The 56910-nt window shown below is 68.7% G+C and carries 56 protein-coding genes and 1 tRNA gene (2 of these 57 running past the window's edge); 39 read left to right on the forward strand and 18 right to left on the reverse strand.

The window, feature by feature from the left end:
* The 3 genes from IE278_RS22860 to IE278_RS22870 form a co-directional block, all read left to right on the forward strand.
* Window positions 1–997 carry the 3' end of a xanthine dehydrogenase family protein molybdopterin-binding subunit gene (locus IE278_RS22860; protein ID WP_189775105.1) on the forward strand. The gene continues 1313 nt to the left of window position 1, outside the view, so only the last 997 of its 2310 coding nucleotides appear in the window; the start codon falls outside the window, past its left edge; it ends in the stop codon at window positions 995–997.
* 70 nt (window positions 998–1067) lie between these two features.
* Window positions 1068–1604 (forward strand): AAA family ATPase, encoded by a 537-nt coding sequence (locus IE278_RS22865; RefSeq protein WP_189775106.1) that lies wholly within the window; start codon window positions 1068–1070, stop codon window positions 1602–1604.
* Window positions 1605–1874: 270 nt separating this feature from the next.
* Window positions 1875–3053, forward strand: coding sequence for an SUKH-4 family immunity protein (locus tag IE278_RS22870; RefSeq protein WP_189775205.1), 1179 nt, complete (start codon window positions 1875–1877; stop codon window positions 3051–3053).
* A gap of 311 nt (window positions 3054–3364) precedes the next feature.
* On the opposite strand, the gene IE278_RS22875 is transcribed toward IE278_RS22870, so the two are convergent.
* Entirely contained in the window at window positions 3365–5470 is a 2106-nt protein-coding gene (locus IE278_RS22875) for an ATP-binding protein (RefSeq protein ID WP_189775107.1), read from the reverse strand.
* 169 nt (window positions 5471–5639) lie between these two features.
* On the opposite strand from IE278_RS22875, the gene IE278_RS22880 reads away from it, so the two are divergent.
* The 3 genes from IE278_RS22880 (at window position 5640) to IE278_RS22890 (ending at window position 7863) form a co-directional block, all read left to right on the forward strand.
* Window positions 5640–6668: a DNA cytosine methyltransferase gene (locus IE278_RS22880; protein ID WP_189775108.1), complete on the forward strand. Its 1029-nt coding sequence runs from the start codon at window positions 5640–5642 to the stop codon at window positions 6666–6668.
* A gap of 167 nt (window positions 6669–6835) precedes the next feature.
* On the forward strand, window positions 6836–7282 hold the full coding sequence (locus IE278_RS22885) for a GntR family transcriptional regulator (protein ID WP_189775109.1): 447 nt from the start codon (window positions 6836–6838) through the stop codon (window positions 7280–7282).
* An 11-nt stretch (window positions 7283–7293) separates the two neighbouring features.
* Entirely contained in the window at window positions 7294–7863 is a 570-nt protein-coding gene (locus IE278_RS22890) for an HD domain-containing protein (RefSeq protein WP_189775110.1), read from the forward strand.
* Here the strand turns inward: IE278_RS22890 and IE278_RS22895 are convergent.
* Window positions 7851–8324 carry an NUDIX domain-containing protein gene (locus IE278_RS22895; protein WP_189775111.1) on the reverse strand — a complete coding sequence of 158 codons (474 nt, stop codon included), beginning with the start codon at window positions 8322–8324 and terminating at the stop codon, window positions 7851–7853. The genes IE278_RS22890 and IE278_RS22895 overlap by 13 nt on opposite strands.
* Entirely contained in the window at window positions 8324–9091 is a 768-nt protein-coding gene (locus tag IE278_RS22900) for a helix-turn-helix domain-containing protein (RefSeq protein ID WP_189775112.1), read from the reverse strand. Before IE278_RS22900 ends, IE278_RS22895 begins: the two co-directional genes overlap by 1 nt.
* A 677-nt stretch (window positions 9092–9768) precedes the next feature.
* On the opposite strand from IE278_RS22900, the gene IE278_RS22905 reads away from it, so the two are divergent.
* From IE278_RS22905 to IE278_RS22975, 15 genes are all read left to right on the forward strand, one after another.
* Window positions 9769–10542, forward strand: a complete 774-nt coding sequence (locus IE278_RS22905) for a DUF4097 family beta strand repeat-containing protein (protein WP_189775113.1) — start codon at window positions 9769–9771, stop codon at window positions 10540–10542.
* A 119-nt stretch (window positions 10543–10661) separates the two neighbouring features.
* Entirely contained in the window at window positions 10662–10952 is a 291-nt protein-coding gene (locus IE278_RS22910) for a hypothetical protein (protein WP_189775114.1), read from the forward strand.
* Window positions 10949–11398: a Pycsar system effector family protein gene (locus IE278_RS22915; protein WP_189775115.1), complete on the forward strand. Its 450-nt coding sequence runs from the start codon at window positions 10949–10951 to the stop codon at window positions 11396–11398. The genes IE278_RS22910 and IE278_RS22915 overlap by 4 nt, the downstream gene beginning before the upstream one ends.
* Window positions 11395–11724, forward strand: coding sequence for a hypothetical protein (locus tag IE278_RS22920; RefSeq protein WP_189775116.1), 330 nt, complete (start codon window positions 11395–11397; stop codon window positions 11722–11724). The genes IE278_RS22915 and IE278_RS22920 overlap by 4 nt, the downstream gene beginning before the upstream one ends.
* The gene (locus tag IE278_RS22925) at window positions 11721–12704 is read left to right on the forward strand and encodes a DUF2637 domain-containing protein (protein WP_189775117.1); all 984 of its coding nucleotides are present in this window, start codon (window positions 11721–11723) and stop codon (window positions 12702–12704) included. Before IE278_RS22920 ends, IE278_RS22925 begins: the two co-directional genes overlap by 4 nt.
* Entirely contained in the window at window positions 12704–13084 is a 381-nt protein-coding gene (locus IE278_RS22930) for an RRQRL motif-containing zinc-binding protein (protein WP_189775118.1), read from the forward strand. Before IE278_RS22925 ends, IE278_RS22930 begins: the two co-directional genes overlap by 1 nt.
* A gap of 150 nt (window positions 13085–13234) precedes the next feature.
* Window positions 13235–15472, forward strand: a complete 2238-nt coding sequence (locus IE278_RS22935; RefSeq protein ID WP_189775119.1) for a cell division protein FtsK — start codon at window positions 13235–13237, stop codon at window positions 15470–15472.
* 141 nt (window positions 15473–15613) lie between these two features.
* Window positions 15614–15889 (forward strand): hypothetical protein, encoded by a 276-nt coding sequence (locus IE278_RS22940; RefSeq protein WP_189775120.1) that lies wholly within the window; start codon window positions 15614–15616, stop codon window positions 15887–15889.
* The gene (locus tag IE278_RS22945; protein WP_189775121.1) at window positions 15886–16077 is read left to right on the forward strand and encodes a hypothetical protein; all 192 of its coding nucleotides are present in this window, start codon (window positions 15886–15888) and stop codon (window positions 16075–16077) included. Before IE278_RS22940 ends, IE278_RS22945 begins: the two co-directional genes overlap by 4 nt.
* Window positions 16078–16169: 92 nt before the next feature.
* Window positions 16170–16571, forward strand: a complete 402-nt coding sequence (locus IE278_RS22950) for a hypothetical protein (protein ID WP_189775206.1) — start codon at window positions 16170–16172, stop codon at window positions 16569–16571.
* Between the two features lie 85 nt (window positions 16572–16656).
* Entirely contained in the window at window positions 16657–17937 is a 1281-nt protein-coding gene (locus tag IE278_RS22955) for a DNA cytosine methyltransferase (protein WP_189775122.1), read from the forward strand.
* A gap of 108 nt (window positions 17938–18045) precedes the next feature.
* Entirely contained in the window at window positions 18046–18912 is an 867-nt protein-coding gene (locus IE278_RS22960) for a bifunctional DNA primase/polymerase (protein WP_373312062.1), read from the forward strand.
* A 2-nt stretch (window positions 18913–18914) separates the two neighbouring features.
* Window positions 18915–20387 (forward strand): AICE element replication initiation protein, encoded by a 1473-nt coding sequence (locus IE278_RS22965; protein WP_189775123.1) that lies wholly within the window; start codon window positions 18915–18917, stop codon window positions 20385–20387.
* 446 nt (window positions 20388–20833) lie between these two features.
* Window positions 20834–21067, forward strand: coding sequence for a helix-turn-helix domain-containing protein (locus tag IE278_RS22970; protein ID WP_189775124.1), 234 nt, complete (start codon window positions 20834–20836; stop codon window positions 21065–21067).
* Window positions 21068–21144: 77 nt separating this feature from the next.
* On the forward strand, window positions 21145–22419 hold the full coding sequence (locus tag IE278_RS22975; RefSeq protein ID WP_189775125.1) for a tyrosine-type recombinase/integrase: 1275 nt from the start codon (window positions 21145–21147) through the stop codon (window positions 22417–22419).
* A 77-nt stretch (window positions 22420–22496) separates the two neighbouring features.
* Here IE278_RS22975 and IE278_RS22980 read toward each other — a convergent pair whose 3' ends face one another.
* Together IE278_RS22980 and IE278_RS22985 are read right to left on the reverse strand one after the other, a co-directional pair.
* Window positions 22497–23669, reverse strand: coding sequence for a pentapeptide repeat-containing protein (locus IE278_RS22980; RefSeq protein WP_189775126.1), 1173 nt, complete (start codon window positions 23667–23669; stop codon window positions 22497–22499).
* A gap of 246 nt (window positions 23670–23915) precedes the next feature.
* Window positions 23916–23987 (reverse strand) — tRNA-Cys (locus tag IE278_RS22985).
* 200 nt (window positions 23988–24187) lie between these two features.
* Between IE278_RS22985 and IE278_RS22990 the strand changes: the two genes are divergently transcribed.
* The 4 genes from IE278_RS22990 to IE278_RS23005 all read left to right on the forward strand — a co-directional run bounded on the left by IE278_RS22990 (window position 24188) and on the right by IE278_RS23005 (window position 29836).
* Window positions 24188–25633 (forward strand): MFS transporter, encoded by a 1446-nt coding sequence (locus IE278_RS22990; RefSeq protein ID WP_189775127.1) that lies wholly within the window; start codon window positions 24188–24190, stop codon window positions 25631–25633.
* 330 nt (window positions 25634–25963) lie between these two features.
* Window positions 25964–27775: a DEAD/DEAH box helicase gene (locus IE278_RS22995; protein WP_189775128.1), complete on the forward strand. Its 1812-nt coding sequence runs from the start codon at window positions 25964–25966 to the stop codon at window positions 27773–27775.
* Between the two features lie 422 nt (window positions 27776–28197).
* Window positions 28198–28842, forward strand: a complete 645-nt coding sequence (locus IE278_RS23000) for an IclR family transcriptional regulator (RefSeq protein ID WP_189775129.1) — start codon at window positions 28198–28200, stop codon at window positions 28840–28842.
* Window positions 28843–29098: 256 nt separating this feature from the next.
* Window positions 29099–29836: a S16 family serine protease gene (locus IE278_RS23005; protein WP_373312056.1), complete on the forward strand. Its 738-nt coding sequence runs from the start codon at window positions 29099–29101 to the stop codon at window positions 29834–29836.
* A 21-nt stretch (window positions 29837–29857) separates the two neighbouring features.
* Here the strand turns inward: IE278_RS23005 and IE278_RS23010 are convergent, their stop codons facing one another.
* Genes IE278_RS23010 through IE278_RS23030 form a run of 5 tightly spaced genes read right to left on the reverse strand, consistent with a single transcriptional unit; the run spans window position 29858 to window position 34301 of the window.
* Window positions 29858–30826 (reverse strand): glycine betaine ABC transporter substrate-binding protein, encoded by a 969-nt coding sequence (locus IE278_RS23010; RefSeq protein ID WP_189775131.1) that lies wholly within the window; start codon window positions 30824–30826, stop codon window positions 29858–29860.
* On the reverse strand, window positions 30823–31854 hold the full coding sequence (locus IE278_RS23015) for an ABC transporter permease (protein ID WP_308434931.1): 1032 nt from the start codon (window positions 31852–31854) through the stop codon (window positions 30823–30825). Before IE278_RS23015 ends, IE278_RS23010 begins: the two co-directional genes overlap by 4 nt.
* Window positions 31851–33161 carry a betaine/proline/choline family ABC transporter ATP-binding protein gene (locus tag IE278_RS23020; RefSeq protein WP_373312057.1) on the reverse strand — a complete coding sequence of 437 codons (1311 nt, stop codon included), beginning with the start codon at window positions 33159–33161 and terminating at the stop codon, window positions 31851–31853. The genes IE278_RS23015 and IE278_RS23020 overlap by 4 nt, the downstream gene beginning before the upstream one ends.
* Window positions 33154–33801, reverse strand: a complete 648-nt coding sequence (locus tag IE278_RS23025) for an ABC transporter permease (protein ID WP_189775132.1) — start codon at window positions 33799–33801, stop codon at window positions 33154–33156. The genes IE278_RS23020 and IE278_RS23025 overlap by 8 nt, the downstream gene beginning before the upstream one ends.
* Before the next feature lie 23 nt (window positions 33802–33824).
* Window positions 33825–34301 (reverse strand): Lrp/AsnC family transcriptional regulator, encoded by a 477-nt coding sequence (locus IE278_RS23030; protein ID WP_107016413.1) that lies wholly within the window; start codon window positions 34299–34301, stop codon window positions 33825–33827.
* Between the two features lie 122 nt (window positions 34302–34423).
* Here IE278_RS23030 and hppD point away from each other — a divergent pair, with 122 nt between their 5' ends.
* Window positions 34424–35569: a 4-hydroxyphenylpyruvate dioxygenase gene (hppD, locus tag IE278_RS23035; protein ID WP_189775133.1), complete on the forward strand. Its 1146-nt coding sequence runs from the start codon at window positions 34424–34426 to the stop codon at window positions 35567–35569.
* A gap of 37 nt (window positions 35570–35606) precedes the next feature.
* Here hppD and IE278_RS23040 read toward each other — a convergent pair whose 3' ends face one another.
* Window positions 35607–37010: a tetratricopeptide repeat protein gene (locus tag IE278_RS23040; RefSeq protein WP_189775134.1), complete on the reverse strand. Its 1404-nt coding sequence runs from the start codon at window positions 37008–37010 to the stop codon at window positions 35607–35609.
* Window positions 37011–37113: 103 nt separating this feature from the next.
* Here IE278_RS23040 and IE278_RS23045 point away from each other — a divergent pair, with 103 nt between their 5' ends.
* Window positions 37114–38541, forward strand: coding sequence for an FAD-binding oxidoreductase (locus tag IE278_RS23045; protein ID WP_189775135.1), 1428 nt, complete (start codon window positions 37114–37116; stop codon window positions 38539–38541).
* A 40-nt stretch (window positions 38542–38581) separates the two neighbouring features.
* Here IE278_RS23045 and IE278_RS23050 read toward each other — a convergent pair whose 3' ends face one another.
* Entirely contained in the window at window positions 38582–39136 is a 555-nt protein-coding gene (locus IE278_RS23050; protein ID WP_246570538.1) for an SsgA family sporulation/cell division regulator, read from the reverse strand.
* Between the two features lie 263 nt (window positions 39137–39399).
* Between IE278_RS23050 and IE278_RS23055 the strand changes: the two genes are divergently transcribed.
* On the forward strand, window positions 39400–41109 hold the full coding sequence (locus tag IE278_RS23055; RefSeq protein WP_189775136.1) for an RDD family protein: 1710 nt from the start codon (window positions 39400–39402) through the stop codon (window positions 41107–41109).
* Window positions 41110–41181: 72 nt separating this feature from the next.
* On the forward strand, window positions 41182–41910 hold the full coding sequence (locus tag IE278_RS23060; RefSeq protein ID WP_189775137.1) for an RDD family protein: 729 nt from the start codon (window positions 41182–41184) through the stop codon (window positions 41908–41910).
* A 133-nt stretch (window positions 41911–42043) separates the two neighbouring features.
* Here the strand turns inward: IE278_RS23060 and IE278_RS23065 are convergent, their stop codons facing one another.
* The gene (locus IE278_RS23065) at window positions 42044–42367 is read right to left on the reverse strand and encodes a hypothetical protein (RefSeq protein ID WP_189775138.1); all 324 of its coding nucleotides are present in this window, start codon (window positions 42365–42367) and stop codon (window positions 42044–42046) included.
* A gap of 466 nt (window positions 42368–42833) precedes the next feature.
* Here IE278_RS23065 and IE278_RS23070 point away from each other — a divergent pair, with 466 nt between their 5' ends.
* Both IE278_RS23070 and IE278_RS23075 read left to right on the forward strand, forming a co-directional pair.
* Window positions 42834–45182 carry an immune inhibitor A domain-containing protein gene (locus IE278_RS23070; RefSeq protein ID WP_189775139.1) on the forward strand — a complete coding sequence of 783 codons (2349 nt, stop codon included), beginning with the start codon at window positions 42834–42836 and terminating at the stop codon, window positions 45180–45182.
* Between the two features lie 124 nt (window positions 45183–45306).
* On the forward strand, window positions 45307–45636 hold the full coding sequence (locus tag IE278_RS23075) for a hypothetical protein (protein WP_189775140.1): 330 nt from the start codon (window positions 45307–45309) through the stop codon (window positions 45634–45636).
* A gap of 191 nt (window positions 45637–45827) precedes the next feature.
* Here IE278_RS23075 and IE278_RS23080 read toward each other — a convergent pair whose 3' ends face one another.
* Together IE278_RS23080 and IE278_RS23085 are read right to left on the reverse strand one after the other, a co-directional pair.
* Entirely contained in the window at window positions 45828–46412 is a 585-nt protein-coding gene (locus IE278_RS23080) for a nicotinamidase (RefSeq protein WP_189775141.1), read from the reverse strand.
* A 211-nt stretch (window positions 46413–46623) separates the two neighbouring features.
* Complete coding sequence (locus IE278_RS23085; protein WP_189775142.1) at window positions 46624–47952, reverse strand: nicotinate phosphoribosyltransferase; 1329 nt, start codon at window positions 47950–47952, stop codon at window positions 46624–46626.
* Window positions 47953–48075: 123 nt separating this feature from the next.
* On the opposite strand from IE278_RS23085, the gene clpS reads away from it, so the two are divergent.
* From clpS to IE278_RS23115, 7 genes are all read left to right on the forward strand, one after another.
* On the forward strand, window positions 48076–48393 hold the full coding sequence (clpS, locus tag IE278_RS23090; RefSeq protein WP_107015978.1) for an ATP-dependent Clp protease adapter ClpS: 318 nt from the start codon (window positions 48076–48078) through the stop codon (window positions 48391–48393).
* Between the two features lie 253 nt (window positions 48394–48646).
* Complete coding sequence (locus IE278_RS23095; protein ID WP_189775143.1) at window positions 48647–49252, forward strand: DUF2017 domain-containing protein; 606 nt, start codon at window positions 48647–48649, stop codon at window positions 49250–49252.
* 376 nt (window positions 49253–49628) lie between these two features.
* The gene (locus IE278_RS23100; protein WP_189775144.1) at window positions 49629–51089 is read left to right on the forward strand and encodes an amino acid permease; all 1461 of its coding nucleotides are present in this window, start codon (window positions 49629–49631) and stop codon (window positions 51087–51089) included.
* Between the two features lie 141 nt (window positions 51090–51230).
* Window positions 51231–51653: a M67 family metallopeptidase gene (locus tag IE278_RS23105; RefSeq protein WP_189775145.1), complete on the forward strand. Its 423-nt coding sequence runs from the start codon at window positions 51231–51233 to the stop codon at window positions 51651–51653.
* 132 nt (window positions 51654–51785) lie between these two features.
* Window positions 51786–51887, forward strand: coding sequence for a putative leader peptide (locus tag IE278_RS43215; RefSeq protein WP_313904860.1), 102 nt, complete (start codon window positions 51786–51788; stop codon window positions 51885–51887).
* A 224-nt stretch (window positions 51888–52111) separates the two neighbouring features.
* On the forward strand, window positions 52112–52390 hold the full coding sequence (locus IE278_RS23110; RefSeq protein ID WP_189775146.1) for a MoaD/ThiS family protein: 279 nt from the start codon (window positions 52112–52114) through the stop codon (window positions 52388–52390).
* Between the two features lie 25 nt (window positions 52391–52415).
* Window positions 52416–53366, forward strand: a complete 951-nt coding sequence (locus IE278_RS23115; protein ID WP_189775147.1) for a PLP-dependent cysteine synthase family protein — start codon at window positions 52416–52418, stop codon at window positions 53364–53366.
* Between the two features lie 214 nt (window positions 53367–53580).
* On the opposite strand, the gene IE278_RS23120 is transcribed toward IE278_RS23115, so the two are convergent.
* A complete protein-coding gene (locus IE278_RS23120; protein WP_189775148.1) occupies window positions 53581–54072 on the reverse strand; it encodes a type II toxin-antitoxin system PemK/MazF family toxin in 492 nt (163 codons plus the stop codon).
* 213 nt (window positions 54073–54285) lie between these two features.
* Between IE278_RS23120 and IE278_RS23125 the strand changes: the two genes are divergently transcribed.
* Window positions 54286–55038: an MBL fold metallo-hydrolase gene (locus IE278_RS23125; protein WP_189775149.1), complete on the forward strand. Its 753-nt coding sequence runs from the start codon at window positions 54286–54288 to the stop codon at window positions 55036–55038.
* A 77-nt stretch (window positions 55039–55115) separates the two neighbouring features.
* On the opposite strand, the gene IE278_RS23130 is transcribed toward IE278_RS23125, so the two are convergent.
* Window positions 55116–56366, reverse strand: coding sequence for a PTS transporter subunit EIIC (locus tag IE278_RS23130; protein ID WP_189775150.1), 1251 nt, complete (start codon window positions 56364–56366; stop codon window positions 55116–55118).
* A gap of 399 nt (window positions 56367–56765) precedes the next feature.
* On the reverse strand, window positions 56766–56910 hold the 3' portion of the coding sequence (locus IE278_RS23135; RefSeq protein WP_189775151.1) for a PTS transporter subunit EIIC. It continues 1142 nt past the right edge of the window; only the last 145 of its 1287 coding nucleotides appear in the window; the start codon falls outside the window, past its right edge; it ends in the stop codon at window positions 56766–56768.

Raw genomic sequence — 56910 nt, forward strand, 5'->3', positions numbered from 1 at the left:
GTGGCTGCTCCCCGGCGGACCCGAGGGCGCCGGCGAACCCGGCGCCGTACGACGCGGCGTGGGCTACGCCCTGGGCATGGTCCACATGCTCGGCGCCGAGGGCACCGACGAGGTCTCGACGGCCACCGTGAAGGTCCACGACGGCATCGCGACCGTGCTCTGCGCGGCCGTGGAGACCGGCCAGGGCTTCACCACGCTGGCCCGGCAGATCGTCCAGGAGACGCTCGGCATCGAAGAGGTCCACGTGGCCTCCGTGGACACCGACCAGCCTCCGGCCGGACCCAGCTGCCGAGGCCGCCACACCTGGGTGTCCGGCGGCGCCGTCGAACGGGCCGCCAAGATGGTCCGTACGCAACTCCTGCAGCCCCTGGCCCACAAGTTCGGCATGTCCACCGAGCTGCTCCAGATCACCGACGGCAAGATCACCTCGTACGACGGCGTGCTGTCGACGACCGTCAGCGAGGCGATGGACGGCAAGGAGCTGTGGGCGACCGCGCAGTGCCGCCCGCACCCCACCGAGCCGCTGGACGGCGCGGGCCAGGGCGACGCCTTCGTGGGCCTCGCCTTCTGCGCGATCCGCGCGGTGGTGGACGTCGACATCGAACTGGGTTCGGTGCGGGTGGTCGAACTGGCGCTCGCCCAGGACGTGGGCCGCATCCTGAACCCCGCGCAGCTCACCGCCCGGATCGAGGCCGGTGTCACGCAGGGCATCGGCGCCGCCCTCACGGAGAACCTGCGCACCGCGCGCGGGCTCGTCCGCCACCCCGACCTCACCGGGTACTCGCTGCCGACCGCCCTCGACGCCCCCGACATCCGCATCGTCAAGCTCGTCGAGGAGCGCGACGTGGTCGCGCCCTTCGGAGCGAAGGCGGTCAGCGCGGTACCGGTCGTCACGTCCCCCGCGGCTGTCGCGTCCGCGGTGCGGGCGGCCACGGGACGCCCGGTGAACCGGCTGCCGATAAGGCCGCAGGCGGCCGTGGTGACGGCGACGCAGTGACGCGGCGCGCGTCCTTCCGGGCATAGGGCACAGGGCACAGGGCTAGGACACAGGGCGGGGGCCGGGGGCGATGCTGGAGGGCGTGGTCCTGATCACCGGCATCATGGCCGCCGGGAAGTCCACGGTCGCGCAGGCGCTGGCCGAGCGACTGCCACGGGCCGCCCACGTACGGGGTGACGTCTTCCGGCGGATGCTCGTCACCGGCCGCGCGGAGTACGAGCCCGGAGCGGGGCCGCAGAGCGAGGCGGAGGCCCAGCTGCGACTGCGGTACCGGCTGTCGGCGGCCACGGCGGACACGTACGCGCGGGCGGGCTTCACCGCGGTCGTCCAGGACGTGGTCCTGGGCGCGCACCTGACGGCGTACACCGAACTCGTGCGCACCCGGCCCCTGTACGTCGTCGTGCTGGCGCCGAATCCCGAGGCCGTGGCGGAGCGGGAGGCCGGGCGGGCCAAGACCGGATACGGCGCGTGGACGGTCGCCGACCTCGACCGCGGACTGCGTGCGGACACCCCGCGCGTCGGGCTGTGGCTGGACACCTCCGAGCAGACCGCGGGGCAGACGGTGGACGCGATCCTGGCAGGCCGGGAAAAGGCCAGGATCCGCTGAGAAGCTGCTGGTCAGGGCGTTCTCGGGGTGTTGTCAGTGGTGCCCGGTAGTGTTCTGGTCAGTGGGGGAGGACCGCTGGGCGGCGGGCCTATTTCCGGGTGCTTCGAGGCGTGCCCGGATGCCTGGGTGTGCGTGGCGGTATGCCCGCGCGCAGGGCCGCGAGCCGCCCGGCCCGGTCCTGCCGGGGGACTGTGAACAACGATCCGCGGGGGAACGATGAGCACGACGGACACCGGCATCGGCAACGACATCAGCAACGGCACCGGCGGTATGGCCGGCACAGGCACAGGCGCCGGCACCGGGACGATCACTCTGCACGAGGACGCGCTGGACCCGTACGTCACGCACACACCGACGCGGCGCTGGCTGACGGGGCCCGGACTGCCGGGCGACAACGGCCTGTTGACCTTCGATGCCCTGCGCGAGGACGGACTGCGGTCGGTCGCGGACTCGACGGGGGACCCGGCAGCCCTTCCGTCGGACCTGCGCGACCAGTTGGTGATCGGCGCGCTGCGCGACCCCGCCGGCCTGGAGACGGAGTCGGTCCTGCTCGACGGAGCGACGGGCGAGGTGTCCACCACGTTCCTCCTCCACGACCGCCCCGACCTGATGGACCGCGTCCCGCTCGCGCCGTCGCTCCGGACGCTCACGGACTTCGTGACGGCGACGGACGAGATGTCCGCGAGGAGCGGCCAGTTCGCGTCCTACGAGGGCCGGTTCGGCCCGAAGGCCGTCAACGCGATGTCGCGGCAGTTGCTGGCGCTGTTCGAGGAGGGCGTCGACGGCGAGGTCCCGCCGTTCTGGAAGATGGCCGCGCTGATCCGCCCGTTGGCCCTCGTCGCGGGCCCGCCGGCCGACACGGCGCTCACCCTGGACCTCCCCGCCCGCCTGCTGGACCAGGCGTTCGGGCACGGCCGTGTGGTGCGCTTCGAGGACGTCGACTTCCCCGCGGCGCTGGCGCACGAGCCGACGCGGCACTTCCTGCGCGAGACGGGCCTGCCCGAGGACGGCTTCCTGTTCCAGCTGGACACGGACGTGCCGCTGCCGACGCTCGCCGAGTACTACGAGGACGAGCGTCCGCACGTGTTCACGCCCGACCGACTCCCGCGGGACGCCGACCACCTGATACGCCTGGGCCACCTGATCGAGGACAACAGCCTGGTCGTCGACGGCGAGACGGGCGCGATCCTCGACTGGAACGAGCCCGAGGCCACGCTGCACGCCCTGAACACGGACGTCTCGACCCTCGCCTTCACCCTGTGGCTGCTCCACCGCGAGCGAACGATCGACGAGTCCCTGTCCCACGAACTGACGGAGGAGGCCTACGACCAGCTCGCCACGACGATGACCCAGACCCTCGCGACGGTCGACCCGACGGGCGCCTCTGCGGAGGCCGGCCGCCACTACTGGACGGAGATGTTCCAGGACGAGGCGGGAGGGGTGCTCTGACGGCCCCCGGGACGCCCTGAACGGCGCTCTCACGCGTCAGGGCCGACCACCCGAAGGCAGCCGACCCCGACACCGAACCAGAGGCCGTGGCGGGAATTGAACCCACGTGCCTCGCTTTGCAGGTTTGTCCCAGCCGATCAGGGGTTGATCCGGGGGAGTTCAAGGGCGTTCAATCTCGTACGTGTGCAGCAATCGGCAAGGCTCTGTGAACGGCTCTGGACGGTCGCGTACGTCGATGAACGAGACGGAAACTGAGACGGGTCCGGCCTGCGTATGAGGCCGTACACGGCCTCATATGAGGTGCGGAGTTGTCATGCCTCAAGCTCTGGTTGAGCTGGGTCGTCGCTCGGGCGCCGCGGTGCAACGACCTGTGGGGCCGTCTGAGGTGTGACGGGAGTCCACCCACCTGCGGTTGACTCGACCAGTTCCAGGAAATCTTTGTGGGCACGTTTGGTGGAATCTAGTACCTCGTGCCAAGTCTTTCGGGAGACGTTCGGATCGCTCTCAAGCGAAGAGGCCGATACTGAGTTGAGTCTGTCGATATGATCGACCACAAATGTCAGCTTGCGGTACGGGAACTGACGACCGAGTTCAGGATTTTCGTCAAGGAAGTTACGCAATGAATCTAGGTAGTTCATTGCGTTTAGGAATTCCGCGTCGGTGAGCTTATAGCCGAGCCTCTTGATTTCTACAATCCAGAGGATCCCTGAGTCGTGAAGCAGGACAAAATCAGGCTCCTTCGCCCTGCGCTCAATCGCCGTAGTGCTGATCGTGGTGCCGAACGCCTTGGCGTACCAAGCCTCGAAACTTGCCCTGACTCGTTTGAGGGATTCGTTCATGCCCAATGGAGTCCACTCGGGAGCGAGGAGCCACGGTGCCCGTTCGATGAGTTCTTGAAGTGGCCTCTCCAGTGTTCTGTTGTCTGCAATCAGTGCTTCCAGCTTGGCCACAACTTCTAGCCGTTCCGCCGCTACCTGCCCGAGGGAGTACATTTCCGCGATGTGAGCTTTCTGGAAAAGATCCATAACGGCATCCACCGTGGTTTCGGTTGTATCGGCGACTTCCCTTAGTGCCTGGAGCAGGCTACGGTGAGGCCCGAGGGAAATGGCAAGATTGCTAAGGCGTTCTACGTGCTCAGGATCCTTCAGTGAATCTCTGTCGGCGTCCCGAACCAGAAGAGCCGCAGCTTCCTTCACGGAGTCGCGATACACTGGATCGGATGGCGCAGTCTCGATCAGCCGCTTTTCTAGTTGCGACTTCTCCATGAAAAAACGCTGCTTTTCGCGCCTGGCATGTTCCTCGCTGCGTTTCGCAAGCTCACGCATCAATGCCTGACCCCACGTGCTCAGCGCTTCTCCCAGATCTGATGACCAAATGATGTCCTGACGGTCAGATCGGATAAGATCTTCGTCTTCGTCCAGCCACTCGGCGTGAAGTTCACCGACGATGTAACTGCGCAGCTTGAACTCTCCATGAAAGCCCGTGGCAATTCCGAAATCCATTGTCTGAGCCACGAACTTGCCGCGGGCGTAAATGCGGACGCCGGCCATGTTGGTGTCTTTGTAGGCCTTTTCGCTATAGGCGACATAGCCGGTTACCGGGAGGAATGAAGATTCGAAAGGAACCGGCCTATCGGCGAGATCGATTCGAGTGCCCTCCATGAGGTCGATCTTGAGTTGTCCGAGTGTGAACTGATCGGTCATAGAGGAGGCATTCTTGACGCAGACCCGCCAGTCGCTGCGTTCAAGGCCGAATCGTCCGGCAAGCTGCCTGTTCAGCTCATCCCTGCTGGGAACGCGCTTCCGTGAGAAGTCCCTCAACTTGATAGTGGTTCCATGGTTCTTCGACCAGGTTCCGTCCGACTCGCCAATCTCGGGGTGATAGTCCTTTTCCGTATCCGCGAGCATGTCAGGGAGGTGAAGGATTAGGTGAGAGGTGAGGTATCCATTGTCGGTTTTATCGCCGCCAGCAGAGATTACTTCCACGGTCTTGCAGATACCGAATGGGGCAAGTTTGCCAATGCCCTTTCTGCCCATTACTGGACGATTCTTTTCACGGGATTTGTCGCTACCCGTGCGAGTGCGCCTGTCTGCGCCCACGGTCAAGTAGTGATGATTTATCTCGGCAGGGGTCATGCCGTGACCGTCATCGGCAATTGTGATTTCATATTGTGCAGAAAGATGAGGAGCCTTGGGGTCGAATAGAAAAGCCCCCCAGGGTAAGGTGACCGTAACGTCCTCTGCGTCCGCGTCGTAGGAGTTGGCAATGAGTTCAGCCAAGACAGCTGAAACTCGGTCGTAGAGCTTGATGCCGAGCTTGTCAATCGTTAGCCGGCTGATGCGCATCGTGTAGACCGGTGCAGGTTCACTGCTCGGCGAGGCTGCGGCTGACTGCTCAGGCTCAGCCGGGGCAGTCATGGGAAGCTGCTCATGGCCGTTCGACGAGTCCGACATCATGTCCCCCTAGCGGTTGCGGCGGTGGGCACGACATCTTGCATGACGCTTCGTCACCTTGCCTAGGGCGCACGCGGGTTGCGGGGAGCGCACACCATGGTCACGAGGCACTACGTTGAGCTAACATCCAGCCGTGACAAAGCCAACTGCCATTGACCTCTTCGCAGGAGCCGGCGGAGCCACCCAGGGGCTCGTGGGAGCTGGCTTCTCTGTCCTGGGCGCGGTCGAGATCGACTCCGATGCGGCTGCTACACATGCCAAGAACCATCCTGGTTCGCACCTGTGGGAGACGGATATCCGCTCGCTACAGGCTTCCAAGATGCGCAGGCAGTTGGGGTTAGCTTCCGGTGAATTAACACTGCTTAAGACCTGCCCGCCCTGTCAGGGGTTTTCGTCGCTTGCATCTGGCAAGGGGCTGATGGACCATGAGCGTAACGATCTCGTTTTGCATACTGTCAGATTCGTGCGTGCACTGATGCCGCAGGCCGTTCTATTGGAAAATGTACTTGGGCTGGGAAAAGACGCACGCCTCCAATATGTGCGGGACTCGCTTCATTCTCTAGGTTACGTGTCAATGGTTTATCGGTTCGTAGCTTCCGATTTTGCTGTGCCGCAACGCAGGCGTCGTCTAATTATGCTCGCTCTCAGAGGGAAGCGGCGGAACCTCCCCCAGGATATTGCCGATCTCATTCCTGACCTGCGCGGTTCTGTGTCGGTCAGGACTGCATTCTCCGAATTGGAAGCGGCCAATAGGGCAGACGACCCGCTAGACCGCTATCGGAAAAGCTCTGACAAGGTTCAGCGTCGAATTGAGGCCATCCCTGTTGGTGGAGGGCGCCTAGACCTCCCAGAGGAACACCAGCTCGATTGCCACAAGAAGGTTGGTACAAAACATGCCCTTGCTTCGTATGGTCGCATCAAGTGGGATTCTCCTGCGCCAACGATGACCACCCGCTGTACTACTCCTGCTTGTGGAACGTTCGTCCACCCTGAGAAGCATCGCGGAATCACCTTGCGGGAAGCCGCCACATTGCAGACGTTCCCGTCGGACTATGACTTTCAGGGGGACTACGGTTCCATTGAGCGGCAGATCGGAAATGCCGTCCCCGTGCGCATGGCGTCTGTTCTTGGAGAGACCGTACTGCGGACGCTGAATTCCTAATGGCCTGAGTGTGTGCTCTGCTCGGACTCGCCGCCTTTTTTCGACCCTATAGGAAGTGAGCGATGGGGAAGGGTGGGGCCCGGCCGTCGCCGCGACTACGTCGCCGTCCCTAGGCGTGATCGTGGGACCCTGGCATCGGGTGATGTCGTGAATCAAGAGGAGTTGAAGTGTCGGAGGCCAGTCCGCGCGGAACTTACCTGATCATTGCGGAGACGCTGCGAAACGAGATTCAGGCGGACCAGGGTGGCGACACCTTGCCGTCAGAGGCCGACCTGATGAACTCGCACGACGTCTCCCGGAACACGATCCGGCGCGCGCTCAAGGTGCTCGAAGCTGACGGGGTTGTCGAGTCTGCCCCCGGGATCGGGTGGCGCGTGGTCAGGGGAGGCGACCGCCGGTCGCTCGCGGAGCGCATGACGGACGTGATCAAAGAGGACTCCCTCTCGGTGGGGGACACGTACCCGTCCGAAGCGAAACTGTGTGAGCGGTTCGGTGCGTCTCGGACCGCAGTGCGCCGTGTTCTCGCCCAGATGGAGGGAAACGGCCTGCTTGCCACCGTGCATGGCAAGGGGCGAACCGTGCGTGCCCTCCCGACTCGCACCGCGCGGTCGTAGTCTTGACCGCCATGGGACTGACTGAGTGGGCGTACACGCTCTCTGAATCGTTGCTTTCCGATCCGCTCCCGCGCCGGTGGGAGCACTCGCTAGGGGTCGCCAAGCGTGCTCGCTCCCTGAGCCCGATCCTGCGAGACGATGCGGAGCTGCTGGAAGCCGCCGCCGTGCTCCATGACATCGGCTATTCGCCGGCCATCGCCACCACGGGCTTCCATCCCTTGGACGGTGCGCGGTTCCTCAGGGATCAGGAAGGCGCGGACGAACGGGTTGTTCGCCTTGTGGCCCATCACTCCTGCGCCTTGCTGGAAGCGGAGGAACGCGGACTTCGCGAGGAACTTGAGAGTGAGTTCGAGCTAGAGCGCCCCGACCTGGTCGACGCCTTGCTCTACTGCGACATGACGACGACGCCGGACGGGACGCAGACGACACCGTCTGAGCGGCTGGACGAGATCGTCAAGCGATACGGCCCCGACACGATCGTCGGTCGATTCATCCAACGAGCGGCCCCCGAGATCCACGCAGCGTCGAAGCGCGTGGGAGACCGGATGGCGGAAGTCCCTGCGGGTGGTCAGCCGAGGTAAGGCTCACGCCGCGCGTCATCAAGACCATGCCGGATGCGCAGCATCATCGAAGGATGGATGTCCAGCTCGTCAAGGTCCGCCGGATCAATCCAGCGGACCTCTTTCGACTCGCTACTCGTGCGCAGGGACCCGCCGACCTGGTGAGCACGGAAGCAGATGGAGAACTGTTGCCGTACCTCGCCGTCGTCGTACGCCAACACGTGCTCAGGGTCGGTGTATAGCCCGACGATGTTGTCTACCTCAACGTTGATACCGGTCTCTTCCAGCACCTCACGAACGACGGTGTCCGCGATGCGCTCGCCGATGTCGTGGCCGCCACCGGGCAGGGCCCAAAGGTCGTTGTCGGTCTTGTGGATGAGCAACAGCCGCCCCGTGTCGTCTCGGACCACCGCCGTCACGGAGGGGACCACAGAGTTGGCCGTAGGGGCATTCGGGTCACGGAAGTAGTCAATTCGGCTCATCAGTTCGTGCCTTCCCAGTCGGCCGGTGACGAGATCGGACGGGCCGACTGCCACACCTTCTCAACGCTCTCAGCGTAGGCGTCGAAGAGTTCACCGCCCGGGACACGTCGCAGGTGCAGCACCGGGGCCATGTAGGCGCCAACCCCGTAGAGGTGGCCGTTCGCCAACATTTCGTCATCGGCACGGTAGATCGAGTTGTAGAGCGTGGTGCAGTGCAAGCGGAACTCGACACCGGGGAGACCGAAGAGTGGGCTGTAGTTGACCAGGGCGTTTCGAACCTTGCCCGCCATCGCCTCCCCAATCCCTTCGTCCTCGCCGCGCACGGCCACGGCGGGTGAGGTGGGCTCTCCCAGCATGAGGCGGACGGGTACCCCGTCGGCCGCCTTCTCCTTCACGATGCGATGAAACGTCGCGTCCTCGGTGAGCCAGAACCCGGAGTACACCAGTAGGTCAAACTGTCGGGTTGCCTTGGCGTACAGGTTCGTCCAAAGGGTCGGCGTGACGACGGACCGGTGCGGATACAGCCTGACCAACTCTGCGTTGCCGGTAGCTGTCACTTCGGCCGATGTCCGTTCGTCCGGCCAGAGGTACGACACTTCGCACTGCAAGAGTGAGGCCGTCGCGTACTGGAAGCGGCGATATGGCTTGCGCTCCGGGTCGTTGATCCAGCGTTCGACTGTCTTGGCCGAGACCCCCAGCCGTTCTGCGACTTCATCAAGGGTTAGGCCCAAGTCGACTATCGCGCCACGCAGTCGCTCGTTCGCCACGTCCAACCTCCGCTTGCTTGGGACGACTTGGTACGACTTCACGCTAACCAAGAACGACCCAGGTCGTACAGGTGCGAAGTCGAACGTCGGCGCTGTCGGCGCCACGCTGTAGGTACATCGAGCGCGAGGGGTGCGCGAACTCCAACCAGCCGAAGGGCTTGACGGGGCGAACTTCCCTCTGCAAGATGAGGAACACGTAATACATGTTCCTCTCGTTCAGGTCGCTCCGGCGACCGAGCGAGCACAACAACTCCACAGCGTGATCCACCACAGATACGACGGCCGTGACGACTCCGGCTGAGGTGAGCGGAGACCAGTCGGTCACCTCCCGTCAGGGACACGCACCGACTCAAAAGAACGGATCTGCCCAAGGGCAACCACGCCGCGCGAAGAGACCGAGATGCGATTCCTCGGAAGAGCGGGACTGAGGCACAGATCCATATCGCGTACGACGGGCCGTCACCTCCCGCAAAAGGTGGCCGGCGCGGGGCAAGGCCCGCGCACTGACTACCGCCCCGATGGTCGCAGACCAGGTTCGACTCCTGGTCGGGGCGCCGCTCCCGCCGCGCTTGCGGCGCGGGAGCTTCGGGACGGCCGTCTCTCACCACCTGCACGACCGCGGCCGTCCCGCTCGCACGTTCCGGTCCCACTCCAACGGCTCTTTGAGGAGCTTGACCATGACCGAGCGCACCTTTGACTCGCAGTCCTCCGGCCCGATCGTGCTGGGGCTGTCGCTGCCGGTCGGCAACGTCCACGTGCAGGTACTCAGCAGCGTCACGACCGCCCGCATCACGCTGCACACCGACGACAGCACGGGGCCCGCGGCCGACGCGGTCAACCGGGCCCGTACCCGCCAGGACGGGCAGGCGCTGGCCATCGAGGTGCCGGAGATGCCGGGCAACGTGATGGTGCAGAGCGTGCGCGGCAACCGCGTCACGCAGAGCGTCGGCACGGTCTACGGATCGGTGACCGGCGTGACCATCATCAACGGCCGCGTCGTCTCCGGTGACGGCAGCAACATGCAGACCGTCAGTCCCGTCACGGCCACGGTGACGCTGCCCGCCGGATCGTCGCTCGCGGTGGTCTCCACTTCCGCGGACGCGTTCGTGTCCGGCTACGTCGACCGGATGGAGTTCCGCTCCGTCTCCGGCGACCTGGACGCCGATGGGGTCCGGACGCTCACCGCGAACACCACCTCCGGCGACATCAGCATCGGCCGTGTGACCGAGCAGGTCACCGCCCGCTCCGTATCCGGTGACATCACGGTGGATCTGTACGACGGCCGCACGGCCGCCCTGAACGCCACCTCCGGTGACATCACCGTGCAGGCCACGGGCGCCGCTTCCGGCGCGGTGAGCGCGCACAGCGTCTCCGGTGACGTCCGGATCTCCGGCGCCCGGCACCTGAGCGTGTCCGCGAACAGCGTCTCCGGGTGCGTCCGCAACCGCTGACCTCCCCGCTGCCGCCCCGCGCGGCCCGCGGTCGCTCACCTTCCCGGGCCGGTCGCCTCTCACCAAATCACCGCGACCGGCCCGGTTCTCCCTGTCCCTCCATCCTCCGGAGATCTTTCATGCGTACCTACATCGGCCGCCAACAGGCCGTTTCCGCCGATGACTTCGCGGAACTCGCGCTCGGCACCCCGGTTGAGCTGTGGCTCGGGGTCGAGGGCGAGAGCGACGAAGAGCGCGCGGCCCGCGAGGACGCGGCGCGCGACATCCTCGCCGACACCCCGAACCTGCCCGACGACCTGATCCGCATGGCCGCGCAGGTCATCGAGGACAACCCGGACCTGTTCGACGTCACCCCGCCGACCCGCCCCGCCCGGCGCCGCCGCGCGGCACGCAAGGTGGTGGCCGCATGAGCGCCCCGGACACCCTGCTCGCCGCCGCTCACGCGGAGGTGAAAGCGGAGATCGCGCGGACCGACACCAAGACCGGTCTCCTGCTCGCGTTCGTCGGTGCGGTCCTCGCCGGATCGTGGGCGGTCGCCAAGGACATGCCGATGAACCTCCCCGCCTGCATCGCGGGCGGTCTCGGCATGGCGCTGCTGATCGCGGCGGCCGGTCTGCTGTTGCGGTCGGTGCGCCCGAACCTGGGCGGTGGCCGGCACGGCTTCCCGCTGTGGGCCACGCTCACCACGGACGAGATCACCGCGTCCCTGTCCAACGACGGTGCTGCGCACATCGCGGGCCTGTCCCGTATCGCGGTGGCCAAGTTCACCGGCCTGAAGCGCTCGGTCGACCTGACCTGTGCGGGCGGCGCGCTGCTCATCCTCGCCGCCCTGATCACGGCCGGAGGTGCCGCATGAGCGGGAACCTGACGCTGGACGACGTGGCCGTGCCTCTGCGGGCGCTGCGTCTGCTGTCCGTGGACTTCGGGCACCTGTCGGGTCCGAGCGTGCACGTGTCGACCATCTACCCGGAGCGGCTGGAGCTGACGTTCTACGACGACCCGGCCGGCTTCGAGGCGTGGCGGGAGGCCCTGAGGATCGCCCCGGACGCGGTGACCTACCGCGTACAGAACGACGGGCAGACGGGAGTCCTGAGCGCGAGCGTCGACCACGCGGGCGCCACGGTGCGCCTGACGGGTTACGCGGACATCGTGGCTCCGGTTCTGGTCGGGGGTGCGGCATGACGACGCAACCCATCGAGTCTTCGGGCGTGCCGCCGCTGACCCGCCCTGAGTTGGGGCTCGCCGGTATCGGCGCGCTCGCCGCGGCCGGTGTCGGCGCGCTCGGTCTGATCTCCTCCTTCGCCGCGGTCTCTGAGGCGGCGGCGCGGTGGGGTTTCACCTCGCCGTGGATGCTGCCAGTCGGTATCGACGTGGCCATCCCCGTGTTCACCGTGGCCAACCTGCTGTTGATCCGGATGGACATGGCGCTCGCGTGGGTGCGGTTCGTGCCCTGGGTCCTGACCCTGATCACCTGCGGGTTGAACGTCGCTGCCGGGCACGAGGTGTGGGCGAAGGTCGCGCACGGGACGATGCCGTTGCTGTGGGTGGTGTTCTCCGAGATCGGCGCGCACATCTACGCCGTGCGGATCGGCGCCGCCACCGGCCGCCGTATGGAGAAGATCCGGTTCTCCCGGTGGCTGCTCGCCTTCCCGTCCACGTTCGCGCTGTGGCGCCGGATGACGTTGTGGGAGATCACCTCGTACAGCGAGGCTCTGGCGCGGGAGCGGGAGCGGCAGTTGGCTCGCGCGGACCTGCGCGAGACCTACGGCCGCGCGTGGCGGACCAAGACCCCGCGGCGCGAGCGCGTGCTGCTCCGCATGGGCGCACTGACGCCCGGCATCGAGCAGGACACCCCCGCCCCGCCCCCGGCGGGGAAGCAGCCGGTACCACCGACCGCGCCCAAGCAGCGCCCGCCCCGACAGCCCAAGGCGAAGGGCACCTCTCAGCGCACCTTTGAGGAGCTGCTGAGCGAGGCTCGCACGCTCACCGCGTCGTGGACGGATGCGGAGCTGAACGGCGAAGCCGTCCGGACCGCGCTGCACTGCTCGGCTTCCAACGCCCGCAAGCTGCGGGACGCGCTGAAGACCGAGCGTGTCGACGGCCGCCCACTGCACGCCGTGGGCGACCCGGAGGGCGAGACGTCGACGGCTGAGGCCGCCTGATGTCTGCGGTCTGGGGGAAGTGCTACGACCCGACCGGCGCGCTTCACGGGGTGCCTACCTACCCGTGGCGTCTGGCGCCGGATGGTCTGGCGACCCGTCGCCAACTCCGGGCGAAGGGCTTACGGCCCGGTGGACAGCCGATCGCGGCGCAGGTGATGCGAGGAAACCGGCGGGCCGGCGGGGTGCGGGTCGCGTACCTCTACCACGTTGACCGGGCGAAGTCGGTCCGTCCGATGACCTCCCGGAAGTGGGGGGCGCTCGCGCTGGCGATGCTCGCCCGGCGCACCTGCCCCCGCTGCCGGATCGATGTCGGCTACTGCATCCCCACCTCGTACGGCATCTGCGGACTGTGCATCGCCCTCGAAGAACAGCGCACCTGACGACGAAGTGACCACCCATAAAAGGGCTACAGGTTGTAGCCCTTACCGCTCAGCGCAGCGCTCAGCATCAGTTCACGGGCCTGGCCGCCCACCTCCTACAGCGACGGCCAGGCCCACTCTCCCTCACACCCGAAAGTGGAAGGACTCTCAGTGAAGCACCCCGACGACGACAACGAACTGTTCAACCGGTTGGAAGCCGAGATGGCCGACCCGACCGCCCCGACCGGGGGCGAGGTGGTCGACCTCGACAAGGCCCGATCCGCCCGCAGCGAGTCGGCCGACTCGACTGCCCGACCCGACGCCGACCCGTCGGCCGACTCCGTGCCCGACCCGTCGGGTGCCGAGTCGGCCGACCCGACCGCACCCGTGATGGTTGACCAGTCGTCTGTGAAGGCGGCCGGTCCGGGCTACCTCGGTCGGCTGCTCGCCGCACGGCGCCGTCCGGTCGTCCCGGTCTGGCTCAAGTCGCTCGCGGAGCTGAAGACCGCTTCGGCGTGGGTGGCCCGGCACTACGCCCACTCGGTCGGCTACCACGCGCTTCGCTCGCCGGTGTATGCCGCCCGTCTCGCCTTCCAGGCGCCGACCGGCGCCGCGCGGTTCATCGGCGGCACGGTGCGGTGGGTGGCCGACCGCGAGGGCGAGCCGGTACGCCTGGCCGCGGTGCGGCGCGAGGACGCGGCCGAGTACCTGAAGCTCTCCCGGCAGCGCGACGGACGGGTCCGGATGCGGTCCCTGGTGACCGTGCTGGCGATGTTCATCGGGCTCGGCTCCGCACTCGCCCTCTACGTCCTCGCCCCCGACTGGCTTCAGGCCGTGTCGGTCGGCGCGGTCACGATGGCGCTCGGAGCGGCGGGGCGCAAGGCGGATGCCCCGGTCATCCACAAGGCGGTGGAACTGCCCAAGGCGGTGAAGCTCACCAGTGACATCGTGCTGCGCGCGCTGGGTGCGCTCGGCATTCCCGCGATCAACCAGGCGCAGGGCAAGGGGCGGGACGGGTTCGAGTTCACCGCCCCGATCACCCGCGACGGCCCCGGATGGCGTGCGGAGGGGAACCTCCCCTACGGCGTGACGGTCACCGACGTCATCGAGCGCCGCGACCGGCTCGCGTCCGGTCTGCGCCGCCCGCTCGGGTGCGTGTGGCCTGAGGCGGTCCCGGATGAGCACACCGGGCACCTCGTGCTGTGGGTGGGGGATCAGGACCTGAACAAGTCGAAGAAGCCTGCCTGGCCGCTGGCCAAGGCGGGCACGGTCGACCTGTTCAAGCCGGTCGCCTACGGCACCGACCAGCGCGGACGCTGGGTCGAGATCACCCTCATGTACATCGCGGGCGTGATCGGCGCCATCCCGCGCATGGGCAAAACCTTCCTGCTCAGGCTGCTGTTGCTCATCGCCGCGTTGGACCCGCGCGCTGAGCTGCACACCTACGACATGAAGGGCACCGGCGACCTTGACCCGGTCGGCAACGCCGTGTCCCACCGGCACGCGGCCGGTGACGACGACGAAGCCATCGCCTACGCGCTCGCCGACTGGCGGGCCCTGCGCGAGGAGCTGCGCCGGCGCACGAAGGTGATCCGGTCGCTGCCGCGGGACATCTGCCCCGAGAACAAGGTGACCAGCACGCTTGCGGACAAGCGGTCGTTGGGGCTGCACCCGATCGTGATCGCGGTGGACGAATGCCAGGTCCTGTTCGAGCACGGGGAGCACGGCAAGGAGTTCGAGGAGATCGCAACCGACCTGGTCAAGCGCGGTCCCGCGACCGGCATCGTGTTCCTGGCTGCCACGCAGCGCCCGGATGCGAAGTCGCTGCCGACCGGTATCAGCGCGAACGCGTCGGCGCGGTGGTGCCTGAAGGTCATGGGCCAGACCGAGAACGACATGGTGCTCGGCACCTCCGCGTACAAGCGCGGCGTGCGGGCGACGATGTTCGCGTGGGGTGACAAGGGCATTCACTACTTCATCGGTGAAGGCTCGGACGCGAGGATCGTTGGCTCCGTCTACGTGGACGGACCCGGCGCCGACGTCATCGCGGCCCGCGCCCGCAAGGTGCGCGAGAAGGCCGGACTGCTGTCTGGCCACGCGCTCGGGGAAGCCCCCGAGACGGTCACCGGCCCTGCCTACGACCTGCTCGCCGACATCCTCGCCGTGGTCCCCGCCAAGGAGCCCAAGGCGTGGTCCGAGACGGTCACCTCCCGGCTCGCCGACCTGCGCCCCGAGGTCTACGACGGATGGGACCCCGACGCGCTGAACGCGGCCCTGAAGCCGCACGGCGTCGCCACCATCCAGGTGGGCCGCCGCGTGGACGGCAAGGTAGTCAACCGGCGCGGCATCGAGCGTGCCCACATCCTCACCGCGATTGCGGAGCGTGACGGAAAGCGGGACGCGGGCTGATCCTCCGGGGTCGCTAACGCTAGCGGCACACCCCGCTAACGTTAGCGACCCCGCTAGCGCCCCAAACCTGCTCTGATCAGGCCGCTAGCGGATAGCGGCCCATCTGCGGAAACCCTGGAAACCCGCCTGGAAGGGCCCGTGATGACCCCTGCCCTGCTCGCTATCACCTTCATTCTCGGCGTGACACTGTGTTACGTCGCGGTGTGTGCGTCCTCGCCGTTCGGCAACTGCCGCAAGTGCCGCGGCATGGGCCACGCGCTGAAGACCGACCGCAAGGGACGGCCCAAGCGCGGCAAGGACTGCCGCCGCTGCAAGGCCACCGGCAAGCGCATACGCGTCGGCCGCTGGCTCTACAACCGGTGGGCCCGCATCTACCGCGCCGGCACCGACACCCCGCGCCCGGAAGGCTTCCGATGATCCTCAGCATTTCCGCCGTGCTGCTGTTCGGCGCCGCGTCCGCCCTCGCCGTCAGGACCAAGTCCGCCGGAGGGGGCGCGGCCGTCGTGCTGTTCCTCTTCGGGTTCTTCGCCGCCGGAACCGGCGCGTACGAGCCCATCCACCACCTCGTGCAGGCGTGCGCCGACACCCTCAACGACCTCGACTGACAGGAGGCTCCATCGTGAACGACCCCACCACGCCCTACGACTGGCACCGTCCGGCCGTCCGTGACGCGGCGGCCGTGGAAGTCCACCACCCGATGCCCCTCGCCCCGGTGCAGCACGCGGCTCCGCTCGTACCGGTGCAGCCGGGCATCCCGGCGGTGGCGAGCGTCGTCCTGCCGGACGGCCGCGTCGTCACCGGCTACGCGATCAGCCCCGTGCAGCCCGAACCCCTCGCGGCCAAACCGGCGGCCGTCTCGCGTACGGCGGTCAACGTCGCGTTGGGCGGGGTCGGGTTCCTCGCCGTGTGCGGCGGACTGCTGCTGCTCACGTCGTTCATCGCCGCGTTGACCGCGTTCATCACCCAACTGATCACCCTCGCCGCCGTCGTCTTCGGCGGCTGGATCGCCGTACAGATCTTCAGCGCCGGCGGTCACCGCGGCGGGACCACGGTCAACATCCGTAAGGCCGTGATCAAGCGCAACCACTTCCACAGCTAGACGTGCCCGGGCGGGCGCCTCTCACCACAAGACCGCGCCCGCCCGGTTCTCCCTGTCCCTCCAACAGAACACAGGAGACCCCCGCATGGCCCATGACCCCCTCGCGTCGCCGGAGGGCGGCAACATCAGTTTCTGCACCGGCTCCGCCGCGCTGGATCAGGCCGTGGAAGCCGTCACCGGCCTGCCCACCGTCCTGGTCGGCGAGAAGGACCCCGCCGCGTCCCGACTGCTCGCCGCACGCCTGCCCCACGCGCGCAACCTCGGGGACATCACCGCGGTCGACTTCGCTGCGCTGGCTGCCACGATGCCGCGCCCGGCGGCGCTGACCGCCGGTTTCCCCTGCCAGGACATTTCCAATGCCGGACCTCGGGGAGGGATCGCCGGTGACCGCTCAGGACTCTGGAAAACCATCGTCCGCGCCATTCGCCATCTTCGACCCCGGCTCGTCTTCCTGGAAAACGTCGCAGCCCTCCGAAGCCGGGGACTCGATGTCGTCGCGGCCGACCTGGCCGCGATCGGGTACGACGCGCGCTGGATGTGCCTACGCGCTGGAGATCCCGAAGTCGGAGCCTGCCACCGGCGCGACCGCTGGTTCGCCGTCGCCTATCCCGCTGCTGAAAACCCCCACCTCACAGTTGGGACGCAACGGCGGACCCCAGCACCCGGACAAGCGCAAAGCCGGCGTGCACGGGCCCACGCTGGAGGACGAAGTGGTGTTCTTGCTTCCCCCGACCGGGGCCTGAGGCTGCTGCCCACCCCCGCCGCAGCCGACGGCACCGGCGGCCCCGGCATCTCCCCCAAGCGGCTGGGCGGGATGAACCTGCGCACCGCCGTCACCCTGCTGCCCACCCCCGCGGCACGCGACTGGAAGTCCGGCGCCTCCAACCTGCTGGAGACCAACTCCCGACCGCTGAACGAGGTGGTCGTGAATCTGCTGCCCACCCCGACCGCCCGGCGCTACGGCCGCAACCGGTCCGGCTCACAAGGTGCGAGCTCGCGCCCCTCCATCGAATACCTCGCCCGCGACCTGGCCGACGAGCAACAGTGGGTGGCCACCAACGGCACCGACTACGGACCCGCCATCCACCGCTGGGAGCAGGTTCTGGGACGCCTCGCGCCGGAGCCGACCGAGCCCGGTACCAAGGGCAACCGCCGCCTGTCCCCGGCATTCGTGGAGTGGATGATGGGCGCCGCTCCCGGCTGGGTCACGGATGCGGACCTGGGCCTGTCCCGCTCCGACCAGCTCAAAATCCTCGGCAACGGCGTCGTCATCCACCAGGCCGAACTGGCTTACCGCATCCTGCTGGCCGCCGAATCCGCACCCGAAGCGGCGGCCCCGGCCCAACTCGCCCTGGATATCGCCTAGACGTGCCCGGGCGGGCGCCTCTCACCACAAGACCGCGCCCGCCCGGTTCTCCCTGTCCCTCCAACAGAACACAGGAGAACCCCCAGCATGACACCTGAACGCACCACCATGCCGCCCTCCGGCATGCATCCGTCCGGGAACCCCCACCTCGGCACGGCCCTGAACCTCGCCGCGGCCGGTGTGCCAGCACTTCCACTACGGCACGGGAAACTGCCGTTCGGCAACTGCCGCGCGTGCGCCAAGAACGCTTGCGGCGGGCGCCCGAACATGAAAAGCGCGGGCACCTGCCGCTGCCCGGCGGTGTGCCACGCGTGGGCCGCCGCGACCACCGACCCGAGCGTCATCACCTCGCCCGAATGGGCGACGGCATGGCGACAGGCCACAGCCGTCGCCTACCACCCGGGCGGCGCCGGCCTGACGGTCGTGGACCTCGACAACCCGGACGCGATCACATGGGCCCGATCAGCGCTGCCCGCGACACGGACCGTGCCGACCACCCGCGGGGAACACTGGATCTACCGCGGCACCATGCAGTCCGCCAACGCAGTCCGGCCGAACGTGGACATCAAGTCGTCCATGTCGTACGCCCGTTGGCTCGGACCCGGCACGGGCACCACAGCCGCTCTCCCCGCCGTTGTCCGCGCACTGGCAGTAAAGCAGCCGTCGACCGCCCGCAGGGCGCCACAAGCCCTCACGGTGACGATAAGGGGGCAAAGCGGGGCATGCCCTCACCGCACGCCCACCTACCTGGATCGTGGCATCGCCATGGCGGTGCAGCGCATCACGGAGGCGTCCAGTGCGGTGCACGCGACCGTCTACCGGACGTTCCTCGCCGTGCTGTCCACACACGGCCGGTGCGACTGCCTCACCGACACGCACGTCACCCGGCTGTTCACCGCCGCGCAGACCAAGGGCGAAACCGTCCGGCACTGCACCGACGCGTGGACCAACGCCCGCACCGCATTGGGGCTGTAGCCATGGCTGAGGACGAAAAGAACCCGGCTCGCAAGGTCATCACCGACTACGCGCAAGCGCACTTCCGGTACTTCCGCACCGGCGACGGAACCGTCTACGCGCAGAAGAACGCCCACCCCGTGGCCCGTCCGATCCGCTCCCAGGGCACCACGGGAAGCCACCGGCAGGAACTCATGGTCGGCCTCTTCCGCGACGGAGCCGGCGTGTTCAACGGGACCGCCCTCAAAGAGGCGTTGGACTTGATCGAAGCACTCGCACTGACCGAGCACGTACAGCCCGTCCATATCCGGGTTGCCCCCGGGTTCGACGGTGCGACGTGGCTGGACCTGGGCCGCGATGACGGGCAGTCCGTCCGCATCCACCCCACCGGATGGGACATCATCGTCCCCGACCCGCGTGAGGTGTGCTGGCGACGTACCCAGCTCACCGGCGAACTCCCCCTGCCCGTCAAAGACACCGACGGCAAGGGCATCGACCTCCTGATGAGGCTCTGCAACTTCGCCACCGCGGAAACCGAATGCCTCGCCATCGCGTGGCTCATCGGCTGTCTCGGACCGTCCGTGCCCGTCCCCGCCCCGTTCCTCACCGGCCCGCAGGGCGCCGGCAAGTCCACGGGCGGACGCATGCTCGTGCGGATCATCGAGGGCATGACCGGCGACCTGCGCCGCGCGCCGAAGGATGAGGAGAACCTGATCGCGGCCGTGGCCGCGGGATGGGTCACCGCGCTGGACAACCTGTCCCACATGACCCCCGACCTGTCGGATGCGATGTGCTGCATCGTCACCGGCGCCGAAAGCGTCAAGCGCGCCCTGTTCACCGACGGGGACGTCTTCCGCGTCGGCTACCGCCGCCCCCTGCTCCTGACCGGTATCGACGTGGGAGTCATCCGCCCCGACCTCGCCGAACGGCTGCTTCCCCTGCGTCTCGAACGGCCCCGGGTACGGCGTACCGAGGATGAGCTGTGGACGGAGTACGCGCAGGTGCTGCCCGTCGTTCTCGGCTCGCTGCTCGACCTGACGGTCAAGGTCCGCGCCGTGGAAGCGGAGACCCCCACGGATCTGCGCATGGCGGACTTCGCGCACCTGTGCGCGCAACTCGACGCGGCCACCGGTCTGGGAGCGCTCGCCGCTTACCGGGCGAGTCTCGATGACCTGAATGACGACGTGATCGAGGGCGACCTGTTGGCGCAGACGGTCATCGAGCACGCGGCCAGCATGCAGGCGGGCGCGGAAGAACGGATGACGTCCACACAGTGGCTGCACTGCCTCAGCCGCCTCTACGCCGGCGAGGACATGCGCGCCCTGCCCAAGGGGTGGCCGACCACGGGCAAAGTCCTGTCCGACCGGCTGAAGCGTCTTCAGCCCACCCTCGCCGCCCGGGGCGTGATCATCGACTCCGGCCGCACCAAAGAGGGCCGCTACATCGAGATCACCCGGCTCGCCCCGCCCTCGCACGAGCAGGAACGGGCGTTCTGACCGGCGTCACCGCGAACAAGCAAGAGAAGCACCCCCGGCGAGGCGTGCTCCTCTTGCTGTTCGCCGCCGCCGCGGCGCCCCAAGGACGTGCCGCGCAGCGGCTCCTTCTTCACTCTCTGAGCGGCACCGCACGACCACAGACAGCCCCTCTTTTTTCCTAAGTAGGGGAGTGCTGCGTCACCTGCGTCACCCGGCCCCACAAAACGGTGGGTGACCTGCGCAGACACGGGTGACGCAGACGGCATATCTCTGCGTCATCGTGCGTCACCTGCGTCATCGGTGACGGACGTCTGCGTCACCGATGACGCAGGCCCAATCCTCTGCGTCACCCCAGACCCTCAGGTCAGACGCGTGCGTGACGCAGATGACGCGGGTGACGCAGAAATTCCCACCTCGGACACACACGACGTCCCCCAGCACGCTCGGTCTCGCACGGAGGACCCGCCATGAGCACCGTCACTGTGGACATCGCACCGCTCGCTGAGGCCAGCGACCCGGCCCCGGTTTTCCTGACCGTCGAAGAGGCCGCCCGATGCCTCCGCGTCGGCCGCACTACCTGCTTCGCCCTCATCCGCACCGGAGAGCTGGAGTCCCTGACCATCGGTGGACTCCGGCGCGTCCCCGCCGACGCTCCGGCCGCCTACCTCGCACGCCGACGCGCGGAGAAGCGCGCTGCCTGACCCATCCCTCACCGGAGCACCACCCCGCAACGGGGTGGTGCTCCGGCTGCTTTCACGCCCACTTGAAGGAGTCCGCTGTGGCGGAAGAGAAGAAGCGAACCCGACAGCCCAACGGCCGATCGTCCATCTACCAGGCAAAAGACGGGAAATGGCACGGTCGCGTCACTGTCGGCATCCGTGACGACGGCAAGCCCGACCGCCGCCATGTCGAACGCAAGACCCGCGCTGAAGTGACTCTCGCCGTACGCGAGTTGGAGAAGCAGCGCGACGCCAAGACCATGAAGAAGCCCGGCAAGGCATGGACGGTCAAGGCGTGGCTGACGCACTGGATCGAGAACGTTGCGTCCCTCGCAGTGAACGACAACACGATGGTCGGGTATGGCGTTGCTGTGCGGAAGCACCTGATTCCCGGCTTGGGGGCTCACCGACTCGACAGGCTCAAGCCCGAGCACATCGAGACTTTCTACGCCAAGATGCAGGCCAATGGCAGTAAGCCCGCGACCGCTCACCAGGTGCACCGAACTCTCCGCACTGCCCTCAATGAGGCCGTGCGGCGCGGGCACCTCGGCAAGAACCCCGTCCAGTTGGCCAAGGCACCGAAAACGGGGGAGTACGAGGTAGAGCCCTACAGCGTCCAAGAGGTACAGCGGTTGCTCAAGGCCGCTGGACAGAACCGTAACTCCGCTCGATGGGCCGTCGCTCTCGCGCTCGGACTGAGGCAAGGGGAAGTGCTCGGTCTGCGGTGGGAGGACGTGGACCTTGACGGCGGGTTCCTCGTAGTCCGCCGTAGTCGTCACCGCCCGCAGTACGCCCACGGGTGCGTGGATCCCTGCGGGCGTAAGGCCGCCGGGTACTGCCCTCAAAAGCGACGCACGAACCCGGAACTGTCCACCACCAAATCGCGCGCCGGCCGCCGTGCCGTCGGTCTCCCAGAACAACTCGTTGACCTACTCCGTGCCCATCTCAGGGCACAGGAAGGGGAGCGGGCGGCGGCCAGCAAGCGCTGGGAGGAGAACAGGTTGGTCTTCCCGGACGAACACGGCCGTAGCCCGTCCCACCGCCGGGACTGGGCCGAGTGGAAGGCTCTCTTGGCAGAGGCGAAGGTCCGTGACGGGCGTCTGCACGACGCGCGCCACACAGCCGCCACCGTACTGCTCATCCTCGGGGTACCCGAGCGTGCCGTCATGAGCCTTATGGGATGGTCGACAACCGCCATGGCCGCGCGCTATCAGCACATGGTCGACGCTGTACGGTCTGACGTCGCGCGACAGGTCGATGGTCTTATCTGGAAGCCCGAGACCGCCCACCCGGACGATAACGGCGCGGGTGGCACGCCTGTATCAGCTAACTGAAAGGAAACACGGTAGAGCGGGTCCCGCAGAAGGTGCGGGACCCGCTTCGGCGGGTCCCGCAGCGCTTTCCTAGGCCCTTAGGAGTGCTCGGAGTGACTGTGTCGCGCATCGTCCCACCCTTCTTCTACTTTGAGGATCCTGGCCTCGATTTCACGATTCCCATGGAACACTCTAGGTAGGACTGTAGATCTGAAAATGTGTGCCCCAAGTAGCGAATTTAGTGGTGGATTTGATTGCGGAGAGAAATTGGTCCTGTGTAGGCATGCGTCGCCAAAATCCGCTGACTCTAGATTGGATCTCTTGAAGGTCGACTGATGGAAACTTGTACTTTCGAAATAGGCGTGATCCAGATCGATGGTGGCAAAGCGGCATCTCGTGAAATTGGTGTTCACGGCAGATAGTTCATGGGCTTTGCCTGCCAGGAAGGATGATTCCGTTACTGTTGCGTAATCTATCTCAGCTCTTTTCAGGGTGCATCTGCTGAACCGGCATCTCAGTAGCGTTGCATGGCTTATGTCGGAGAATGAAAGGTCGCACTCTTGAAATACGACATCGGTCAGGATTGCCTTATAGAGGTTCACGCTTTGCAAGTCTGCATGGCTGATGGTGCATCCGTATAGCACGATTCGACGCAGGTCAATTTCGAATGGTTCTTCTCGCTTTGGTCGACGTGCTAGCACGTCGAGGGCGGCCTGGATAGGATCGCTTGAGTTCTCTCCTTCGGGATTCTGTTTAGCGTGTTGCCGAATGAAGGCGGCTAGCACCTCTACTACCGTATTGTGATCCTTTGCGGAATCCCGCATAATTCTTTCAAGGGAATAAATTCCTCCCAGTTGTTCAGTCGTATTCTCTGAAGCGATCAGACGGATGGCCGATACGTATCTTTCCGTCACCTGCCCCTCGCGGCTAATTTCTGCTTGCTGTGTGGCGTTTCTTTCCGACTGGAGTAGTGACTCTCTTGTCAGCTCTGCTTGTTCTGTAAAATTTTCTTGAGATTTAAGGAATGATTCACGACTCTGCTTGTGATTTAGATGAGTGTAGGCGAGACTTCCAGCTGCAAGAATCCCCGCGCCGAAGGCAACTATCGTGGTGCGAAACCCCGTTACAACTGCACCTTCCCCGGGAGTTAGTCCGCGCCCAAATTGTGAGCCATCTGCCCACCAGGGCCCTTTCCAGAGCAAGATGATGAAAACGCCTAGCAGGAGCGCGGTTGCCGCGCCGAGAGATATGGTGAAAATACGTCTCCGCATCCTCAAAGTTCAGCATGCTCAGGAAGCTTGCGCAGCAAGTTCCCTCGATCGGATGCGAGCGAAGTTGGTGTCCAGGGGTCTGTCGGGTACTGCCAATCGCAAGTTGAGGCCGCTCGCGGATCAGACGGTTGGGCTCTGTCTCACGGACTGTGTCGGTCAACTGAGACGAGAAACGAGACGGACAAGTGAGAGGGCGGCACCCTTTTAGGGGTGCCGCCCTCTCGTTTTGCCTGGTCAAGGCCATAGAGGCCGTGGCGGGAATTGAACCCACGTGCCTCGCTTTGCAGGCGAGTCCCTAAGCCACTCGGGCACACGGCCAAGCTTGAGTCCGATGTTCCGGACTCGTTGTGTCGACCGTACGGCCCGGGGTGGGGGTGGCCAAGGGGATCGCCGGGGCCGCAACGGGACTGCCATACCGCGTTCACAAAGGGAGGGGTGGGGGCGTACGACCAAGGTCCCGGGTCGGGGGCGACCTCCGACAGGGGTCAAGGTCGGCCTTGCCCCTTACCCTGGCGGACATGACCTCCCTGGAACCGGGCGACACCGGCGTCGCCGCCACCCCGAGCGCACCGATCGAAACCGTCGCCCCGGACGGCGTCCTCAGCCGTTCCCATCGGGCGCTCAGCATCGGGATCGTGTCCGTCGTGCTGCTGATCGCCTTCGAGGCGACGGCCGTGGGGACCGCTATGCCGGTGGCTGCCCGGGAACTCGACGGGATCTCGCTGTACGCGTTCGCGTTCTCCGGGTACTTCACGACGAGCCTGTTCGGCATGGTGCTGGCCGGGCAGTGGTCCGACCGGGCCGGCCCGCTGGGGTCGCTCACCGCGGGGATCGGAGCCTTCGCGGCCGGGCTGCTGCTGTCCGGGACGGCCGGGGCCATGTGGCTGTTCATCCTCGGCCGGGCCGTCCAGGGGCTGGGCGGCGGGCTGGTGATCGTCGCGCTGTACGTGGTCGTGGGGCGGGCCTATCCGGCACGGCTGCGGCCGTCGATCATGGCCGCGTTCGCGGCGAGCTGGGTCGTCCCGTCCATCGTCGGCCCCCTCGCCTCCGGCGCGGTGACCGAGCACCTCGGCTGGCGCTGGGTCTTCGTCGGCGTACCGGTGCTCGTCCTCCTGCCGCTGGCGCTCGCCCTGCCGCAGATACGCAGGCGGGCGTCCGGGCCGGAGGAGGGGGCCCTGCCCGCGCCCTTCGACCGGCGGCGCATCCGGCTGGCGCTCGGTATCTCCGCGGGCGCCGGGCTGCTGCAGTACGCCGCCCAGGACCTGCGGTGGCTGTCCCTGGTGCCGGGTGTGGCGGGGGCCGCGCTGCTCGTCCCGGCGGTGCTCGGGCTGCTGCCGCGCGGCACCTACCTGGCGGCGCGCGGGCTGCCGTCCGTCGTGCTGCTGCGCGGAGTGGCGGCCGGGTCCTTCATCGCGGCGGAGTCCTTCGTGCCGTTGATGCTGGTCACCGAGCGCGGGCTGTCGCCGACGCTGGCCGGGTTCTCCCTCGCGGCGGGCGGCGCGACCTGGGCGCTGGGCTCCTTCGTGCAGGCGAGGGCCCGCGTGGAGCCGTACCGGGAGCGGCTGATGATGCTGGGCATGCTGCTGACCGCGGCCTCCATCGCCGCCGCGCCGAGCGTGCTGATCGACGGGGTGCCGGTGTGGACGGTGGCGGTGGCCTGGGCGTTCGGCTGCTTCGGCATGGGGTTGGTGATCTCCTCCAGCAGTGTCCTGCTGCTCCAGCTCTCCGCCCCCGGCCAGGCCGGCAACAACTCCGCCGCCCTGCAGATGTCCGACGGCCTCGCCAACGTCGTCCTCCTCGCCGCGGGCGGCGCGGCCTTCGCGGCGCTCGGCGGCGGCACGGTCACCCACGCGGCCACACAGGCCTCCGGCGGGCACCCGGGCGCGTTCGTGGCGGTGTTCCTGCCGATGGCGGGGGTGGCGCTGGTGGGGGCGTGGGTGGCCACGCGGCTGCGGGCCGAGTAGGTCGCCCAGGCCAAGTAGGCCGCGTAGGCCGCACAGGCCGTGTAGGTCGCGTGACGGGGGTGCCACGCTCGGTCGTGTGAGCTGAGTCCCATCCAGGGGTGACCCCGCGTCGTACGCGCGTTGACGTTCACGAGCCGCCGGTAGGGTGGCCCGGTTGTCATACGCAGCCGTCGTCATACGTGCCCGAATACGTACCCGAGCCGCCCGCCCGTCTCCCGCCACCACCCTGCCTGACGCGCTGCGCGCGGCCCCCTTGTCCTCGACCACCCCACGGAGACCGTGACTACCGCCCGCCCGTCGCCCACCACCCCCCTCAACGGAGGGTCCTTCTTGCCCGCCTCTCCTGTTGCCGGCGCCGCCAGTGCCTCCTCCTCGCACCACCTGTCGCCCGCGTTTCCCGGGCGGGCCCCCTGGGGCACCGCCAACAAGCTGCGCGCCTGGCAGCAAGGGGCGATGGAGCGGTACCTCCAGGAGCAGCCGCGCGACTTCCTCGCCGTCGCCACGCCCGGCGCCGGCAAGACGACCTTCGCGCTGACGCTCGCGTCATGGCTGCTGCACCACCATGTCGTGCAGCAGGTGACCGTGGTCGCGCCGACCGAGCATCTGAAGAAGCAGTGGGCGGAGGCGGCCGCGCGGATAGGGATCAAGCTGGATCCCGAGTACAGCGCGGGACCGCTCAGCAAGGAGTACCAGGGCGTCGCCGTGACCTACGCCGGTGTCGGCGTGCGGCCCATGCTGCACCGCAACCGCTGCGAGCAGCGCAAGACCCTCGTCATCCTCGACGAGATCCACCACGCCGGTGACTCCAAGTCCTGGGGCGAGGCGTGCCTGGAGGCGTTCGAGCCCGCCACCCGCCGGCTCGCCCTCACCGGTACGCCGTTCAGGTCCGACACCAACCCCATCCCCTTCGTCGCGTACGAGGAGGGCAACGACGGAATCCGCCGCTCCGCCGCCGACTACACCTACGGCTACGGTTCCGCCCTCGGCGACGGCGTCGTGCGGCCCGTCATCTTCCTCTCCTACAGCGGCAACATGCGGTGGCGTACGAAGGCGGGGGACGAGATCGCCGCCCGGCTCGGCGAACCGATGACCAAGGACGCCGTCAGCCAGGCCTGGCGCACCGCCCTCGACGCGCGCGGCGAGTGGATGCCCAGCGTGCTGCGCGCCGCCGACCAGCGGCTGACCGAGGTACGCAAGGGCATCCCGGACGCCGGCGCCCTCGTCATCGCCTCCGACCAGGACTCCGCCCGCGCCTACGCCAAGCTCATCCGCGAGATCACCGGCCACAAGGCCACCCTCGTCCTCTCCGACGACACGGGCGCCTCCAACCGCATCGACGAGTTCAGCCACAGCGACGACCGCTGGATGGTCGCCGTCCGGATGGTGTCCGAGGGCGTCGACGTGCCCCGCCTCGCCGTGGGCGTGTACGCGACCACCATCTCGACGCCTCTCTTCTTCGCCCAGGCCGTCGGCCGCTTCGTACGGTCCCGGCGGCGCGGCGAGACCGCGTCCGTCTTCCTGCCGACCGTCCCCGACCTCCTCACCTTCGCCAACGAGATGGAGGTCGAGCGCGACCACGCCCTCGACAAGCCCAAGAAGGAGAGCGAGGAGGACCCGTACGCCGAATCCGAGAAGGAGATGGAGGAGGCGAACAAGGAGCAGGACGAGGACACCGGCGAGCAGGAGCAGTTCTCCTTCGAGGCGCTGGAGTCCGAGGCCGTCTTCGACCGGGTCCTCTACGACGGCGCCGAGTTCGGTATGCAGGCCCACCCGGGCAGCGCGGAGGAGCAGGACTACCTCGGCATCCCCGGGCTCCTCGAACCCGACCAGGTGCAGCTCCTCCTCCAGAAGCGGCAGGCCCGGCAGATCGCGCACAGCCGCAAGAAGCCGGACGAGGAGGCGGACCTCCTCGAACTGCCCGCCGAGCGGCGCCCCGTGGTCTCCCACAAGGAGATGCTGGAGCTGCGCAAGAAGCTCAACACCATGGTCGGCGCGTACGTCCACCAGAGCGGCAAGCCCCACGGTGTGATCCACACCGAGCTGCGGCGCGTCTGCGGGGGGCCGCCGAGCGCGGAGGCGACCGCGGGGCAACTGCGTCAGCGGATCGAGAAGGTCCAGGAGTGGGCCACGCGTATGCGGTGACCCCCTCACTGCCGTGAGTCAGTGATGAGTCCGTACGGTGAGACGAGCGCCGGTGCCCTCATGGCACCGGCGCTCGCGTGCGTGTGCGCTGCGTGCAGGGGTGGTGCACGCCGGGTGCGCGCCAAGTGGTCCGCGCCGTTCACATGCGGCCAAAACTGGATCAAACCCTGGGTAACCAGGACCGGTCCGTACCTGCGCATGACCGGATTCTGGACGGAGCCTTCCGCTGAGCGAACCGGCTCGCTACTGTCCCCGCTACGCACACGCCCCGTGGCAGCGCCGCCGCGGAGCGCAGCCGGTGCCCGCCCGGGAGTACCCGGGACGCAGCCGACCGGCGGCCTCTGACGCGCGTCGCCGATGGGACCGGTGACGCGTCCGCCACGTAGGGGGTCGCCGACTCTCACCACTAAGGAGTGGGCGTCGTGACCGCGGAGACCTCCCAGACGCTCGACCGGGGACTGCGTGTCCTCAAGCTGCTCGCCGACACCGACCACGGTCTGACCGTCACCGAGCTGTCCAACAAACTCGGCGTCAACCGGACCGTTGTGTACCGGTTGCTCGCCACGCTGGAGCAGCACGCCCTCGTACGCCGTGATCTGGGCGGCCGTGCCCGGGTCGGGCTCGGGGTGCTGCGGCTCGGCCGGCAGGTGCATCCGCTGGTACGCGAGGCCGCGCTGCCCGCGTTGCGGTCGCTGGCCGAGGACATCGGGGCGACCGCGCATCTCACGCTGGTCGACGGCACGGAGGCGCTGGCCGTCGCCGTGGTCGAGCCGACGTGGACGGACTACCACGTGGCGTACCGGGCGGGGTTCCGGCATCCGTTGGAGCGAGGGGCTGCCGGTAAGGCGATTCTCGCCGCGCGGGCGGGGGGTGTGGAGGGGGAGCTCGGTTACACCCTTACGCATGGGGAGCTTGAGGCGGGGGCGAGTGGGGCTGCGGCGGCGTTGGTCGGGGTCACGGGGGTGGAGGGGAGTGTGGGGGTGGTGATGCTTGCGGATGCGGTGCCTGAGCGGGTGGGGCCGCGGGTTGTTGACGCGGCGCGGGAGGTGGCGGACGCGTTGCGGTGAGGGTCGCGCCGTTCCCCGCGCCCCTAAAAACTGCGCCGTTCCCCGCGCCCCCAAGACGACAAGATTGCGCCGTTCCCCGCGCCCCTAAAAAACTGCGCCGTTCCCCGCGCCCCTAAAAGATTGCGCCGTTCCCCGCGCCCCTGGGAGCAGGTGTGGGCCTCTGGGGGATGTTGCTCTCCGTTAGATTGATCCCGTGGCTTTTCGAATTTCTGGTCTCTCCCGGCTTCAGGCCGTTGCCGTGTGCGCTCTGCCCGTCGTGGGGCTGTTCGCTGTCGCGGTGTTCGCGCCGTTGCCGTTCTCGTTGGCGCAGCCCGGTATGACGGCGGATGTCCTCGGCGAGAACAAGGGCGACCCGGTGATCACGATCTCCGGCGCGAAGGCCCGTGAGACGCGCGGGGAGCTGCGGATGACGACCATCGAGGCGACGGGCCCGGACACGAGCGTGAGCCTGGGTGACGTGCTCGACGGCTGGTTCCGTACGGACCGTGCGGTGATGCCGCGCGACTCGGTCTACCCGAGCGGCGACAGCGTCAAGGAGATCGAGGAGTACAACGCCGAGGAAATGGCGAAGTCCCAGGACACCGCCACCGAGGCGGCCCTGAACCAGCTCGGCGAGCAGTCGGACGACATCGAGGTCACCCTGAAACTCGCCGACGTGGGCGGGCCGAGCGCCGGGCTCCTCTTCTCCCTCGGCATCGTCGACAAGCTGGACGGCGACGGCAGCGGCGGCGACCTCACGGGTGGCCGGGTCATCGCGGGTACGGGCACGATCGACGCCGACGGGAAGGTCGGCGCGGTCGGGGGAGTGGCCCTCAAGACACAGGCGGCCCGCCGCGACGGCGCGACCGTCTTCCTGGTCCCGAAGGCGGAGTGCGCGGACGCCGAATCGGAGCTGCCGAAAGGGCTGCGTCTCATCCCGGTGACGACCCTCAAGGGCGCCGTCGACTCCCTGGTGGCGCTGGAGAAGGGCCGGGGCTCGGTCCCCTCCTGCTAGGCCGTCTCCGCGAAGTCCCGCTCAGCCCTCCTTCACGAAGCCCTCCGCCTTCATCCAGTCCAGCGCCACCGCGTGCGGATCCTCCCCGTCGACGTCCACTTTCGCGTTCAGTTCCTGCGCCACGTCGTTGTCGAGCCGCTTCGTGATCGGGGCGAGGACGTCGGCGATCGCCGGGTACTTCTTCAGGGCCTTGGAGTTGACCGACGGGGCCACGTTGTAGTTGGGGAAGAACTTCTTGTCGTCCGCCATCACGGCGAGGTTCATGGACCGGATGCGCCCGTCGGTGGTGAAGACCTCCCCGTAGGTGCAACTCCCCTTCTTCACCTGGGTGTAGATGATCCCGGTGTCCATCTGCGTGATGTTCCCGCTCGGCAGTTTCATGCCGTACGCCTTCTCCATGCCCGGCATCCCGTCCGCCCGGTTGGCGAACTCGCTCTCCACGCAGACCGTGACGGCCTTGGGATCCTTCTTGGAGAGGGCGGCCACGTCGGAGAGCGTCTTCGTGCCGTACTTCTTGAAGTTGGCCTGGTTCATGGCGAGCGCGTACGTGTTGTTCAGCTTGGACGGGGCCAGCCAGGTCAGCCCGTTCTTCAGGTCGGCCTCGCGCACGGCCTCCCACTGCCTGTCCGGATCCGGGATGGGGTCGCTGTTGCCCTGGTAGGTGATCCAGGCGGTGCCCGTGTACTCGTACATGGCGTCCGCGTCCCCGCTCTTGACCGCCTCCCGGGCGCCGATGGAGCCCTGGATGCCCGTCCGGTCGAGGACGTCGGCGCCGGCCGCCTGGAAGGCGATGCCCATGATCGCGCCGAGGACCAGCTGCTCGGTGAACTCCTTGGACGTCACGGTGAGATCGGCGCCCTTGAGCGGCCGCCCCTTCCCGACCGACCCCGGCTTCACGTCGTCGACCATGGGCGAACCGCTGGTCAGCCCGCACCCGGAGACCGCCGCCAGCAGGGCGAGCGCCGCCACCGGACCCGTAACCCGTCTCATGAGCCCGCCTCCAGGCCGCGTGGACTGAGCAGGAGTTCGGCCAGTGACGCCAGCCAGTCGACCAGCAGTGCCAGCGCGACGGTCAGGATCGAGCCGAGGACCAGCACCGGCATCCGCTGATTGGTGATCCCGGTCGTGATCAGTACGCCCAGACCGCCGCCTCCGCCGAACGTGGCGAGCGTCGCCGTGCCCACGTTCAGGACGAGCGCGGTCCGCACCCCGGCCAGGATCAGTGGTACGGCGAGGGGGAGTTCGACCCGGCTCAGCACGCCCAGCGGGGACATGCCGATGCCCCGGGCGGCCTCCAGAAGGGTCGGGTCGTTCGCCTTCAGCCCGGCGATCGTGTTCGACAGGACCGGCAGGACGGCGTACGCGATGATGCCGATCAGCGCGGCCCTGCGCCCGATGCCCAGCCAGATCACCAGCAGGGCGAGCAGTCCGATCGCGGGCGTCGCCTGCCCCATGTTGGCGAAGGTCATGACCACCGGGGTCGCCTTGCGGAAGGCGCCGCGCGTCAGCAGGATGCCCAGCGGGATCGCGATGATCAGCACGAAGAAGGTGGAGATCACGGTCAGCTCGATGTGCTGGCGCAGGGCCTTCGACACCTGCCCGTTGCTGAGCGCGTTCTCGGAGAGCGGGTCGAGATCCGCCTGCTCGAACCAGATCCAGGTGCAGAGCAGCCCCACGACCAGCACGGTGGGCAGGAAGGTGAGCTTCCGCCAGCCGATCCTCGGTGCTCGCGTCGGCGCGGACACCGGAGCGAGATCCCCTTCGAACGCCGCTTCCCGCCCCGCCTCCGGACCGAGTCCCGCCGAACCGGAACGGTCCCCGCCGGAGCCGCCGGAGCCGCCGGAGCCGCCGGAGCCGCCGGAGCCGCCGGAGCCACCGGAGCCCTTGGACCCCCCGGAGTCGCTATAGGCCCCGCCGCCCCCGCCCGCCTGCCGCGTGTCGCCGGCACGGGCCGGGGCGTCGGCACGGGCCGAAGCACCGGCACGGTCCGGGTCGTGGCCGGACTCGGGGGTGCTCACGCCTTCGCCTCTCCGCCGCCCGCCGCGCCGGCCGCACCCTCCCGGCCCTCCTGCTCGTGGCGGGTCTGCTCGCTGCGGGCCTCCTCCAGCTCGTGCTGGTGCTCCATCGCGTCGAGCCGGTCGGCCTCCAGCATCTCCTGCACGGAGTTCATCAGCGTCTCCATGTCGACCACGCCGGTGTACTCGCCGCGCCGCCCGGTCACCACGACCCGCCCCGCGTTGTCCGTGAGCACGGCCTCCAGCGCGTCCCGCAGCGTCGCGTCCCGGGTCACGGTGTCGTTCACGAGCGTGCCGGCCCTGGCCAGCGAGCCGCGGGCCCGCATGAGGTCTCCGCGCCGCAGCCACTTGTAGGGCCGCCCGCGCCGGTCGAGCAGCAGGATCTCGTTCGTACCGCTCGCCCGGATCTTGTTGAAGATCTCCTGCAGCGGATCGTCGACGGTCACCGTCGGATAGTCGGTGATCTCCACATCCCGTACGCGCGTCAGGTTCAGCCGCTTCAGGGCGGCCCCCGCGCCCACGAACCCGGACACGAAGTCGTCGGCCGGGTTGGTGAGGATCGCCTCCGGGGTGTCGAACTGCGCGATGTGCGACTGCTCGCGCAGCACCGCGATCCGGTCGCCCAGCTTGATGGCCTCGTCGAAGTCGTGCGTGACGAAGACGATCGTCTTGTGCAGCTCGTGCTGCAGCCGGATCAGCTCGTCCTGGAGGTGATCACGCGTGATGGGGTCGACGGCCCCGAACGGCTCGTCCATCAGCAGGACGGGCGGATCGGCGGCCAGCGCCCGCGCGACCCCCACCCGCTGCTGCTGGCCACCGGACAGCTGCCGCGGATAGCGTCCGTGGAACTCACCGGCGTCGAGCCCCACCAGGTCCAGCATTTCCTCGATCCGCTCGGCGACCCGGACCTTCGACCAGCCGACCATCTTGGGTACGAGCCCGATGTTCTGGGCGACCGTCATGTGCGGGAAGAGTCCCGAGGACTGGATGGCGTACCCGATCTTCCGCCGCAGCTTCACGGGATCCATGTGGGTGACGTCCTCGCCACCGATGCGGATCCGCCCACCGGTGGGCTCGATCAGCCGGTTGATCATCTTCAGGGTGGTGGACTTCCCGCAGCCGGAGGGCCCGACCAGGACCACCAGCTCACCGGCGTTGATCTCCATGTTGACGCTGTCCACGGCGGGATCGGCGCTCCCCGGATACCGCTTGGTCAGACTCTCCAGCCGGATGGTGGCCCCGGTGGCCTCCCGCCCCGCACCGCCACGCTCCTGCGGCGCCTCCGTCACACCGGCGGATGTCTCAGACACGGATCCCCCTAGGGATGGTCAGCCGCCCGATGAGGACGTACGCGGCGTCGAACAGCAGCGCCAGGACGATGATCCCGAGCGTGCCCGCGAGGACTTGGTTGAGCGCGTTCTTGCTGCCCAGGGAGGCGATACCGCGGAAGATCTCATTGCCGAGCCCGGGCCCTGAGGCGTACGCGGCGATGGCGGCGATACCCATCAGCATCTGCGTGGAGACCCGGATCCCGGTCAGGATCGGCGGCCAGGCCAGCGGCAGCTCGACGCGTACGAGCCGGGCGAGCCGCGACATCCCGATGCCGGTCGCCGCGTCCACCAGCGACGGATCGACGCCGCGCAGCCCGACGATCGAGTTGCGCACGATGGGCAGCAGGCCGTACAGGGTCAGCGCGATCACGGTGGGCGGCACACCCAGCCCGACGACCGGGATCAGCAGACCGATCATGGCGAGCGAGGGAATGGTCAGCAGGGTCGCCGTGGTGATCGTCGCGAGGTTCCCGGCCCAGTCGCTGCGATAGGTGACCACCCCGATCACCACCCCCGCCACCGTGGCGACGACCATGCACTGGAAGACGGCGCTGGCGTGCTGAAAGGCGTCGGCGAGGAGCTGCTGATGACGACTGCCGAGGTACTCCCAGAAGTTCACCGCTGTCACCTCACTCGGTAGCCTCAGCCGTCGTCGTCCCTCGCCGCCTGCTCCACCAGCGGGATGATCCGCAGCGGAACGGGGTTCTCCATGACGATCGCCGTGGAGGCCCGGACAATGCCATCAAAACCGACAACCCGGTCGATCACCCGTTGAAGGTCGGCGTTGGACCGGGCCACGAGCCGGCACAGCATGTCCCCGCCACCCGTGGTCGTGTGCAGCTCAAGCACCTCGGGCACGGTCGCCAAGTGCGCCCGTACGTCCGCGCCTTGCCCCTGCCGGATCTGGAGGGTCGCGAAAGCGGTGACGGGATATCCGAGGGCTGTCGGATCCACCTGCGGCCCGAATCCCCGGATGACTCCATTCGACTGAAGCCGGTCCAGCCGCGCCTGCACGGTCCCGCGCGCGACACCGAGCCGGCGGGACATCTCCAGCACCCCGATCCGGGGCTCCTCGGCGAGCAGCACCAGGAGCCGGCCGTCCAGACGATCGATCCCCACACACACCTCCACAGTGGTCACCCTGTACAAGTCGTCGACGCGACCGGGCTTCCTGCTGAACATATTGCCCAGCCGAATCGCAAACTATTGCGCACCTTGCAGAAGGGCGAGAGCCTGCGGCCATGACGCAGACCACGCACCACACTCCTCACACCGCGCGGCAGGCAGACCCCTTCCCGGTCAAGGGAATGGACGCGGTCGTCTTCGCCGTGGGCAACGCCAAGCAGGCCGCGCACTACTACTCCACGGCCTTCGGCATGAAGCTCGTCGCGTACTCCGGGCCGGAGAACGGCAGCCGGGAGACCGCGAGCTACGTGCTGGAGAACGGCTCCGCCCGGTTCGTGTTCACCTCGGTCATCAGGCCCGCCACCCCCTGGGGCACCTTCCTGGCCGAGCACGTGGCCGAGCACGGCGACGGGGTCGTCGACCTCGCCATCGAGGTGCCGGACGCACGGGCCGCGTTCGCGTACGCGGTCGAGCACGGCGCCACCCCCCTCACCGAGCCGTACGACGTGAAGGACGAACACGGCACGGTCGTCCTCGCCGCGATCGCCACCTACGGCAAGACGCGCCACACCCTGGTCGAGCGCACCGGGTACGAGGGCCCGTACCTGCCCGGCTACACGGCCGCCGCCCCGATCGTCGAGCCCCCCGCCCAGCGCACCTTCCAGGCCATCGACCACTGCGTGGGCAACGTCGAACTGGGCCGGATGAACGAATGGGTCGGCTTCTACAACGAGGTCATGGGCTTCACGAACATGAAGGAGTTCGTGGGCGACGACATCGCCACCGAGTACAGCGCCCTGATGTCCAAGGTCGTGGCCGACGGCACGCTCAAGGTCAAGTTCCCGATCAACGAGCCCGCCATCGCCAAGAAGAAGTCCCAGATCGACGAGTACCTGGAGTTCTACGGCGGTGCGGGCGTCCAGCACATCGCCCTCAACACCAACGACATCGTCCAGTCGGTCCGCACGATGCGTGCCGCGGGCGTCCAGTTCCTCGACACCCCGGACTCGTACTACGACACGCTCGGCGAGTGGGCGGGCGAGACCCGGGTCCCCGTGGAGACACTGCGCGAACTGAAGATCCTCGTGGACCGCGACGAGGACGGCTACCTCCTGCAGATCTTCACCAAGCCGGTCCAGGACAGGCCGACCGTCTTCTTCGAGATGATCGAGCGCCACGGCTCCATGGGCTTCGGCAAGGGCAACTTCAAGGCCCTCTTCGAGGCGATCGAACGCGAGCAGGAGCGCCGCGGCAACCTCTGACCCCGGCTCCCCCCGCGGAAGAGCCCGGACCCACCCGTCACCGCTGCCGACCCACGCCCTCGACCCCGGGTGCGGGCCCGGGTCCGGGCTCACCCAACTCCTCCAGGGTCCGCGAAGCCACCGGCACCAGGAGCGGTGAGAACACCGGACTGATCCGCAGCGCCTCCCCCAGATGCCGCCGGGCGGCGGAGTCCTTCCCCAGCCGCCGCTCGATCATCCCCCGGTGGAACGAGTACAGGGCGATCCGCGCCCCGCCCCCGCGTACCCGGTCCGTGGCCCGCGTGGCGAAGCCGATCGCCTCCTTGTCCTTGCCGTCGCGGTGCAACGCCCACCCCAGCGCATCGGCCACGGCCACCGACGGATGCCGGGCCCACTCGGCACGCAACCGCCGTACCGCACTCCCCGCGTCCCCGTGGTCGGCCTCGAAGAGACCGAGCAGCAGCTCCTCGTTCACACCCGCCGTGTCGCCCTCCCGCACCCGCGCCCGCAACACGTCGTACTGGGCCCGCGCGGCCCCGTCGAGCCCCAGCGACTCGTACAACTCGCCCAGCTCCAGCGCGTACCGCGGCAACGGCTGCTTCGCCAGCGCGGACTGGTACGCGAGCAGCGCCTCGGAGTCGCGCCCCAGCGCGGCCAGCGCCCGGCCCTGCCCGGCCCGCGCCGCGTGCTCCCCGGGATCGGCCCGCAGCGCCGACTCGAACGCGCGCAGCGACTCGGCCGGCTCCCCGCGCTCCCAGGCCAGCTCCCCGAGCCGCACCAGACAGTCGGCCTGCTCGGCGGGAGCGGAGGCGAGCGCCGCCGCGTCGGACAGCGTGGCGGCGGAGTCCTCCCGCCAGCCCCGGTCCCGGTACACGAGCCCGGCCCGCACCAGCACCTGCGCCCCCGACGCACGGCTCCCCGAGGGCAGCTCGACGAGCTCGGCCAGCGTCCGGCGCGCGTTCTTGTAGTCCCCGAGCCCCCGGTAGGCGTCGATCAGCGCCGGATAGGCGGTCCACCGCTTGGGCGAGGCGGCCACCGCGGCCTCCCCCCACCCCCGCGCGGCCCGGAAGTCGTGCCGCGCGTTGGCGAGCGCGGCGAGCCCCCGGAACGCCTCGGTGTTCCCCTTCGGCCGCCCCTTCAGGGACGTACGCAACGCCGCGTCGGCCTTCGGGAAGTACCGCGGCTCGGCGGTCCGCTCACCCCGCTCCACATACGCCGTACCCAGCTCGGCCCAGGACCGTACGTCACCCGGATGGGCCCGCAGATGCGCCTCGCGGTCGCCGATCAGCGCTACCAGGTCGGGCAGCGAGGCGGGCGCCCCGGACCCGACCGCGGTCACGGCCCGCGCCACCGGCCCGGGGGAGGGCGGCGGCCTGCGGTCCCCGTCGGGCATGACGACCAGCACACCCCCCAGCACGAAACACCCGACGACGGCCCCGGCCAGCACCCGCACACTCTGCATGCCGATCACTGTGCGTCCATACGAAGAGCACACCCGGCCACCACCCCGGCGCGGAAAGCCTCGCGCGGGCGGGGTTCACACCGATGGCCCCGAGTGCCACGCTGTGATCATGAGCCGTATCGAAGCCCGACCCGATGAAGACGCCGTGGCGGTGGGCAGCCTCACCGAACGTCTCACCGACCGCCTCCTCACGGGCCTGCCGGCCGAGGCGGTCCTCACCGACCCGGACGTCACCAACTCGTACGCCAACGACATGGCCAGCTTCTGCGAGGCGGGCGCCCCCGCGGTCGTGGTGCTGCCGCGCACGGTCGAACAGGTCCAGCACGTCATGCGCACCGCGACCGACCTGCGCGTCCCGGTGGTCCCGCAGGGCGCCCGCACCGGCCTCTCCGGGGCGGCCAACGCCTCGGACGGCTGCGTCGTGCTGTCCCTGATCAAGATGGACCGCATCCTGGAGATCAGCCCCGTGGACCGGATCGCGGTGGTCGAGCCGGGCGTCATCAACGCCACGCTCTCCCGCGCCGTCAACGAACACGGCCTCTACTACCCGCCGGACCCCTCCAGCTGGGAGATGTGCACCATCGGCGGCAACATCGGCACGGCCTCGGGCGGCCTGTGCTGTGTGAAGTACGGGGTGACGGCCGAGTACGTCCTCGGCCTGGACGTCGTCCTCGCCGACGGCCGTCTGCTGTCCACCGGCCGCCGCACGGCGAAGGGCGTCGCCGGCTACGACCTCACGCGCCTGTTCGTGGGCTCGGAGGGCTCACTCGGCATCGTCGTACGGGCCACCCTCGCCCTCAAGCCGCAACCGCCCCAACAGCTCGTGCTGGCGGCCGAGTTCCCGTCCGGGACGGCCGCCTGCGACGCGGTCTGCCGGATCATGGAGGGCGGCCATGTGCCGTCCCTCCTCGAACTGATGGACCGCACCACGGTGAAGGCCGTCAACGACATGGCGCACATGGGCCTCCCGGAGAGCACCGAGGCCCTGCTCCTCGCCGCCTTCGACACGCTCGACCCCGCCGCGGACCTCGCCGCGGTCGGCGCGCTGTGCGAGGCGGCGGGCGCCACCCAGGTCGTACCGGCGGAGGACGCCGCCGAGTCGGAACTGCTGCTCCAGGCCCGCCGGCTGTCCCTCACGGGCCTTGAGGCCGTCAAGGGCACGACGATGATCGACGACGTCTGCGTACCGCGTTCCAGGCTCGCCGAGATGCTCGAAGGGGTCGACCGGATCGCCGAGAAGTACCGGCTGACCATCGGGGTCGTGGCCCACGCGGGCGACGGCAACACCCATCCGACCGTCTGCTTCGACGCGAGCGACCCCGACGAGTCCCGGCGCGCCCGTGAGTCCTTCGACGAGATCATGGCCCTCGGCCTGGAACTCGGCGGCACGATCACCGGCGAGCACGGCGTGGGCGTCCTCAAGAAGGAGTGGCTGGCCCGCGAGATCGGCCCGGTGGGCATCGAGATGCAACGGGCGGTGAAGACGGCCTTCGACCCCCTGGGCATCCTCAACCCGGGCAAACTCTTCTGAGAACCCCCTCCGTCCCCTCCCTCCCTTCACCTCTGTCCCCTCACTCCCCGTCCTTGGACTCGTCCGAGGGCCACGGGTCGCACAGCCACAGATCGTCGGCCGGGGTCGGCGCGAGAAGTTCGGCGAGGCCGTCGTCGATACCGAGCCGGGCGGCCTCGGTGCCCGGCGGGACCGCCCGCAGGGTGCGCTCCAGCCACGCCGACACCTGCGCGGCGGGCGCTTCGAGCAGGGCGTCCCCGTCCGGTGAACTCAGCGCCATCAGGACGACGCCGCGCCCGCCGACCTTCGTCGGCCACGCCCGCACATCCCCGTGCCCGCACGGCCGGAACACCCCCTCGACGAGCAGTTCACGCGCGAAGGTCCAGCTCACGGGGTGGTCGGTGCCGAGGTGGAAGGTGACGTGGACGGCGTACGGATCGTCGCTGCGGTAACTCAGCAGCGCCGGCACGGGAATGCTGCGCTCGGGGGACAGCACCAGCTTGAGCTCCAGCTCGCGTTCCACCACAGCCGTGTCGCTGTTCCTGCCGTCGTGCCTGCCCTCGTTCTTGCGCTCGTTCCTGCCGTCGTTCAGATCGTTGTTCACGTCGTTGCCCATGTGGTCCGCTTCCTCTCGCGTCCGGGGCGCCAGGAGCGGGCCCGTACGAGTGGAGAGGCCGCGGAGGCCGCAGCATTACGCCGGTTCGCGGAAGTTTTTTCGTGCGGGCGCGGACCCGCACGCCTATACCGCGCGAGGGCCGGAAAAGGTGGGGGAACCTTGCTCGAAGGGGGTAGGTACACCAGGAGCGGCAGTGGCGGTTGCGCCCGTCTGATAGATGTGGACGCTCAACACGACCCCCGAGCAGATACGGGACGACGGACATGAGCGCCCCAACCCCGGCCCCCGGCGACGACAGGCCCCGCGAGGGGTACTACCCGGACCCGTCCATTCCTGGATATGTCCGGTACTGGAACGGTGCCGCGTGGGTGCCGGGCACCAGCCGGCCGGCGCCCGGCGGCGACCTGGCCGCCTCCCCCGCGCACGCGCAGCCCGCCCCCGTGTCCACGGAGGAGACGGGCCCGCACTTCTTCGACGAGGACCCGCCCGCCGCGGGCCCGTCGCCCGCCGACGCCCAGCACGGCAGCCGCCCCGAACCGGCCACCGCGTGGGGCGCCGACCGCTCCCGGCAGAGCGGCTTCGGCGGCGACCCGGACCGCCGGGTCCGCTGGGGTTCGCCGTCCTCGCAGGACCCGCGCGTACCGTCGGAGCCCGCGCAGCCGGCACAACCCGCGCAGCCCCTGCAGTCGGCCCAGCCCGCGCCGCAGGCACCACCCGCGTCACAGCCCCAGTCCCAGCCCGCGGCTCAGGCACAACCCGCGTCCCAGGCGCAGCCCGACGGCAGGTCGGACCACACGGACGGCACGGCCACGTTCCACGGGGCCGACTCCGAGCGGGACCCGGGGGCGCCCGTGCCTCCCCCGTCCGGCGGCACGGTCGTCTTCCGCAGGCCCACGGGGCCGGTACGCCCCACGGGTGCCGCCGGTGCGACGGGTGCGGCGGGGTCCGGCGGATCCACGGGATCGGCCGGTGCCATGGGCGCCGGGCGCGCCCATGTCGCGGGCGCGTCCGGAACGGCACGCGCGCAGACCCCGGGCACGGGGGCCGCGGCCTCCGGGGTTCCCGGCTCCCGCGAACCCCTCGCCGCCGAGGGCACGATGAGCTTCCGGCGCACGTCGCAGCGAGCGGGACAGCAGCGCGGTACGCAGTCGGCCGCGACCCCGACGCCCACGGGTCCGGCCCAGTCCGCGGCTCCGGCGCAGCAGTCCGCCGCCCCGCAGCGGCAGTCCACTCCCGCTGTCGCCCCGACGCCCGTTCCCCCGCAGTCGGTTCACCCCGTCACGCCCGCTCAGTCGGCTCAGTCCGTTCCCCCGCAGGCTGTTCCTCCGCAGTCCGCCGCGCAGGCGCCCATGAGCGCGGGGCCGGGCGGCGGACAGCCCTCCTGGGCCCAGCAGGTGCACCGCCTGGCCGGGGCGGACGAGGACCAGCCCGTCGTGCCGTGGAAGCCGGTGCGGGAGGACCCGTTCCAGGCGGTCGTCCGCTCCCAGGCGGAGGCACGTCCGGCGGGGCTCGGGAAGCGGTTCGCCGCCCGTCTCGTGGACACGCTCGTGCTGGCGGCGGTCACCGGAGCGGCCGCGGTTCCACTGGGCACCCGGGCTCTGGACCACGTGAACGAGAAGATCGACGCGGCCAAGCTCTCCGGCGAGACGGTCACGGTGTGGCTGCTGGACGGCACGACCGCCCTCTACCTCGGCATCGTCCTCGCCGTCCTGCTCGTCTTCGGCGTCCTCTACGAGGCGCTGCCCAACGCCAAGTGGGGCCGCACCCTCGGGAAGAAGCTGTTCGGCCTCCAGGTACGGGACATCGAGGGGGGCGAGCCGCCGTCGTTCGGCCTGGCCCTGCGCCGCTGGCTCGTCTACAGCGTTCCGGGCATCCTCGTCATCGGGGTCGTGGGTGTCGTGTGGGGCCTGTTCGACCGGCCGTGGCGTCAGTGCTGGCACGACAAGGCGGCCCATACGTTCGTCGCGGGCTGAGGGCTGAGGGCGGATACCCCGGACGGGCCGCCCCCCGTTGCGCGGCGGTAGGGTTCGCGGTCCACTCTGGACATGACCACCGAGCCGCCGCCCCCTCCGGACGACGATCCGTTCAAGAAGCCGCCGGACGAGGACCCGTTCAAGAAGCAGCAGCCGCCGCCCCAGCAGTCGCAGCCGCCGCCCGGTCAGGGCGGCGGCTCCCCGTACGGCGCCGCACCGCCACCTCCCGGCGCCACGCCACCGCCCTACGGTGGCGGCGCCGGTGGCCCCTACGGCGGCGGCGGCGCACCCTACGGCGGTGGCGGCGGAGACCCCTACGGCGGCGGCCCGTTCACCAACGATCCGCTCGCCGGGATGCCGCCGCTCGCCGACAGCGGCAAGCGCGTCCTGGCCCGGATCATCGACATGGTCCTCGTCGTCATCGTGGTGTGGCTGCTGACGTGGGGCTTCGGCGTCAACGAGTACGACGTGGACGCGGACAAGATCCAGTACGGGAAGTCCTTCGGGCAGTCGCTGATCGCCCTGCTGCTCTACGTCGGGTACGACACCTTCCTGACCACCAGGTCGGGGCAGACCCTGGGCAAGAAGTGGCTGCACCTGCGGGTGGCGAACCTCGACAACGGCTCCACGCCCTCCGTGCAGACCTCACTGGTCCGCGCGCTGGTGCTGTGGGTGCCGTTCGCGTTCTGCTGCGCGTGCATCTGGACCGCGATCACGGGCGGCTGGAGCTTCTTCGACAAGCCGTACAAGCAGGGGTTGCACGACAAGGCGGCCAAGACCGTGGTGGTCAGCACCGACTGAGCCGCCCGCCGGCGAGCGGTGGGCGGCAGTTCGGAACAGGCGGCCGGGCGGCCAGGCGGTCGCGCGGCCGTACCGGACGGGCCGCGTGGACCGCGTGGGCGGCCGCGTGGACCGGGCCCGTCCGGGAGTGGGCTCAGGCGCGTTCGCGTATCGGCTCGGACGCGCTCGCGGCGGAGACGGTCTCGCGCCGTGCCGAGATCCTCGGCTGTGCGACGCGCTGATCCGGAACACGCTGTTCCGAGGCGGCGCCGGCGCGCGAGGGAGCGGCGGTCGCGATCGTGGTGGGCTTCGGTACGGGAACCGTCATGGCCACGAGGAGGCCGAGCACGAGGGCGGAGAGCGCGATGATCACGACTCCCAGGCCCGAACTCGTCTGTGACAGCAGCAGCATGGCGAGCGTGGAGAGGAGCACGGTGCAGGAACCGTAGGCGAGCTGTGCGGCGGTCGGACGAGGCATGGCAGTTCCGTCCTCGGGGTGGGGGTCTCCCCCCGGTGCCTCTCGCGATGGGGGAGGTGCGAATAGGAATCAAGGCTGCGACAACGGTGTCGCTTGGCAAATCACCGGATATCCGGCGCGCCGCCAACCGACTCTATTCGCCTGTCTGCCCGAGGGGAACGTGCAGTAAGCGTGACCTAACCCACGGTGCCGGTGCACGGGGGGCGCACGGAATCATGGCTTCTGCCAACGCGGCTGTTCAGCGCGCCTGTTGAGCGGTACACGGAATCCCGCGAGCGGTCGGGTGCCGGAGTGCGACGCGGCCCGTCGGTGCTTAGCGCACTTGACCTGTGCAAGTCAAGGTCTGTCTTTTCTCCTTCAACTCCGATCGAATGTCGTCACTTGTGACGCGCATAGAGCGCGCGCGGATTCCATAACCTGGACACCCTCCTTCCGCGCGCCCGGGCGTGAGGGAGGACTGCATCAAGTGACCAGCAGACCATGGACGTTCAGAGCAGCCGCAGTGGGTGTGGCGCTCACCGCGGCGGCCGCCACGTTCTCGACCTTCGCGGTGGCGCAGGCCGCCGACGCCGGCGACCAGCCGGCCGCGGCCGCGAACCGGCAGGACCCGGCACGCGCCGGGGACGACGCCGAGCACGAGCACGACCTGAAGGGGCCCCTGACCGACCGTCAGGAAGCCCAGCGCGAGGAGGCCCTCAAGAGGGTCATCTCCGGCGACGCCAAGCCCGTCGAGCGTGGCGGTTCGCAGGTCGTGAAGCTCCAGAACGGCAAGTACGTGGAGCTCGGCCGTGAGAAGACCGACGAGATCTTCACGATCCTCGTGGAGTTCGGTGACAAGGTGGACAGCCGCTACGGCGGCACCCCCGGGCCGCTGCACAACCAGATAGCCCAGCCGGACCGTGCCGAGGACAACAGCACGGCCTGGCAGGCGGACTACAACAAGGAACACTTCGAGCAGCTCTACTTCGGCACCGGCAAGGGTGTCGAGTCGATGAAGAAGTACTACGAGAAGCAGTCCTCGGGCCGCTACTCCATCGACGGCACGGTCTCCGACTGGGTGAAGGTGCCCTACAACGAGGCCCGCTACGGCTCCAACAAGTGCGACCCCGACACCTGCGCGTGGAACGCCGTCGCCGACGGTGTCACCGCCTGGGTCGACGCCCAGAAGGCGGCCGGCAAGTCCGACGCCGACATCAAGTCCGAGCTGTCCGCCTACGACAAGTGGGACCGCAACGACTTCGACGGCGACGGCGACTTCAACGAGCCCGACGGCTACATCGACCACTTCCAGATCGTGCACGCCGGCGAGGACGAGTCCGCGGGCGGCGGCGCCCAGGGCGAGGACGCGATCTGGGCGCACCGCTGGTACGCGTTCGGCACGGACGCCGGCGCCACCGGGCCCGAGAACAACAAGATGGGCGGGGCGCAGATCGGCGACTCCGGCATCTGGGTCGGCGACTACACGATCCAGCCGGAGAACGGCGGACTCGGCGTCTTCGCCCACGAGTACGGCCACGACCTCGGTCTGCCGGACCACTACGACACGACCAACACGGCGGAGAACTCCACCGCGTTCTGGACGCTGATGTCCTCCGGCTCGTGGCTCGGCACCGGCAAGGACGCCATCGGTGACCTGCCCGGCGACATGACCGCCTGGGACAAGCTGCAGCTCGGCTGGCTGAAGTACGACACGGCGAAGGCCGCGACGCGCTCCACCCACACGCTGGGCGTGGCCGAGTACAACACCAAGAACGCCCAGGCGCTGGTGGTCGAACTGCCCAAGAAGGCGGTCACCACCGAGGTCGTGCCCCCGGCGCAGGGCGCCACCCAGTGGTGGAGCGGCAGCGCGAACAACCTCAAGAACACGCTGACCCGTTCCGTGGATCTCACGGGCAAGTCCTCGGCGGCGCTGACCCTCGACGGGTACTACGACATCGAGACGGACTTCGACTACCTCTACACCGAGGTCTCCACCGACGGCGGCGCCAAGTGGACCGCCATCGACGGAACGGTCGACGGACAGCCGATCCCGCGTGACGCCAGCGGCAGCCCGGCGCTGACCGGCACGTCGGCCGCGTACACGAAGCTGTCGTACCCGCTCGACGCCTACGCGGGCCAGAAGTTCGACCTGCGCTTCCGGTACTCCACCGACGGCGGCGTGGCCCAGAAGGGCTTCGCGGCGGACCGGATCACCGTCACCGCCGACGGCTCCGCGGTCTTCTCGGACGACGCCGAGACGGCCGACGCGGCGTGGAAGTCCAACGGCTTCTCCCGTATCGGCGCGTCCTTCACCAAGGAGTACGCGCAGTACTACATCGCGGAGAACCGTCAGTACGTGTCGTACGACAAGACCCTGAAGGTCGGCCCGTACAACTTCGGCTTCGCGTCCACGCGTCCGTCGTGGGTGGAGCACTTCCCGTACCAGAACGGTCTGTTGATCTGGAAGTGGGACACCTCCCAGCGCGACAACAACGTCAGCCAGCACAAGGGCACGGGCCTGCTGCTGCCGGTGGACGCCCACCCGACGGCGCTGAAGTGGACCGACGGCACCCTGATGCGCAACCGCATCCAGTCCTACGACTCGCCGTTCAGCTCGTACCGGACGGACGGGCTCACGCTGCACAAGGCCGACGTCGCGACGAAGATCAAGTCCCTGCCGGGGAACCGGATCTTCAACGACCGCACGAACACGTACTACGACCCGGCCAACCCGACCGGGGGTGTCAAGATCACTGACACCAACACGAAGATCGCGATCGTCAAGGAGCCCCGCGATGGCTCGACGATCACCGTGAAGGTCTCCGCCGCGAAGTAATAAGAGACGTTTCTGCAGGTCAAACCATGATCGGCCGCGACCCCCTGGCGGGTCGCGGCCGATCGTGTTTAGGTGCGTCCTGTGACTCTCTTATTGACACCGGATCTCGCGGGGGTTTGACCAGATGGCTGCAGGAGGTTTCAGCAGGCTGCCGAACGGCACGGTCGTGGTGGCGTTGAACCTGCCCCGACCGCTCGCCGCGGGCACCGGTTCGGTGCGGGTTCTGGTGCACGCCCACAACCGCGCCCGCGCGTTGACGCGGCTGCGCAACCTGGGGTTGCGGGCGGTGTATCTGCGCGGGAACGGATCGCCTCCTACGCCGGACGAGATCACCGCCGTGCTGCACCATCCTGATGGGCTCATATGGCGGACGGCGCCGGGGGTGGACGCGCTGGCCTCGGAGCTGTGGCACCCGATCCGCACGCTGATGCGGCGGCCGGCCGCACCTCTCTGACGGGGCAGGGCCCCGCGCCCCTCCCTTTGGCAGGCGCTGCCGCGGGTGTGTTGTCGGGTGCGGGTGCGGGTGTCGCGTGGCGCGGCTGGGTGCGCAGTTCCCCGCGCCCCTGGCAAGTGCTGCCGCGGGTGTGTTGTGGCTGAGCGCGCCGTTTCCCGCGCCCCTGAAAGGCAGCCCCTGCGGGGCGCCTTTCAGACCACCGGCTTGCCGGTCAGTTCTACGCCTGCCTCGCGTAGGGACTCCAGGGCCTGGGACGTGGTGTCCGGGGAGACGCCCGCCGTCAGGTCCAGCAGGACCTGGGTGCGGAAGCCCTCCCGCGCGGCGTCCAGGGCCGTGGCCTTCACGCAGTGGTCCGTGGCGATGCCCACGACGTCGACCTCGGTGATCGCGCGCTCGCGCAGCCAGTCGGCCAGCGAGACGCCGTTCTCGTCGGCGCCCTCGAAGCCGCTGTACGCCGCCGAGTACGCGCCCTTGTCGAAGACTGCGTCGATCGCGCCGGAGGCGACCGCCGGGGCGAAGTTCGGGTGGAAGCCCACCCCCTCCGTGCCGGCCACGCAGTGCGCGGGCCAGGAGTGGACGTAGTCGGGGTTGTCCGCGAAGTGGCCGCCCGGCGCGATGTGGTGGTCGCGGGTCGCCACCACATGGCGGTAGCCGGCCGGGGCCTGCCCGATCAGCTCCGTGATCGCGGCGGCCACATCCGCCCCGCCGGAAACCGCGAGGCTGCCGCCCTCGCAGAAGTCGTTCTGGACGTCTACGACGATCAGGGCGCGGCGCATGGTCGGTGTCCTTTGGCTTGGCATGGCGCTCCGCGAGGGAGGCCGGTGGTGTCGTGCGGGTCGTTGGGGGCTGGTCGCGCCCGCGCGGCGGAGCCGCATCTGGATACTGCCCCGCGCCCCGGACGGGCGTGGTCGTTGCCGTTGCCCTTCCCGGCTTACCTGCCGTTCACTCCCGTACGGGGCCAGTACAGGCGAGTACGGGCCCCGTGTCTCACACGTACTCGGTCGGAATGACGGCTTCCCCTCGCGACAGCTGGGTCGCCGAGAGGGGCAGGTTCGCGCGGGCCTTGGCATGCCGGTCGCGTACGACGTCCAGCGGCTCGCGTGCGACGACCTGGCCGCCCTTGACGAGCTGCACCAGGAGCTGGCGGTCGACGAGGTCGGCCGGGACCGCCCCCGTGCCGATGACCTCGGCCTCGGCGACCCCGTACTCGTCGAGCCGCCGCGCGGCCCACTTGCGGCCGCCGATGGACGTCTTGCCGCCCGAGGACTTCTTGGCCACCGGCAGGAGCGGAGCCTTCGGGTCCGCGGACTCGGCGCGCGCGACGATCTTGTAGACCATCGAGCAGGTCGGATGGCCGGACCCCGTCACCAGCTGGGTGCCCACCCCGTACGCGTCCACGGGCGCCGCGGCCAGCGAGGCGATCGCGTACTCGTCGAGGTCCGAGGTCACGATGATCCGCGTCTTCGTGGCGCCCAGGTCGTCCAGCTGCTGCCGTACCCGGTGCGCCACGAGCAGCAGGTCGCCGGAGTCGATGCGGACGGCGCCCAGCTCGGGCCCGGCCACCTCGACGGCGAGGCGCACGGCCTCGGCGACGTCGTACGTGTCCACGAGCAGCGTGGTGCCCCGGCCGAGCGAGTCCACCTGGGCCCGGAAGGCGTCCCGCTCGGTGTCGTGCACGAGGGTGAAGGCGTGGGCGGACGTGCCGACCGTCGGAATGCCGTAGCGGAAGCCCGCGGCCAGGTCGGAGGTGGTGGTGAAGCCGCCGACGTACGCCGCGCGGGACGCCGCCACCGCGGCCAGTTCGTGGGTGCGCCGGGCGCCCATCTCGATCAGCGGGCGCCCGCCGGCGGCGGAGGCCATCCGGGAGGCGGCGGCCGCGATGGCCGAGTCGTGGTTGAGGATGGAGAGGATCACGGTCTCCAGGAGCACGCACTCCGCGAAGGAGCCCTCCACCCGCAGGAGCGGTGACCCGGCGAAGTACACCTCGCCCTCGGGGTAGCCCCAGATGTCGCCGCCGAAGCGGTACGCGGCCAGCCACTCCAGCGTCGGTTCGTCCACGACCTGGCGCTCGCGCAGGAAGCCGATGACGTCCGGGTCGAAGCGGAAGTTCTCCACCGCGTCCAGGACCCGGCCGGTTCCGGCGACGACACCGTAGCGGCGGCCCTCGGGCAGCCGGCGGGTGAAGACCTCGAAGACCGAACGCCGGTCGGCGGTGCCGCCCTTGAGCGCGGCCTGCAGCATGGTCAGCTCGTAGTGGTCCGTGAAGAGCGCTGTCGACGGCACATCCACCGGCAGCCCTAGGTCCGCAGTGTTCATGACGAGAGATGCTACCCCTATCTCGTCACTCTGACGATTTGTAGGTTCTGTGATGTGCGGCTCGCTCGCGCCGCGCATGATTTGCGGGGCTCGTTTGGCCGGGCACCCGCCTGTGGTGGCAGCATGGGCCGTGTGACGGCTCCCGCACCCCTAGAGACCGAAAAGACCGAGTCGGCTGAGGAGGTCTTCGCCGTAACCGAGCCCGACGTCCCCTGGGTGACCATCGTCCACAACGATCCGGTCAACCTGATGAGCTACGTGACCTATGTCTTCCAGTCGTACTTCGGGTACTCGAAGGACAAGGCCACCAAGCTGATGATGGACGTACACCACAAGGGCCGGGCCGTTGTCTCCAGCGGCACCCGTGAGGAGATGGAACGCGATGTGCAGGCCATGCACGGCTACGGTCTGTGGGCCACGCTCCAGCACGACCGGAAGTGACCCGGCCGCACATCGTGAGACCGGACATCGTGAGACGGGACATCGCCGAACCGGTGACCGCCGGACCGGAGGTCGCCGTACCGGTGATCGCCGGACCGAAGCCCGAATGACCGGAGACCGCCGGACCGAAGCCCGAACGGCCGGAGACCGCCGGACCGATGATCGCCGGACCGGACACGGCAGGACCGGCAACCGCCCGACGCCGGCGCAGTACCCGACGCCCGCGCAGTACTGGAAGTAGCGACGCAACCTGATGCCAGGACACTTCGAACCGCTCCCCGGCGGCGGCGCGGCCGTCGCGCTCGACGAGGTCGAGATCTCCATCATCCGCTCCCTCGCCGTACAGCTCCTGGAGCTCATCGGGCCGGGTCCCGGCGAGGACGTCTCCGACGACCCGCTCGCCGAACTGTTCGCGGAGGGGCCGAGCGAGCCGCCCTCGGACCCCGTGCTGAAGCGCCTCTTCCCGGACGCGTACAGCGGGCCCGACGTCGAGGCCACCTCGCCCGAGCAGGCCGAGGAGCAGCGCGCGTACTCCTCGGAGTTCCGCCGTTTCACCGAGAACGACCTGCGTGCCGGAAAGCGGGAGAACGCCCTCGTGGTGATCCGCTCCCTGGACGGCGTCGCGGCCGTGGGGGAGGGGGGAGCTGTCCTGAAGCTGACCTCCGAGGAGTCGAAGCAGTGGCTCAGCTGCCTCAACGACCTGCGCCTCGCGATCGGCTCCCGGCTGGACGTCGTCGACGAGGAGGACACGGATCTTCTCTACCGGCTCCCCGACGAGGACCCGCGCAAGCCGATGGTGATGGCGTACCTGTGGCTCGGCGGACTGCAGGAGACGCTGGTCGAGACGCTGATGCCGTGACGCGAAGCCGTCGATGACACGACCTCGGATGTTCGCTCAGCGGACGCTCAAATCCGGATAACGATCACATCACCACCCGGGCCCGCAATGTGGGCCCGGGTGTCGTATGTCCGCTTCTCCCTGTGGCGTGCGCTACAGGAAGCGCCGATTCCTTATGTTGCGGCCGTGATAAATCTTCACGATCGCTCGGCGGGACACCACCCACGTCCTGCCGGGTGCGCCACTGATCCGGCAACAGCCGGCCAGGCACGAGCGGCCTCGGGGAGGCCGTTCAGCGGGCTCGGGGAGCCCGCTCGACTCCAGTAATCCGGGGGGATCGGAAACCGGACCGAAGCCGACGAAGGCTCGGACCGGCATGGAGAAAGGCGCATGAGACATGACCTCGGTGCAGGTCGGTAAGCACGACGACGAGCAGGGCGGCAAGGGCGCCGCCGACGGCGACGCCCCCGAAGAGGGCTACGAACGCGGGCTCGGCAGCCGTCAGGTCCAGATGATCGCGATCGGCGGCGCCATCGGCGTCGGCCTCTTCCTGGGGGCCGGGGCGAACATCGCCAAGGCGGGCCCCAGCCTCATCCTCATGTACGCCCTCGCGGGCGTCATCATCTTCTTCATCATGCGGGCCCTCGGTGAGCTGCTGCTCTACCGTCCGGTCTCGGGCTCCTTCGCGGAGTACTCGCGTGAGTTCCTCGGCCCGTTCTTCGGCTATTTCACCGGCTGGACGTACTGGCTGATGTGGGTCGTCACCGGCATGGCGGAACTCACCGCCGCCGCGATCTACGTCAACTACTGGTTCCCGCAGGTCCCGCAGTGGGTCACGGCCCTGGTCTTCCTGGTCCTGCTCTTCGTGGCGAACCTGATCTCCGTCAAGCTCTTCGGCGAGATCGAGTTCTGGTTCTCGATGGTCAAGGTCACCGCGCTCATCGGCATGATCGTGATCGGCCTCGGCGTGCTCACCTTCGGCTTCAGCTCCGCGGGCGACACCGCCGCCGTCTCCAACCTCTGGGCCTTCGACGGCTTCTTCCCCAAGGGCATCGGCTCGTCCCTGATGACCCTCCAGGGCGTGATGTTCGCGTACCTCGCCGTCGAACTCGTCGGCGTCACCGCGGGCGAGTCCGAGAACCCGGAGAAGACCCTCCCCAAGGCGATCAACACCCTGCCCTGGCGCATCGCCCTCTTCTACGTCGGCGCGCTCACGGTCATCCTCTGTGTCGTGAAGTGGACGGAGTTCGCGCCGGGCGTGAGCCCCTTCGTCGCGGCCTTCGCGAAGATCGGCATCCCGGCGGGCGCCGGTATCGTCAACTTCGTCGTGCTGACGGCGGCCCTGTCCTCCTGCAACTCCGGCATGTACTCCACGGGCCGCATGCTGCGCACCCTGGCGGACAACGGCGAGGCCCCGCGGATCTTCAACAAGCTGTCCTCCACGAAGACGCCCGCGTTCGGCATCACCGTCTCCGTCCTGTTCATGGGCGTCGGCGTGATCCTGAACTACATCGTCCCGGAGAAGGCCTTCGGTTACGTCGTCTCGGTGGCCACCGCGGCCGGCATCTGGACCTGGCTCATGATCCTCATCAGCCACATCCTGTACCGCAGGGCCGTCGACGCGGGCCGCCTGCCCGCCTCGCCCTTCCCGGCCCCCGGCGGCTCGAAGTTCAGCTGGGTCGCGGTCGCATTCCTGCTCTTCGTCACCGGCCTGATCGCCTACGACGCCGACTCCCGCGTCTGCCTGTACGTGATGGCCGGCTGGGCCGCCGCGCTGGGCATCGGCTGGGCCGTGCTGAAGTCCCGCAACCCGGAGGTCACCGAGCGCCGCGAGCCGGAGTTCGAGAAGATCGGCTGACGGAGTCCCGCCGTCCCATCGGGTTCGGCGCGATGGTGTCCCGCCGGGTCCGGCGCCGGGCGGGCGGCACCCGTCGCCCAGCATGTGGGCAGCCCCGTACCACTCTCCGGTACGGGGCTGCCGTCTGCCTATCCTGGCTCCATGCTGACCATCACCCAGGCCCTCGTCGACCAGATCGTCGCGCACGCGCGCCGGGACCATCCCGACGAGGCGTGCGGCGTGATCGCGGGCCCGGAGGGCACCGGCCGTCCCGAGCGCTTCATCCCCATGCTGAACGCGGCGATGTCGCCCACGTTCTACGAGTTCGACTCGGGGGACCTGCTCAAGCTGTACCGCGAGATGGACGACCGCGACGAGGAACCGGTCGTCGTCTACCACTCCCACACCTCGACCGAGGCCCACCCCTCCCGTACGGACATCTCCCTCGCGAGCGAGCCGAACGCCCACTACGTCCTCGTCTCGACCGCTGACACCGACGGGCTCGGAGAGTTCCAGTTCCGCTCGTTCCGGATCGTCGAGGGGGTCGTCACGGAGGAGGAGGTCACGGTGGTGGAGGCGTACTGAGGCCGAAGGAAGGCGTAAGGAGGGCCCAAGGAGGGCCTAAGGAGAGCCGGAGGATCCATACTTCGGTCAGAATTCATCCACTATCTGAGATCACATTCCGGGACCCGGACCGGGAATCGATACGATGAGCCCATGGTTTCCCACGACGTGAGCGACAAGACGCCGGGCATGCTGCTCGTGGCGCGGCTGCACGTCGACCTGTGCAGGCTGCAGAGCGCCATCTGTACGCGCTGAACCCGCCGCCGCACGGCCGTGTGGGCCACGACTCCGCGGGGCTGTGGTGCCGTGGGGCCGTGGGGCCGTGGGGCCGAGACCGGCGTCCCCGCCCTCCCCGGCGCATCACTCGGTGCGCAGCAACCGGTGCCCTCCCCACGCTGCCGCGCGCACCCAAGCCCGACCTGACCCGATCCGACCCGACCCGCCTTCCGACTTCCGCTTTCCGACAGGAGCCCGCAACCATGGCCATCGAGGTCCGCATCCCCACCATCCTCCGCACCTACACCGACGGGCAGAAGGCCGTCGAGGGCGGCGGGGAGACCCTTGCCGCGCTCTTCGCCGACCTCGAAAGCCGCCACACGGGCATCCAGGCCCGCATCGTGGACGGGGGCGAACTGCGCCGCTTCGTGAACGTGTACCTGAACGACGAGGACGTCCGCTTCCTCGACGGCATCAACACCAAGCTCACCGACGGCGACAGCGTCACCATCCTGCCGGCCGTCGCCGGCGGCATGGTCTGACCGGGCTGCCGGGCACTGATCGCTGATGCGCTACGACTCCCCGCTGGCCGCGGTGGGCAACACCCCTCTGGTGCGCCTGCCGCGGCTCTCGCCGTCCGCCGACGTCCGTATCTGGGCGAAGCTCGAGGACCGCAACCCGACCGGCTCGGTCAAGGACCGCCCCGCGCTCCACATGGTCGAACAGGCCGAGAAGGACGGCCGGCTCACCCCCGGCTGCACGATCCTCGAACCGACGTCAGGCAACACCGGTATCTCGCTGGCCATGGCCGCGAAGCTCAAGGGCTACCGCATGGTGTGCGTCATGCCTGAGAACACCTCGCAGGAACGGCGCGACCTGCTCGGCATGTGGGGCGCGCAGATCATCCCCTCCCCGGCGGCGGGCGGCTCCAACACGGCGGTGCGCGTGGCGAAGGAGCTGGCCGCCGAGCATCCCGACTGGGTGATGCTCTACCAGTACGGCAACGCCGACAACGCGGGCGCGCACTACGCGACGACCGGCCCCGAGATCCTGGCCGACCTTCCCTCGGTGACGCACTTCGTCGCCGGGCTCGGCACCACGGGGACGCTGATGGGTGTGGGCCGGTTCCTGCGCGAGCACAAGCCCGACGTCAAGATCGTCGCGGCCGAGCCGCGCTACGACGATCTCGTCTACGGGCTGCGCAACCTCGACGAGGGCTTCGTGCCCGAGCTGTACGACGCGTCTGTCCTGACCACCCGGTTCTCGGTCGGTTCGGCCGACGCGGTGACCCGTACGCGGGAGCTTCTCCAGCAGGAGGGCATCTTCGCGGGGGTGTCCACGGGGGCCGCGCTGCACGCGGCGATCGGGGTCGGCCGCAAGGCCGTGGCGGCGGGGTCGTCCGCCGACATCGTGTTCGTCGTGGCCGACGGCGGGTGGAAGTACCTGTCGACGGGCGTGTACACGGCGGCGACAACGGAAGAAGCGATCGCCACGCTGCAGGGCCAGCTCTGGGCTTAGCGGGGGTTGTTCTCCGCCCCCGCCGCCCCTACCCGTTCCCATCCACGCATGGGGGCTGCGCCCCCTCGCCCCCCTGATCGCGCTGCGCGCTCGTCCTCAAACGCCGGACGGGCTAGCAGTTAGCCCCTCCGGCGTTTGAGGAGCGGGGGTTCGGGGGCAGCGCCCCCGAGAACGGGACGGGAACGGGTAGGGGCGGCGGGGGCGAGGAAACGCGCTATCGCGCAAGGTGCCGCACCTGGGCCCACACCCCCGCGTCCACCTCCCCCACCCGCCGCCGAAACTCCCGCACCGGCACCCCCCGCACCTCATCCGTCTCAAGAAAACTCGCCCGCCCTCGCGCATCCCCCACCGACCCCGCGGGCAGCGCGATGACCCCGCCCCGCCCGTCGTGGTACTTCGTCGTGATCTTCGCGACGACGGCCTTGCGCCCCCGTACCGACAGGACCAGGCAGGGCCGGTCCTTCGCCCCGGGCCCGTCCTCGAACGGCACGTTCGCCCACCAGATCTCACCCGGCTGGGGCCGCGGCGAGCGCCGGTCCCCGTCGGCCCGTCCGGGCGGCCGCCGCGTGGGCCGCTGCGAGGGCCGCCGCGCGGGACGTCGCCGCGCGGACGGCTTGCGCCCGCCGCGTCCCCACCCGTCCACGAACGTCGCCACGGCCGCCAGCAGCACCACGGCCGCCAGCGCGAGCCACCACGACATGTTCATGCGTACGACGGTACCCGGCACCCCTCCGCCCACGCCTGCCCGCTTCCGATGCGGGCCCCGCGCGCCCCCGAACCGGTGACACCGCAGGTGAGTTCCCCCACAACAGCCCACGACGGAGGAGCGACCCGCCCTTTCGCGCCTTACGCTCGACGGACCGCACGACCCCTGTCACGACCCCCGTCTTCACTCCCCGCCCGCGGAGGTTTCCGCTCTATGAAGCTCACCGTCGTCGGCTGCTCGGGGTCGTTCCCGTCCGCGGAATCGGCCTGTTCGAGCTACCTCGTCGAGGCCGACGGCTTCCGGCTGCTTCTCGACATGGGCAACGGTGCCCTTGGCGAGCTGCAGCGCCACTGCGGTCTCTACGACCTCGATGCGATCTTCCTCAGCCATCTGCACGCCGACCACTGCATCGACATGTGCGCGTACTTCGTCGCGCGCTACTACCGCCATGACGGCGGCCGCTGCGACCCGATCCCCGTCTACGGACCCGAGGGCACGGAGCAGCGCCTGACCACCGCGTACGCGGACACCCCCTCCGCCTCCTCCATGAGCGAGGTCTTCGACTTCCACACCGTCAAGCCGAGCTCCTTCGAGATCGGCCCGTTCTCGGTCCACACCGAGAAGGTCAGCCATCCCGTGGAGGCGTACGGCATCCGTGTGGAGCACGGCGGGCGGTCGCTGACCTACTCCGGGGACACGGGCGTGTGCGACACGCTCGACGAACTGGCCCGGGACACGGACCTGTTCCTCTGCGAGGCGGCGTTCACCCACGGCAAGGAGAACATCCCGGACCTGCACCTCAACGGCCGCGAGGCCGGCGAGACCGCGACCCGTGCCGGCGCGCGCCGCCTCGTCCTCACCCACATCCCCCCGTGGACGGACCCCCAGACGAACCTGGACCACGCCCGCGAGGCATTCACCGGCCCGGTCGAACTGGCGTCACCGCGAGCCACGTACGACATCTGAGTACGCGTGACACGGCACAGGGCCCCCGGAGCAGATCCGCTCCGGGGGCCCTGTGCCGTGTCACGCCGTGCGAGGGCTCACGCCTTGGTGAGGTCCTCGACCTCCTCCTCGGGCTCGCGGCCCGGGGTGGCGAGGTTGAACTTGATGATCGCGAAGCGGAAGGTCACGTAGTAGACCGCCGCGAAGACCAGGCCGATCGGGATGATCAGCCATGGCTTGGTGGCGAGGTTCCAGTTGAGGAAGTAGTCGATGGCGCCCGCGGAGAAGCTGAAGCCGTGGTGCACGCCCAGCGCCCAGGTGATGGCCATCGACAGGGCGGTCAGGATCGCGTGGATCACGTACAGGAGCGGCGCGATGAACATGAACGCGAACTCGATCGGCTCGGTGATACCCGTGACGAACGAGGTCAGCGCGAGGGAGACCATCATGCCGCCGACGGCCTTGCGGCGCTCGGGGCGGGCGCAGTGCGTGATCGCGAGGGCCGCGGCCGGGAGCGCGAACATCATGATGGGGAAGAAGCCCGTCATGAACTGACCGGCGGTCGGGTCACCGTGGAAGAAGCGCGGCAGGTCACCGTGCCAGACGGCGCCGGCGGAGTCCGTGTAGGTGCCGATCTCCTGCCAGGCGACGGTGTTGACGAACTGGTGCATGCCGACCGGGAGCAGCGCGCGGTTGATCGCGCCGAAGATGCCCGCGCCGACCGCGCCGAGGCCGGTCATCCACTCGCCGAAGTTGGTGATGATGTCGCCGATGGGCTCCCAGACCAGACCGAAGAAGACGCCGACCGCGGTGCCGATGAAGGCCATCAGGATCGGTACGAGGCGACGGCCGTTGAAGAAGCCGAGCCAGTCGGGCAGCTTGGTGCGGTGGAACCGCTGCCAGGTGACGGCGGCTATCAGGCCCATCACGATGCCGCCGAGGACCTTGGGGTCGTTGTAGGTCGCGGCGACGTCCGCGCCCTTTTGGACCTTGGCCTCACTGATGGGGAACGCGGTGAGCACGTTCTTGTAGACCAGGAAGCCGACCAGCGCCGCGAGGGCGGTGGAACCGTCGGACTTCTTGGCGAAGCCGATGGCGATGCCGACGCAGAACAGCAGCGGCAGGTTGGCGAAGACCGCGTCACCGGCCGTGGCGAACACGGAGGCGACCTTGTCCCAGCCGAGTCCGTCGGCGCCGAACACGTCGGGCTGGCCGAGCCGGAGCAGGATGCCGGCGGCCGGCAGCACGGCGATGGGGAGCTGCAGGCTGCGGCCGACCTTCTGCAGGCCCTGGAGCAGGCCGGAGCCCCACTTCTTCGTGGGGGCCGCCGGTGCTGTGGCGGTGGTCATTGTTCCTCCATGTGCTGCGTGCTGCCGGGGAAGGCCGGGGACGGAAAGGGTGGGAAAGAGGAGTGCACGAGGGATGGACAGCATCCGCGTGGTCTACACCACTCAGTGGTGTAGACCTGTTGTAGCACGGTGAAGGTGAGATAAGGAACCCGCCAGTTTTGTGGCCCCGGCCATAGCGGGAGGGTCGGCTCATATCGTTATGAACGCGGCTCAGGCGTGCGCCATGACACGGCTCGAACGGCCGCCGTGAACGCCGCTCAAGCGCGCGCCAAAAGGCCCCCGGACCGGTCGTCCGGGGGCCTTTCACGGGTCACGAGTCGTGGGTCATGGGTCGCGGGTCACGGGTCGCGGGCCTCTCGCTCGCTCACCCGCTAGCCCGCCCGCACGTCCGTGCGCTCGCTACGCCTTCGTCACGTCCTCGACCTCGTCCTCCGGCTCCCGTCCCGGCGTCCGCAGGTCGAACTTCGTGATCGCGAAACGGAAGATCACGTAGTAGACGACCGCGAAACACAGACCGATCGGGATGATCGCCCAGGGTCTCGTG

Origin of the sequence: Streptomyces tauricus (assembly GCF_014650955.1) — a bacterium.
Lineage (GTDB): Bacteria > Actinomycetota > Actinomycetes > Streptomycetales > Streptomycetaceae > Streptomyces > Streptomyces tauricus.

Bases quoted from the DNA above. Each gene is read 5' to 3' on its own strand.
- IE278_RS23060 (WP_189775137.1), top strand. From the start codon at position 41,182: ATGACCACCGAGCCGCCGCCCCCTCCGGACGACGATCCGTTCAAGAAG.
- IE278_RS22960 (WP_373312062.1), top strand. From the start codon at position 18,046: ATGCCGCCCTCCGGCATGCATCCGTCCGGGAACCCCCACCTCGGCACG.
- IE278_RS23120 (WP_189775148.1), bottom strand. From the start codon at position 54,072: ATGAACATGTCGTGGTGGCTCGCGCTGGCGGCCGTGGTGCTGCTGGCG.
- IE278_RS23095 (WP_189775143.1), top strand. From the start codon at position 48,647: ATGCCAGGACACTTCGAACCGCTCCCCGGCGGCGGCGCGGCCGTCGCG.
- IE278_RS23010 (WP_189775131.1), bottom strand. From the start codon at position 30,826: ATGAGACGGGTTACGGGTCCGGTGGCGGCGCTCGCCCTGCTGGCGGCG.
- IE278_RS22875 (WP_189775107.1), bottom strand. From the start codon at position 5,470: ATGACTGCCCCGGCTGAGCCTGAGCAGTCAGCCGCAGCCTCGCCGAGC.
- IE278_RS22940 (WP_189775120.1), top strand. From the start codon at position 15,614: ATGACCCCTGCCCTGCTCGCTATCACCTTCATTCTCGGCGTGACACTG.
- IE278_RS22950 (WP_189775206.1), top strand. From the start codon at position 16,170: ATGCCCCTCGCCCCGGTGCAGCACGCGGCTCCGCTCGTACCGGTGCAG.
- IE278_RS22945 (WP_189775121.1), top strand. From the start codon at position 15,886: ATGATCCTCAGCATTTCCGCCGTGCTGCTGTTCGGCGCCGCGTCCGCC.
- IE278_RS23075 (WP_189775140.1), top strand. From the start codon at position 45,307: ATGGCTGCAGGAGGTTTCAGCAGGCTGCCGAACGGCACGGTCGTGGTG.
- IE278_RS22990 (WP_189775127.1), top strand. From the start codon at position 24,188: ATGACCTCCCTGGAACCGGGCGACACCGGCGTCGCCGCCACCCCGAGC.
- IE278_RS22925 (WP_189775117.1), top strand. From the start codon at position 11,721: ATGACGACGCAACCCATCGAGTCTTCGGGCGTGCCGCCGCTGACCCGC.
- IE278_RS22930 (WP_189775118.1), top strand. From the start codon at position 12,704: ATGTCTGCGGTCTGGGGGAAGTGCTACGACCCGACCGGCGCGCTTCAC.
- IE278_RS43215 (WP_313904860.1), top strand. From the start codon at position 51,786: ATGGTTTCCCACGACGTGAGCGACAAGACGCCGGGCATGCTGCTCGTG.
- IE278_RS22895 (WP_189775111.1), bottom strand. From the start codon at position 8,324: ATGAGCCGAATTGACTACTTCCGTGACCCGAATGCCCCTACGGCCAAC.
- IE278_RS23085 (WP_189775142.1), bottom strand. From the start codon at position 47,952: ATGAACACTGCGGACCTAGGGCTGCCGGTGGATGTGCCGTCGACAGCG.
- IE278_RS22890 (WP_189775110.1), top strand. From the start codon at position 7,294: ATGGGACTGACTGAGTGGGCGTACACGCTCTCTGAATCGTTGCTTTCC.
- IE278_RS23065 (WP_189775138.1), bottom strand. From the start codon at position 42,367: ATGCCTCGTCCGACCGCCGCACAGCTCGCCTACGGTTCCTGCACCGTG.
- IE278_RS22920 (WP_189775116.1), top strand. From the start codon at position 11,395: ATGAGCGGGAACCTGACGCTGGACGACGTGGCCGTGCCTCTGCGGGCG.
- IE278_RS22870 (WP_189775205.1), top strand. From the start codon at position 1,875: ATGGCCGGCACAGGCACAGGCGCCGGCACCGGGACGATCACTCTGCAC.
- clpS (WP_107015978.1), top strand. From the start codon at position 48,076: ATGGGCCGTGTGACGGCTCCCGCACCCCTAGAGACCGAAAAGACCGAG.
- IE278_RS22865 (WP_189775106.1), top strand. From the start codon at position 1,068: ATGCTGGAGGGCGTGGTCCTGATCACCGGCATCATGGCCGCCGGGAAG.
- IE278_RS22905 (WP_189775113.1), top strand. From the start codon at position 9,769: ATGACCGAGCGCACCTTTGACTCGCAGTCCTCCGGCCCGATCGTGCTG.
- IE278_RS23100 (WP_189775144.1), top strand. From the start codon at position 49,629: ATGACCTCGGTGCAGGTCGGTAAGCACGACGACGAGCAGGGCGGCAAG.
- IE278_RS23055 (WP_189775136.1), top strand. From the start codon at position 39,400: ATGAGCGCCCCAACCCCGGCCCCCGGCGACGACAGGCCCCGCGAGGGG.
- IE278_RS22955 (WP_189775122.1), top strand. From the start codon at position 16,657: ATGGCCCATGACCCCCTCGCGTCGCCGGAGGGCGGCAACATCAGTTTC.
- IE278_RS23050 (WP_246570538.1), bottom strand. From the start codon at position 39,136: ATGGGCAACGACGTGAACAACGATCTGAACGACGGCAGGAACGAGCGC.
- IE278_RS22980 (WP_189775126.1), bottom strand. From the start codon at position 23,669: ATGCGGAGACGTATTTTCACCATATCTCTCGGCGCGGCAACCGCGCTC.
- IE278_RS22915 (WP_189775115.1), top strand. From the start codon at position 10,949: ATGAGCGCCCCGGACACCCTGCTCGCCGCCGCTCACGCGGAGGTGAAA.
- IE278_RS23110 (WP_189775146.1), top strand. From the start codon at position 52,112: ATGGCCATCGAGGTCCGCATCCCCACCATCCTCCGCACCTACACCGAC.
- IE278_RS23115 (WP_189775147.1), top strand. From the start codon at position 52,416: ATGCGCTACGACTCCCCGCTGGCCGCGGTGGGCAACACCCCTCTGGTG.
- IE278_RS22965 (WP_189775123.1), top strand. From the start codon at position 18,915: ATGGCTGAGGACGAAAAGAACCCGGCTCGCAAGGTCATCACCGACTAC.
- IE278_RS23040 (WP_189775134.1), bottom strand. From the start codon at position 37,010: ATGCAGAGTGTGCGGGTGCTGGCCGGGGCCGTCGTCGGGTGTTTCGTG.
- IE278_RS23125 (WP_189775149.1), top strand. From the start codon at position 54,286: ATGAAGCTCACCGTCGTCGGCTGCTCGGGGTCGTTCCCGTCCGCGGAA.
- IE278_RS23080 (WP_189775141.1), bottom strand. From the start codon at position 46,412: ATGCGCCGCGCCCTGATCGTCGTAGACGTCCAGAACGACTTCTGCGAG.
- hppD (WP_189775133.1), top strand. From the start codon at position 34,424: ATGACGCAGACCACGCACCACACTCCTCACACCGCGCGGCAGGCAGAC.
- IE278_RS23130 (WP_189775150.1), bottom strand. From the start codon at position 56,366: ATGACCACCGCCACAGCACCGGCGGCCCCCACGAAGAAGTGGGGCTCC.
- IE278_RS22910 (WP_189775114.1), top strand. From the start codon at position 10,662: ATGCGTACCTACATCGGCCGCCAACAGGCCGTTTCCGCCGATGACTTC.
- IE278_RS23105 (WP_189775145.1), top strand. From the start codon at position 51,231: ATGCTGACCATCACCCAGGCCCTCGTCGACCAGATCGTCGCGCACGCG.
- IE278_RS22970 (WP_189775124.1), top strand. From the start codon at position 20,834: ATGAGCACCGTCACTGTGGACATCGCACCGCTCGCTGAGGCCAGCGAC.